The organism is [Flexibacter] sp. ATCC 35208 (assembly GCF_001975825.1).
GTDB lineage: Bacteria > Bacteroidota > Bacteroidia > Chitinophagales > Chitinophagaceae > Chitinophaga.
The window spans coordinates 157,573-215,243 of sequence record NZ_MTKN01000001.1 but is presented as its reverse complement, the minus strand read 5'-3'; the positions used below and the strand labels follow the sequence as shown (position 1 = coordinate 215,243).

The window sequence follows — 57,671 nt, the reverse complement described above, 5'->3', positions numbered from 1 at the left end:
CAGAGCAGCCATATTTTGTGGGGTCGTCAGTATCAGCAACGCATCAGAAACATCGCTGATGGTGCCTTTGAATTCAAATTTCCCATCCTGCAAATGTACACTGTCACTGATTTCCTTTCCATTGGAAAGATAGGTCAGCAATAATTGACAGTCAGGTCCGAGATGGCCAATCTGTCCTTTCAGTACAAAGGGAGTTTGCTGGGCGGCTACTGTGAGGGGAAACAGTAGGGCAAAGAGTAGTGGCTTCATGCGTGGCAAGGGTTATGATTCCTAATTTAAACAAAATTCAGTTACGTTTCCGTCCACCGCAGGCACTGTAAGCAAAAAACCACTTCCGCGTTAGACAGAAGTGGTTTTTTTGCGTATTCGAAAATTACTTAATTCCCAACTCTTTTTGAATCGCCTCCAATGACCTACCCTTCGTCTCAGGCATCATTTTCAGTATAAACAACAACTGCAACAACATCATCACACTATAGAATACAAATGAGTAGAAACCTCCATGCTCACTGCCTTCCACAATGATCGGGAACGTCCAGGAAATAATCGCTGCCATAATCCAGTGTGTAAAACTGCCCAGTGATCCCCCCTGTGAACGCACTGAATTCGGGAAGATCTCTGAAATAAACACCCAGATCACCGCACCCTGAGAGAATGCAAAGAATGCAATAAACCCAATCAGGTAAATCAACACATTACTATTCGCAGCATGTGCATCCCTGAAAGCATAAGCCGTCAACCCCAGGAAAACAATCATACCTACTGACCCGATTAACATCAACGTCTTACGACCAAATTTGTCAATCACCGTCATCGCCAGCAATGTAAACAGGAGATTCGCCGCACCAATGTACACAGGTTGCAAATAGGCTTTACTTTCATCAAAGCCTGCCATTTCAAAAATGCGTGGTGCATAATACAGGATCGCATTGATACCTGACAACTGATTGAACATCGCCAGCAATACCGCATACATCACAGGTTTCATATACCTGGGCTGGAACAGCTTTTCCTGGTGTGCCTGCACAGATTCTTTGATGGATTGTATCGCACCATTTACATCCGTTTCCAGTAAGCGGTTCATAATAGGAATCGCCTCTGCCTCACGGTTGTTAAGGATCAGCCAGCGGGGACTTTCAGGAATAGAACGAAGCAACACCCAGAAGAGGGCAGAAGGAAACACCATTATTCCCAACATCCAGCGCCATGCATGATCTCCTAAACCTATAAAGAGGAAATTGGTGAGATAAGCGATGAAAATACCAGCTACAATGTTTAACTGAAACATACCTGCCAGCCTGCCCCTGAGAGGTGCAGGCGCTATTTCAGAAATGTACATAGGCCCTACTACTGAGGAGGCTCCTACTGCAAACCCACTGGTAAAGCGGAAGAATACAAACAGGAACCATGCAGAGACAGAAGCACAGCCAATAGACGAAATCACGAAAATAACGGCAATAGTGAGCAAAACCTTTTTACGGCCATGAATGCGGGCCGGACCACCTACAACCAATGAACCGATGACTGTGCCGATCAGACTGGCGGCCACCGTGAAGCCATGCCAGAAAGAATCGAGTGACCATAATTGTTGGATGGTTTTTTCCGCACCTGAAATAACGGCTGTTTCAAAACCGAAAAGAAAACCGCCAAGGGCGGCAATCAGGGCGATACGTACAGGATAAGAAAGCATATTAGACTGAGTAACGTGGTTAAAAAAATAAATATAATATGCTTTTTTCGTAAAGAGAAATCCCAAACGATTTCACCTTCTGTAAAAACGTTTGGGATTTCGTTATATGACCCGCAGCTCGTCTTTATTTGGCGGCCAGCCGGCTTTTATTTGGACAAAGTGTCAAATTCCTCATCCGTCAATTCTACCTCAGCAGCTTTCAGATTCTCCTCCAAATGCGCTACTGACTTAGTTCCCGGAATCAGCAATATATTATCTGCCCGCTTCAGCAACCACGCCAATGCGATCTGGGCCGTTGTTGCCTGATGCTTATCAGCAATTGCCTTGATCTTGTCCGCCATTTTTTGCGGACCAGATGCCAGCGGGTACCAGGGAATAAATGCCAGGTTCTGCTCTGTAGTATAATCCAGCACTTCTTCCCACTTCCTTTCACCCAGGTTATACAGGTTCTGCACAGACACGATCGGCAGCATCTGCTGCACCTGTTTGATCTGGTCTACTGTCACTTCTGATAAACCTACATAACGGATCTTTCCTGCCTTTACCGCTGCTATCACCGGTTGCAACGTCTCTTCCACTGGCGTATTCGGATCAATCCGGTGTAACTGCCACAAATCAATCGTATCTACTTGCAGCCTTTCCAGACTGCCTTCAATATTTTCACGAATAAAATCAGGTTTACCATTCGGCACCCATTTATCAGGACCTGGACGTACAAAACCACCTTTGGTAGCAATGACCAGATCTGATTTATACGGATGCAGGGCATCTGCAATCAGTGTTTCATTCATCTTTGGACCATATGCTTCTGCTGTATCAATGAAATTTACACCACCTGCCACAGCAGCCTGCAATACTTTCTTTGCATTCTCCCGGTCATCTACCTCTCCAAATACGCCCTTGCCTGTAAGTTGCATACCTCCATAACCAAGACGGTTTATTTCCAGTGTTCCTCCAAGTTTAAATGTTGTTGCCATTTTACGTGCTTTTAATTTGGGTTAATTATTCGCCATTTTCTCCTGTATTTCCGTATACCTGGCGCCGGTATCCGGATACTTTTTCAGTAATGCCTCCAGTGCAGACAGATCCTCCGCTGTGAGGTCCAGATCTACCGCTGCTGCATTTTCCTCCAGGTACTTACGCTTCTTTGTGCCTGGTATCGGAATGATGTTCACTCCCTGTGCCAGTACCCATGCCAGTGCCAGCTGTGCAGGCGTCGCATTTTTACCAGCGGCCAGTGCTGCAAACCCGCTTGCCAACTTCGCATTGTTATCCGCATATTCCTGTTGATAACGTGGAATACCTTTACGGAAATCACCTTCCGGCAGTGTACTTACATCCAGTGTATTCGTTACCAGCCCTCTGGCCAGTGGACTGAATGGCACAAAAGTGATGCCCAGCTCCTGGCAGAGCGGCAGGATCTCCTTTTCCACATTCCTCGTGAGTAAAGAGTATTCACTCTGCAAAGCGGTGACAGGATGTACTGCATGGGCTTTGCGGATGGAAGCAGGGGAAGCTTCGGAAAGACCAATGTACTTTACCTTTCCTTCCTTCACCAGTTCAGCCATTGCACCTACCGTTTCCTCAATGGGAACATTGGGATCTACTCTATGTGCATAATAAAGGTCAATATGATCTACCTGCAGTCGTTGCAGGCTCTTCTCTACAGCAGTTTTCATATAAGCCGGTGAGCCATCGAAAACCTGTTTACCATGACCCAGCGATTTAAAGCCAAACTTGGTGGCGATAAATATCTTGTCGCGGTTGGGTACCAATACCTGGGAAATGAGTTTCTCATTCTCTCCATCACCATATACATCCGCAGTATCCCAGAAGTTGATGCCCAGTTCAAGTGCGCGGTGTAAAGTTGCGATTGATTCTTTGTCATCGGGAACACCATATGATTGGCTCATTCCCATGCAGCCCAGTCCGATAGCAGATAATGATTCTCCTGTAGTGCCTAGTTTCCTGTATTTCATTGTCATTAATTTTGGAGTTATACAAAATAAAAGCAAAATAGGATGCACTCTTTTTGAATGCATCCTATTTTTAAAGATAGTACGAAAATCATCTAAGCCTTTGACAAATGATGGTTTTCATAAATGGCCATGCGGCCGGCTTATTGAGTTAGTGAACTGGAACCAACTTATTGTGTTAGTAAATTGCCGAACTCCTTCTCCGTCACCGTAAAGATCGTCCCATGCCTGACCCCTTTCGGTAAACTGATCTGGTCTGAAACATCTTTCCACACCTTCCCATCTGTAGAGCTGATCGCCCCATATTTATGTTCTGTATACTTATCAAAATAGATCAGCCAGGTGTTCCCGATCTTCATCGTAGTAGGCCCCTCTGCCCAGTATTTACCAGTAATAGATGGCCCTGCCTTTGTATACGGTCCTGTTAGTTTACTACTGTATGCCACACGCAGATATTTTGCAGGTGGTTCAATGGTCTCATCTTTCATCACCATCATATACTTTGAACCGTCCTTTACAATCGTTGCATCAATCACATTAAAACCCGGATCATATAACAATTTAGTAGCCGAATACTTTTTAAAATCTTTAGTGGTCACATAATACATCCGGTGATTATACCCACTCTCTTTCGCAGCCGCAGTCTCTTTAAACTGACCCGAAATAGTCGTGGCCCAGTAAATCATATACGTCTTTGATGCCGCATCGTACGTGATCTCCGGCGCCCAGCAATTCCTCGCACTATCTTCCTTCGCCATTACAGGTATAAATTCCTGCTCAGACCAGTGAATCAGATCTTTTGACGAAGCATAGCCAATGCCTTTATCATTCCAGCTCACAGTCCATACCATGTGAAACAAACCATCTCCTCCCCTGATGATACAGGGATCACGCATCAGTTTATCATTGCTCACCACCGGTGTTAAAAAAGAAGAATCACCCTTTAAAGCCGACCAGTTATAACCATCTTTGCTGTATGCAAGATGCAACCCATCTTCTCCATTTCCCTTGAAATATGCGAACAGGTATACGTTTTGAGACATGCCGGCGAGTGCCTGCAGCATGCAAAGGCATGATAGTAATGTACGTTTGACCATAACAGAAAAATAAGCAATTAATTTGTGAGTACATACGTTTTGCCCTTTTGTGTCGGCAAATCATATAGTTGTGTAGTTGAAATCTGCATAGACGAAACCTTCCTGGCATCTTTTACAATCGGCTGTGCAATCTCCACTACCTCGTAAAAAGGATTCAGGTTTTCCCCATTCGCTGTCACCAAACCCTTTCCCTTCAAAGCATTCGGCACACGGATCCGGCAATTACCACCTAATGTTGACAATATCTTCAGCTTCACCACTTTCCCATCTTTCCACTCCAACGCTGTAATGGTAAATCCACCTCTCGCCCTCAATCCATTCACATGGCCCTGCTTCCACTCCGCCGGCAATGCTGGCAATAACTGTATCGCCCCATCATGGCTCTGCATCAGCATTTCCGTTATACCTGAGGTGCAACCAAAATTGCCGTCAATCTGGAAAGGTGCATGCGCATCAAACAGGTTGGTATAGGTACCACCACCATGCTCTCCTACGGGTGACAACTGGTTTCTGATCAGTTGCAATGCATGCTCACTATTCTGTAATCTCGCCCACCAGTTTACCTTCCAGCCCATACTCCAACCGGTGGATACGTCTCCCCTTTCCAGCAAAGTAGTATTTGCGGCACTATATAATTCAGGATGTCTGTAAGGAGAGATCTGGGCAGCAGGAAACAACCCATATAAATGAGAAATATGCCTGTGATGATCCTCCGGATTATCCAGGTCTTCCATCCATTCCTGCAACTGGCCATACTGCCCCACCTGCATAGGGGGCAGCTTACTTCTCACCAGCTGTAAAGTATCAGTAAAAGCAGTATCCAGTTTCAAAATATGCGCAGCACGGATCGCTGCACTCAATGCATCAAATACAATCTGGTTATCCATCGTACACCCTGCATCAAAAGATACACCCGGTCTGATCTTCGGCGCATTCTCAGGCGAAGTACCAGGATTGATCACCAGCCAGTGATGCACTGGATCCTCTACCAGGTCATCTACAAAAAACAAAGCGGCGCCCTTTATCGCAGGATATACATCCCGCAAATAAGCAGTATCACCATTGTATAAATAACGATCCCAGAGGTGCTGACTCAACCACGCTCCTCCCATACTCCACACCCCCCAGAATATTCTGTCTACAGGCCCTGTAATCCTCCACAGATCAGTGTTATGATGCGCTACCCATCCCCGCGCACCATACATAGTCCGCGCAGTATGCTGCCCTGTGACAGACAGTTCCTTCACCATTTGAATCAATGGCGTATGCATCTCCGGCAGATTATCTTTTTCTGCCGGCCAGTAATTCATTTCAGTATTGATATTGATCGTGTACTTGCTGTCCCATGGCGGCCGCATTTCCGCATTCCAGATGCCCTGCAGATTAGCAGGTTGTCCACCGGGTTGTGAACAGGAAATGAGCAGATAACGTCCAAACTGGAAATACAATGCTACAAATTGCGGATCGTAAGTATGCGCAAAGTTTTTCAACCTTACATCCGTCGGCTCTTTCGCCGCTGCCGATGTACCCAGGTCAATTGAGACCCTGCTAAAATAATGTTGATAAGCTGCTACATGCTCCTGCAATAATGCCGGAAATCCTTTTGTACTGGCTTGTTTCAGATAAGCACCGGCTTTCGCTACCGCATCCCCGCCTATATCATTGTAGTTGATATAGGCGGTCGCAATAGAGATATAGATCAACGCCGTCGTTGCGCCGCTGACTGTTATCGCCGTATCATTCGCTGTGAGTGTTCCATTGGTCACAATCTTTGAGATCCCATGGAACACGACCTTTCCTTCTACGCCTTCATGACTGTTGGTAATACCATGAATAGTCAGGGTATCGCCCCCTGCTTTGACAGGTGCATTTGGCTGTAATGTGGATAAGTATGCACTGAATGACAGACTACCTGCCTTACTGCTGCTCAGTTGTACGACAATCGCCTGCGCTGGTACGCTGGCAAAGACTTCGCGGGTATAGGTCACACCATTTACGGTATAACGTGTAGTAGCTACAGCACGGTTCAGATCCAGCTCCCTGTAATAACCGGTAAACTGGTCATGACCGGGAAAGGTTAAATTCAGATTGCCCACTGGCTGAAACATTTGCCCACTGCTGGTTTTGCATTGCATTTTTTCAGCGGCAAGGTCCTGTGCTTCTTTTTGCTTACCTTCAAAAATCAATCGCCTGATGACTGGCAATGCAGCCAAAGCATCGGGGTTGTCGTTGTTGTTCGGACTGCCTGTCCATACAGTAGATTCGTTGAGCTGAATGATTTCATGAGCAGAATTGCCATAGACCATTCCACCCAGACGACCATTGCCGACAGGTAAGGCAGCTGTCCATACATTTCCGGCTGGTTGACGATACCAGAGTTTGAGACCAGATTGCTGGGCAAAGGTTTGTAAGGCGAACAGACTGCTGAGTAGCAGAAATAGTTTTTTCATAACGCATGGATATGCGTATAAAAATAACCCATATTGTCAAAATGACAATATAAAAAGGATGAACGTCAACAATATCAAAAAGCCGCCTTCATTTTTCGCACGAAATAAAGACTGACCTTTATCTATTTAGACAATTCATCAATCAACACCACATCCCAGGGCGCCAGGTTCTTCTCTATATACAACACACCGGTTGCACTGGATAAAACCTGTTCTTCATTCAACCCATTGGCTACCTGTTTCATTACTTCTACCTGGTCTCTGTTCAATGGCTCCGGACTACCGGCCTTCGCCCATTGAAAGATGGCATTGCCATCTTCTTTTGACAAGATATCCACATTGAAACGGGCATCAGGATGCATATTTTGAATCTTGAATGAATACAATTTTGTCTCTCCCTTTGACATCAGTGCAGTCACTGCTGCCCTATCTCCTCCAGATACGCCGGTTGTCACTGTCACAGGAATATTATAAAGAATGGCGCTGATCTTCTTTGAATCTTTATGACGGGTCACGACAATGCCATCTTTATTATATAACAACTCTTCGCCCAACGCATTTAACATACGATAAGCATGGAATGCTGGTTTTGCAATACCACTGGCATTCATCAAACCCTGACCACCATGGAAAATATCTTTGAGCTCTTCAGGTCCGTCTATGAATGAACTATAGAACACCCCATTCACTAATCCCACCGCATCCACATTCTCTTTCACGATAAAAGCTGCTGCAGGCAAATCGTCACGCACAGCATCAGAAGGTATAGGGCTGGTGCTCCACCTGGTCACAAAGATTTCTGCCTGTGGAAAATTTCTGCTCACCGTATTACGCAACGCTGTCAGATCCTTTGCCGTAGCACCTAATTCCCGGGGCTTACCTGCACTGTCTGAAGGATATGGATGCGCTGTCACGAAATCAACGGCCAGTTGCTCCTGTCTGCAATAGCCCAGGAATTCATCCAGCCATGCACCCTGGGTATCGCCAGAGAGCCCGCTGGTAGCAGGCCCACCCACTTTAACTTTGGGCGCTACCGCCTTCATAGCGGTTACAGTTGTTTTGTATAAAGTAAAATATTGTGTTTTGGTTCCATCCCAGAATGTACGCAGATCCGGTTCATTCCATGTTTCGAAATACCATTTATTCACTTCCTCTTCACCATACTTGCCCACAATGTGTTTGGTAAATTCTGTCACCAGGTCATTCCATTTTGTAAAATCTGTAGGTGGCACCACCCTTGCATTCCAGCTGAACTGGGTCGCATCGCTGCCAGCGATATCTTTTGGAAAGAAGCTGAATGCAATAAATGGCTTTACCCCCGCTTTGAGTGTTTTATCAAGCAGGTCGTCTACCAGGGTCCAGTTATACAGCCCCCCGTTATACACCCCCATGTCATCGTGAAAAATGCCTGTGAAACGAGCATACTTAAAGCCACAGGCTTTGGCCGCCACCGAAAGTTGGTCCCCCCAAACGGGTCTGGAAGCATCATTGGCCCTGCCGGCACCAACCCCTTTGTTCCAGTGTGGTTCAAAGAATTTTCCAGGATTCTTAGCATCGATAATAAACGGAGGTTGTTCTTCCCATAATGCCATGCTTTTCACAGTGCCGGGCAAGACTGCACTGCCTGCTACAGTGATCAATGCCTGCTTTAAAAAATTTCTTCTTTCCATACGAATAGGGTTCTTTAGTGCTTTGGTCCCCCTGGTTGTGGCCATAGTTTTTCATGGGAATGCTGTTGGCGGCCGGGGTTCCAGTTCTATATTGCTTAATATATAATGATACTAAAGCCAATATGATATTAAATATACAGCTTTTTATTTACCACACAAGGGGCTTCACAAAATATTGGTTACTACTGTAATATGATAAATTATATTATTAAGTTATGACAGGTTAGGGCATAGAATGGTTAAAATAATATTATTAGAAATAAGGGCAGGCATTTACTAATTCAAGTACTTTCCCTTTTAAAGCAGGGTTGCCTGTCAGCAGGTGATCCGGTTCTATATCTTTGTATTCATTCAGGCCTGCCACCCCCTCTGCATTTCTACTGCCGCTTTCCGCAAAGTGCATGGCATATTGCCAGCCAGCCTGAAAAATTAACATCGTGGTGTAATTTTTGCCGCTTGTATTCGCATGAAAATTTTCTGGCAATACATGCGCCCTCATCGCTGGATGATCTTGCTTTCGCTGGTGCTGGCAGGCATCGCCCAGGTGGCCACCATGTATGACCCCATTATCTTTGGTAAAATTATCGACAATTATGCTTTGCACCCCGGAGACAGAACGGAAACCGTTTTAATCAAAGGTGTGCTGTTCTGGCTGATCATCGCTATTTCAATAGCCATGGTTGCCAGGTTAGCCCGTTCTCTGCAGGACTTTGTCATGCGCCTCATCGTACAGCGCTTTGGTATGCAGATCTTCAACGATGGCCTGAAACAAACACTACGCCTCTCTTTCCAGGAATTTGAAGAACAACGGAGCGGTGAGACGGTTGTACTATTACAAAAAGTAAGAAACGATACTGAACGGTTTTTCAACGCGTTTATCAACATCCTGTTTTCAACAGTAGTAGGTGTAGGTGTGCTCACATGGTATGCCCTGCACAAAAACTGGATGCTGGTACCTGTGTTTTTCGTAGGGGTGGGTGTGTTAGGTACACTGACAAGTGCACTGAGCAGAAAGATGAAAAAAATTCAGCGCAGCATCAACAAAGAAACCTTAAAACTTTCTGGTTCCATCACAGAATCATTGCGCAACATTGAGCTCGTTAAGAGCCTTGGGCTTACCTTTCCTGAGATCAGAAGATTGAGAACGTTTACAAAGAACATTTTCGATCTGGAAATGAAAAAAGTAAAACAGGTCAGAACACTTTCATTCCTGCAAGGTACTACACTAAACATCCTCCGGCAATCTATTCTCTTCATTTTACTCTGGCTCATCTTTCATAAAGTATTGAGTACGGGTGAACTGATTGCCATGCAATTTATATCCGCTACAATCTTCGGACCGTTACAGGAGTTGGGAAATATTATTCTCTTTTACCGGGAAGCAGAAGGCTCCTTACTGTTATTTGATCAGCTCATGCAGAAACCTGTGGAAGATAAACCTGACACACCAGTCTCTTTAGGACCACTGGAAAATATCCGCTTTGATCACATTGTATTCCGCCACCAGACAGCAGAACAGAATGCCCTGGATGATATCAGTTTTGACGCCCAACTGGGGGAAACCATTGCCTTTGTAGGCCCTTCAGGATCTGGTAAATCAACGCTGGTGAAACTATTACTCGGACTTTATCAGCCCGTATCCGGTCATATCTATTTCAACGAGGTGGCATCAGATGAAATTCATTACAACCAGCTGCGTAGACAGATTGGATTTGTATCGCAGGAGACACAGTTATTTGCAGGGACATTCAGAGACAATTTATTGTTTGTAAAACCCGATGCAACGGAAGAAGAAATGATCGAAGCCCTGCACAAGGCAGCTGCAACGCCCTTGCTCACACGCTCTTCACAAGGCCTCAATACCTTGCTGGGTGAAGGAGGACTAAAACTATCAGGTGGGGAAAAACAACGTATTTCCATCGCCCGGTCATTGATCCGGCACCCCCGGTTATTGATTTTTGACGAAGCTACATCGGCACTGGACTCGCTGACAGAAGAAGCAATTACTGAAACAGTCAGGTCTATATCGGCCAGCAGAGAGCAGTTGAACATACTCATCGCACACAGGTTATCCACAATTATGCATGCAGATACCATCTATGTACTTGAAAAAGGGAAGATCGTAGAGACAGGCACACATGACCACCTATTGACACTCAAAGGATTATACTACGCCATGTGGAGACAACAGATTGGGGAAAGGAGAGTGGTCAGTTGAGTAAAAATACTCGCGAATACTCATTATTTTTGCTAAATGACCCAAAAAAGAATATACCATATCCTATTGATTGTATCACTGTGTCTGCAAATGCCAGCTTATGCACAGTCAATCCTCATTGATTCACTACAAAACTTATTGTCCCGCAAGGACTTACCGCTGGAAGACCGGGTAACCAGCACCATGTTGATGGCGCGGATTACCGGGAATAAAGACATGAAAGCGGCCATCGTACTCAATCAGCAGGCGCTGGCCATGAGCACAGGCCTCAAAGACCTGAAATACAGGGCTAATATATTCAGCAATCTCACACAGCAATATGCGCTCGATGACAGCTTTTCATTAGCTACAAAAGCCATGGATAGCGCCTTATATCTCGCACGTAAATCGGGCGATAAACAGGCACTGGGATTAGCATATTACCGCAAAGGATGGCTCCATATCATAGAACAGCAGGAAGACAGCGCGACCCACTATTTCTTCGAAGCATTGCGGATATTGGATGGACAAAAGAAATTAACCTGTGAGCCGGCAATCTATTACTTCACTGCAGCCACCTACGGTGACTGGAATGACCTGGATGCACAGGAAAAATATGCAAGGCTATCTCTCTCCACCGCCATGCAAACCCAAAAGCCGGATGACCTGGTGAATGGATACCAGGCATTGGGCACCTACCTGGAATACAAATACAGGTCGAAGATGAATGATACCACCAAATACCTGCTTGACTCAGCATTGTATTGCAACAGAATGGCATTGCTCATCATTAAAGCGGAGAATGGAAGATTGGTAACCCGGAGTGCACCCGCTCTATTATCGCTGAACACCGCCAATATGTTTGCAGAAAACTGGCCGGAGCAAAAGGATAGTATCATGCATTACCTGTACATGGCCACTGAATATGCAAAGGCCACGGAGCAGCAGGAAATACTGGCCAATTGCTATGGTATGCTAAGTGATATTGCAGTACACGATGGCAATCTGAAAGAGGCGGAAAATTTATTACTAACCGCATTTTACACAGTAGAAAGTTATCCCGCAGGTGGTGCACAGGTAAAGTCACATATCATGCAGGCACTCGCAAATGTGGCGGAGAAACAAGGCAACACGGCAAAGGCTTTAAAGTATTACAAACAATACATTGATTACTACCAACAGGCTTTTGACAATGAAAGATTGTCTACCGCAAAACGCTTAGGCGCACAATACGAAGCGGAGAAAAAAGATAAGGAATTACAGCTATTACAACAGAAAGCATCCTTCAATAAGGAATTGAATTTTTTCTACATTTCTTTAGCTATCGCTGCTGTACTGATCCTGATCTTCTTCTTCAGATCATATCATTTCCGTCTAAGAGCCAGCTTACAAAATCAGCAATTGTTAGAACTGGAAAAACATGATGCACAATTGCAATTGAAATTGGAAGCAGAAGAAAGAGCGAGATTAGAAACAGAACAACTGCTCATGCAGGAAAGACAGGAACGATTACAAAAAGAGTTGCTGGCAGGCGCCCTGCAGGTAGAAGAAAAGAATGAATTGCTGCAATCCTTACAGAAAAAGATCACCACCATATCCGGCACAGATCCGCTCTTACGACAAATGGATCGCATCATCACTGATAGCCGGAAAATGGATGAAGAATTCGAAGCAGCAAAAGCTGATTTCAAAGAAATAGATCCCGAGTTCTTCAATCGCTTACAGCAAAAAGCAAAAGAGAACCTCACAAGATTAGATCTAAAATATTGCTCCTACATAAGAATGGGGCTCACCAACAAAGAGATTGCCTCCCGCCTGGCAGTAGAAGCGAAGAGTATCAGAATGGCACGCTACCGCTTAAAACAAAAACTAAACTTACCTAAAGAAGAAAGCCTCGACTTATTTCTTACAACACTAATTTAAGCAGCCAGCATTGAAGCTCAAGCAGCCAGCATTCAACCCTAAGCATTCCGGTTGCGCTTAATACGCTTCATTCTTTCAGCCGGCCGCTGGCCAACAAACGCCGCCAAAAAAATCGCTTTTGCCGAAGGTAAAAGCGATTTTTTTTACCCCTCCCATACAACAAACTCCCCAAACAAAAAATAGCCGCTCGCCTATACCTACCACCACAGCCGCGCCCGCCGCTCGTAAATAATATGTTAATGCTGAATACTTTAACTAGCCATTAACTGATTTAAGTAACCATCTTCCTAATATTGTCCTAACAATAAAAAGCCGCCTGAAGCTTTTTATGGATTTGTTTTCATAACGTGGAATTATTATAAACGACTGCCTTTCCAGGCAGTCGTTTTTGTTTACTACCTTTGTCCTCACTTTGAGTACGCAACAATACATAACGTTATCACAACTGGCCGCCCACATCCAGGGCACCATCAAAAACGCCTTCTCCCGTCAAAGTAGCTGGATCGTGGCCGACATCACCAGCCACTCCTTCTACCCTGCCAAAGGCTACCATTACTTTGACCTGGTCGAAAAAGATCCCCGTACCCACCAGCTCACCGCCAAAATCTCCGCTACTGCATGGGGAAACGGCAGCCTGCGGATCAGGGATTTCGAAGCCACCACCGGTCAGCGTTTTGGCAATGATATGCATGTACTGCTACAGGTACAGGTCGAATACCACGCCGTATACGGCCTCAAACTGTCCATGCTGGATATAGACCCCAGCTTCACCATCGGACAACTGGAACAACAAAAACAAGCTACCCTACAGCGCCTCGTCACCGAGTGTGGAGATATTGTGCAACTAGTACCCGAAGGCTACCTGACCCGCAATAAAAAACTCCCCCTCAGCGCTGTCATGCAAAAGATCGCCGTCATCTCCTCCCCTTCTTCTGCCGGCTACCAGGATTTCATGCACACCCTCCAGGCCAACGCCCACGGGTATATTTTCCATACGGATAATTATTTCACGACCGTTCAGGGCGAAGCCAATGCCGCACAGGTATGTGCACAACTCCAGGCAGTCGAAGATGCAGGAAAACACTACGATGCAGTAGTCATTATCAGAGGCGGCGGTGCACAAACAGATTTATTACTCTTCGATCAGTACCAGCTGGGTAAGGCAGTGGCAGGATTTCCTATCCCCGTCATCACCGGTATCGGCCACCATAAAAATGAAACCATCACGGATATGATGGCCCATACTGCCACCAAAACCCCTACCCGCGCGGCAGAACTGATCATCGCTCATAACAGGCAGTTTGAAGATGCCCTGATCAGTATCCAAAAACAACTGATCATCCGGCTCCAGCAATCCGTCGCTGGCAAACAACAACAATTGTCTGCCCTCAACAATGCAATTATCAACAGAAGCAGGGACGTAGTGATCCGGCAAAAAGAAAGCCTGATCAGGTATAACCAGTTAATACCACAGCAAGCCCGCCACCTGTTATTAAAACAACGAAACGGGATGATACAACTGTCAGCACAGGTATTATCCAAACCTAAACAATTAACGGCTTCGAGACTACAGGACCTGTCCTTCCTCCGGCAAAACATACATAGCTTCAGCCGTAAATTGCTGCAACAGCAGCAGCAAAAGCTGCAACACCACGAAACGGTCGTACGCCTCATGAGCCCAACGACCTTATTACAAAAAGGGTTTGCACTGGTATACTACCAGGGCAAACTGATTACAAATGCCACCGCCTTGCAATCAGGAGAAGACATCACCGTACAAATGGTAGATGCCTCCGTACAGGCCACTATTCATACAATTAACTCAGATGGAAACGAATCTAACATATGAAGCGGCTTATAAAGAGCTGCAACAGATAGCCAGGGAAATAGAAACGGAATCCGTTTCTGTGGATGTGCTCGCAGCAAGAGTAAAGCGGGCTTCAGAACTGATCACTTTTTGCCAGACCAGGTTACGCGCCACCGAGGCAGAAGTTGAAAACATCATCCAGCAAATGACGATCTCCCAATAAATAAATTGTTTTCGGCCGCCAGTGAGTTCGTGCAGCCCATTTTTTTCGGCGGCCTTCAGCCGCCGAAAAAAATCCCCCCGGATCTAAGAGATTTGCCGAAGGCAAATCTCTTAGATCCGGCAAATCTCATAGATCAGCCAATTTCCCCTCAAAAAAGGTAACCCTCCCCTATTCCATTTTTAAGCTCCTCCCCCTCCCCCCAACATTACCAATCCCACTCCCACCAAACATTTACCCTAAAAATTCTGTTATTCCCTTTTTAATAATTTCATTAAAAACGGGTTAAAATCAACCGCCCGTCTTTAAACCATTCCCCCCATTATTGAAATTTGCAATTATTGACTAATAAAATGCGGACAAACAGCATCACATGAAGAAGCTCTTCCTATTGGCTGTAGTAACCAGTGTACTCACATGTATACACTTAGTTGCTGTCGCCCAAACCAACTTCACCCTGGCAGCGGCTATCGATACCGCCAGAACTAACAGCCCGGTGCTTAAGGCCCAGTACATGAACATCGCCGCCGCACAAGCCGATGTCACTACAGCCAAACTCCGGCCTAATCCCAACCTGAATAACCAGACCTTACAACTGGCCAATTCTGCTCACTTCGCCCCCAATACCCGTTGGTCTTCCAACTCAAACCGACAGGTATGGTATCAGCTCACGAAACCTATTCAGTGGCCCAACCAGCGTAAGTACAAAATTGAAACAGCCTCAAAGGATGTTACAGTGGCGGACAATGAATACCAGGAAAACGTACGCAACCTCTCTCTCAACGTCGGTAACAGCTGGATCACCTGCTGGGTGCTCAAAAAGCGGCTCGCCCTCCTGCAGGACAGCAAAGGCAACCTCGATACCCTCGTTAAGATCAATGAACTGCGCTACAAAAACCAGGTGATCACTCAAACTGACCTCGCCCGTACAAAGGTGTTACAGGATCAGTACAACCTACAACTCAGCGTATTCCAGCAGGATTACATGAATGAGTTACAAAACCTGCGCCTCCTCACCGGTATCCCTTCCAGTGTGGATATCGATACCCTGAGCGATGTACAGACACTTGCCCCCGGCGCTACACTGGACAGCCTCATTGCCCAGACTATGGACAACCGCTCAGACGTCACCCTTGTCAAAAGCGCCATCGACGAGCGCAACAGCAATGTGAAATACCAGAAAACACTCGCTGTACCGCAACCTCAGTTAGGTATCATCTACAACCCGCAGAACTCTGTGCCTTACATCGGCTTCTATGCGGCCATCGATCTTCCTTTCTTTAACAGGAACCAGGGTGAGATCAAAAAAGCATACATTCAGGCACAACAGGCAAACCAGGAACTGAATACCACCCAGCGCACGATTCAGACAGAAGTAACCACCGCTTACAATACTTACCAGCTGCAAAAACAAAACCTGGCTAAGTTCAGCGGCATCCTCTCCCAGTCTCAACAGATCCTCGACAATGTAAAGTATGCTTACCTCCGCGGTGGCACCACCATCATTGACTTCCTGGATGCACAGCGTAACTGGTACGATACCCGGCTGCTGTACTACGATGGACTGCAATCTTACTATCAAAGCTATATTCAACTCTTATTCGCTACGGGCCTTATAAACCAATTATAATTATGCAACGCATTACCGGATATTTTTTAGTGGCCTCCCTCCTGCTGGCAGGATGTGGTCAGAAAGAACACAAAAAAGAAGTGACGGACGATCCCGGTCCTGCCATTACCAACAATGGACAGCAGATCACCTTCCCGGATACTGCTTCGGCCAACTTCTTCACCACCGAACCTGTAGGTGACTCTGCCCTGAGTGGTACCCTGCACGCTCCCGGCAAGGTAGCAGCAACTGTAGTCCGCTCCCAGGAAGGTACGCAAAACGTTGTGTTGTTCGATAATCCAGACCTGGAAAGTGATTATACTCAACTGGTACAACACAAGATCAATGTCAATCATATCGAAGAGATCAATATCAAGCAACGTAAAATAGAACTGGACCGTACACAGGACCTCTACGATCACGGTGCCGCCTCCGGCAAAGATCTGCTGGAAGCTAAATCCAGCCTGGCAATGGAACAAACCAACCTGGCAAACGAAAAAGCACAGCTGGTAGAACACGAATCAGGTCTGAAAGCAGGAGGCTTCGATCCTGAAATCCTCCGCACTACCGCTCCTGGCAATGCCTTCGTGATCTGCGACATCCCTGAAACACAATTGATCAACGTAACTAAAGGAACTGCCTGCACTGTTATACTATCCTCATTTCCCGATAAACCACTTGCCGGGAAAGTAGAGGCCATCGCCGATGTTGTCGACAACGTTACCCGCATGGTGAAACTGCGTATCCGGCTCTCAGCCCCGGATTCAGAGATCCGGGCGGGTATGTTTGCGATGGTAAACTTCACCGTTACTGGTGCTAACAAAACAGGTACAGGCACCATCAATGTAACAAGAGATGCCCTCATCACTGCCGAAGGTCAGAACTATGTGTTCGTAAAAACAACACCTACCACTTTCGTAAGAAAACAGGTGAGCACCGGTCTGCAGATAGGTGACCGCGTTTCAGTATATAATGGCCTTCAGAATGGCGAAAATGTGGTGATCAAAGGTGTGATGCAGCTGAAAGGTTTAAGTTTCGGATACTAATAAAACCCTTAACCACAATGTTACAAGCACAGATCTATATAGATAAAGATGAAGTTCATGGCTCCCAGCCCCTGTACGAATACATCGTACAGTTTCTGCTCAAGCAAAAGGTAGCCGGCGCTACTGCTTTTCGTGGAGTGATCGGATTTGGGGAACATCATCAGATGAAACGCCCTGACAGCATCTTCAGCTTCGATGAACCGCCTATCATGATCACCTTCATCGATGAAGAAGAAAAAGTGCTGCACACCCTGAAAGAACTGCGCAAGCGGATCACCAGTGGGTTCATCATCACTACCAAAGTAGAACGATTCCAGATTTGACCGAAATAATCCGACAATGATTCGTAACCTTTTAATATTTTCTCTAAAAAACAGGTGGGTGGTCATCCTCATGGGACTTGGCCTGATGGGTATCGGCTACTGGTGTTTTACCCAGCTCAAGATTGAAGCCTACCCGGATATTGCTGATACCAACGTTATCATCGTGGCACAGTATCCTGGCCGCGCTGCTGAAGAGGTGGAGCAACAAGTGACCATCCCCATCGAAAGAGCGCTGCAAAATACGCCAAATGTACTTGACCGCCGTAGCCGTACTATCTTCGGCCTCAGCGTTGTACAACTTACCTTCACCGATGGTACGGACGATTACTTCGCCCGCCAGCAGGTGAATGAAAGACTGGCTGCCGCCGAACTCCCGGATGGCGTAACCCCGGAACTGGCACCGCTTACTACTGCCGTTGGTGAAATCCTCCGTTATGTAGTCGAAGCACCACCCGGTTATACACCCACCGACATCCGTGACCTGCAGGATTGGGTCATCAAACCTTACCTGTTACAGGTACCCGGTATCGCGGATATCACCACTTTCGGTGGCCCGCTGAAACAGTTTCATATCTTAACCGCTCCTGATAAACTGCGTAAATACGATCTCACCTTACAGGATGTGATCGATGCCGTGCAAAAGAATAACCAGAATACAGGCGGTAACGTGATCAGCCGTGGTGAACAGGGATTTGCCGTACGTGGTCTGGGTGCTGTAAAAACAGAAGCCGACATTCGTAATATCGTACTCAAAGCAGCTAATGGTAACCCCGTATACCTGCGTGATGTAGCGACGGTTGAAGTAGCCCCACCACCACCAAGCGGTGTAATGGGCTATACTTTCAACGCTACGAAAACCAATGTGAGCAATGGTGTGGAAGGTATCATTCTGCTGCGCAGATATGAGAACCCCAGCGAAGTGTTGAAAATTCTGAAAGAAAGGATCAAGGACCTCGAAAGAGATGAACTGCCCAAAGGCGTACACCTCCGTACCCTGTATGACCGTAGCTTCCTCATCGATCACTCGCTGGAAACCGTAGGTCATACCCTGTTAGAAGGGGTCTCTATCGTAGTGATCATCCTCATCTTCTTCCTGGGTAGTCTGAGAAGTGCACTGGTAGTAGCACTCACCATTCCGTTCTCCCTCCTCTTCGCATTTATATTGATGCGGTTAACCGGTATTCCGGCGAACCTCTTATCACTCGGTGCGATCGACTTTGGTATCATCGTGGATGGGGCCTGCGTAATGGCAGAACACCTGATACGAACGTATCGAACGGCGCCACCGGAAGAAAAGAAACGGGGTATCATTGCATTGACCCTCCGCTCTTCTCAGGAAGTAGGCCGCGAGATCTTCTTCTCCGTAACCATCATCATCCTGGCTTATATGCCTATCCTGCTGATGACACGTGTAGAAGGTAAACTGTTCTCACCAATGGCGCTGACCCTGGCATTTGCAGTGATCGGCTCTATGCTGGCTGCACTCACGCTCATACCAGTACTGATCTCCTTCGCCTTTAAGAAAGCATTTAATAATACAGATAAGCCCATGAAGGAGCACAAAAATATTGTGCTGGACTTCCTGAGCAAACAGTATGGCAAACTATTAGGCAAGACCCTGAAACGTCCGAAAACAACGGTGTTGGCAGGTTTTGCTGTCGTAGTGATACTGGTATTATTCGGTGCGAACTTAGGTTCTGAATTCTTGCCGGAACTGGATGAAGGTTCTATCTTCCTCCGTGGTAACTTCCCCGCAGGTATTACCATCCAGGAAAATGCGAAGTACTCTCCAAAGATCAGGGAAGTGATCGCTAAATACCCACAGATCGCCTTCGTAATCACCCAGGCAGGCCGTAATGACGATGGTACGGATCCATTCCCAACCAACCGTAACGAAATCCTGGTAGGTCTGAAAGAATATAAACTGTGGAGCGATACCATTTCTAAAAAACAACTGGTTACTGATATCAGGCATGACCTGGAAAAAGCCATGCCTTCTGTGAAGTTCTCTTCCGGTCAGCCGATCATTGACCAGGTAATGGAAATTGTAACCGGTAGTGCGGCGGATCTCGCTATCTCTATCGTTGGTGACGACCTCACCATGATGCGTGCAAAGGCTGATACGATTGCTGATATCGTCAAACACATGCAGGGCTCTGAATCTGTGAACATTGAACAGGAAGGTCCGCAGGAGCAGATTGCGATCAATATAAACCGTGAAAACGCCGCCCGTTTCGGTATCAATGTAGCAGATATCCAGGGTATGATCGAAGCTGCGATTGGGGGTAGAACCATCTCTACATTGTACGATGGAACCAAACGTTATGACCTCGTCATCCGCTATACACCTGGTGAACGTAGTACGATCGAATCCCTGAAAAACTTACAGGTACCATCCGCTACCGGTGCATTGATTCCAATGAACCAACTGGCAGATATCAGCTATGTACAGGGTCAGACGAACATCTATCGTTACAATAGTAAACGTATGGTGACGGTGAGAACAAATATCCGTGGTCGTGACCAGGGAGGTTTTGTAAGTGAAGTCGGTCAGAAGATCGGTGCACAATTGCATATACCAAAAGGCTACTCCATTATCTATGGTGGTCAGTATGAAAACCTGGAACGTGCGGGTAAACAATTGTCCTTCACTATTCCACTCACCATCGTAATGGTGTTCTTAGTACTGTTTATCCTCTTCAGAAATATGCCGCAAACTGTTGTAACAGTAAGTTGTATCCTCTTCGCTCTGGCTGGCGGTATCGTTGCCTTGCTGATCCGTGGGTATCACTTTAACGTATCTGCAGGTGTGGGCTTCGTAAGTATCTTCGGTATCTCTGTTATGGCAGGCGTACTCCTTGTTTCGGCTATCAACCGACTCAGGGAGAAACCGGATCATACCCTGCAGGACAGCGTATTCCTGGGTGCGAAGGAGCAGTTGAGTGCACTGTTATCTATCCTGATCGTAGCGATTGCCGGTCTGATTCCGGCAGCTACCTCTTCAGGTATCGGTTCTGATGTGCAGCGTCCTTTGGCGACTGTGATCATCGGTGGTCTGACAAGTACTTTGATCTTTGCACCACTGTTAATACCACCACTGTATGCATGGGTGGAAAGAAACAGGAAAGCAAAGACAGTGAATAAGGATGATGAAGAAATAGAGTAAGTGTTAAAATGAGCAATACGGGGAACGGCCGCTTCGAAAGGAGCGGCTTTCCTTTTTAGCCCAACAAAACTTTCATGAAAGAAGGAATTCTCCAACGGGGAATGAAAACTATTTTCAGAAAAAAGCCCCTCGTATTAATACGAAGGGCTTTTCTAATTATATCCTTTAAAACTTCTTAGAACTCATTTTATAATTACCATTTAAGTATTGATTATCAATCACAAATTCCTATTTGTGAAATGAGTTCTAGTTCTTCTTCCAGAATAACCCTGAAGGCTCACTCTCCAGCTCACATTTCAAATTCGCTTTATCTCCTACCTTCTTCGTAATATCAACGCCTCCTTCTATTACATTCGCCACTGAAAAATTCTCATCTTCTACTTTAGTCACCACAATCTTACCCAGGGTCTTCTTCCGCTGCATCACCTTATCATTCACCGTAATCTCCGTCACCTCATACACCCTGAATTCATCATTCACCTTCAGACCCAGCAACGTACCTCCTGCTATCAATACCGAAGTCGCCGCACCCAGACTATTCTTATCCTCGATCTCCGCTATACTCACCGTCAGCTTAAAGTTCTCTTTCATAAACTTTTCTACCTGTGACTTCGCATCACTGATCGCTCCATCATATGCATTTTTCCCCTTACCACTCGCATTCACTGTCGTGGTAGCAATCACCTCACCACGCCCTGCATCTGTCACATTCAGTGTAAAGGAGATCTCCGCCACATTCGTATTGGTCGTACCTACAATCGGTACATTGGTCTGTCTCATCTCCATGGTCGCTTTCGCAATATTTCCGGAGATAATAAATTGAGCACCAACCACCTTGGATTGTTCAAAAGAAGTATCAGTTTGACCAACCACTGCTAAACGCTTGTTTTTCAGGAACACATCTGCCACCGCATCCTGGATAGCAGTTACATTGTTCGTATTCTGAGAAGCGTTGGACTGAAAACGGAGGATACCCACCGTAGTTTTACTCTGAGCAAAAGCCGAAGCTCCAAAAATAAAGCTGGCAAATGTGAAAATTACACTCTTCTTTGTCATGGTTCAAAAATAAGAACTTCTATTAATATGTTGACATTAAAATAAGATCACCCTATCTCCTGATCCTGCTTTACAGGCAGGATAATAGTAAATGTCGCCCCCTCTTTTTCACGGCTGTGTGCCGTAATAATTCCGTGGTGTTTTTCAATGATCTTACGCGTAACCGCAAGTCCTATGCCAGTTCCCTCATATTTGTCCTTAGTATGTAAACGTTGGAAGAGTACAAAAATTTTATCCAGGTATTTCTCATCGAACCCGATCCCATTGTCTGAAATGGTCACACAGACATATTGGCCCTCCGGATCGGCAATACTGTCAAACCGTTTTTCAGCAATCCGGCTCGCCATAATACTGATCATTGGCTGTACATCCTTGCGGGAGAACTTAAAGGCATTGCTCAGCAGGTTCTGGAATACCTGCCGGATCTGGCTGGGTACCGCCTCGATCGTGGGTAACTGCCCCACTGTCACGATAGCATTCTTTTCTTGTATCAATACCTCCAGGTCAGAGAGAATATCCCTGATTATTGTTTCCAAAGGCACCTTTTCGAAGAAATTCATCTGTGACAACCGGGAAAATCTTAACAAATCATTGATCAGATTTGTCATCCTGCTCGATGAATTGATGATCCTGTTCAGGTAATCTACCGCCTTTTCCTCCATCTGATCCTGGTACCGCTCCCTGAGCATATTTCCAAACATGTGGATCTTGCGCAAAGGTTCTTTTAGGTCATGCGATGCCACAAAGGCATATTGCTGCAACTCCGCATTGCTCGATTCCAGCTCATAATTCGCCTTTTGCAGGGCATTGGTACGTTCCTGTACCCGCTGTTCCATCAGCTCTGCCAGCATCTTCTGCTCGTGGATATCGGTATTCGTACCCACCCACAGAATCGATGCTCCATTCAGATCACGCTGTACCCGGGTACGTAACAGGAACCAGTGACATTGCCCGTCATTTCTACGGATCCGTAATTCCAGTGAAAAGTCCTGCTTATTTCGGAGGGCATTACTCCAGGTACGGGTCCATACCGGCACATCATCAGGGTGTAATATGCTTTCCCAACCGGCTTCACTGATTTTCTCAAGGGTCAGACCGGTATAGGAAGTAAACTGTTGATTCACAAAATTGATCTCGCCATTCGGCCATGCCGTCCAGAGGATCAATGGCATAGACTCTGCCAGGAAGCGTTTTTCCTCCATACTCATGACTGCCTGTTCCTCTGCTGCCCGCAAATTCGTTACGTCCAACATTGACCCCAGCATACGATAAGGAGTGGCATATTCATCCTGCAGCAGATAACCTCTGTCCAGGATATGTGCATAACTACCATCTGCCCTTAGCAAACGATACCCTTCTGACCACTGACTCTGTTTGGTATTCACCGCACGGCTAATGCTTTCCTGCACCCGCACCCTGTCATCAGGATGCACCTTCTCCATCCAGAAAGTTCGGCTGGAAGACTCTTTATCAGGACTATAACCGTAAATATTATAGAAGTTGTCACTCCACCACACAGTATTGTTGGTGAGGTTCCAGTCCCAGATAGAATCGTTGGTGGCTTTGGAAACCAGGCGGAAGCGCTCTTCACTCTGTGTGAGCTCACGGGTACGTTCCAGCACTTTATCTTCCAGTGCAGCATTCAGATTACGGAGACTTTCACGCGCCTGTATCAGTTCATTGTAGTTACGGCGTAAACGTTCTTCCCCATCTTTCTTCTCTGTCACATCAGAGCAGGTGATCACAATGCCATCCGCTGTTTTTACGGCAGACATTTCATACCAGGCTTCCTCATTGTTATGGTTCACCAATACCTCTGTATGCAATACCGAACCATCCTGTACTACCTGCACATATTTCTCAAATAATCCCTGCTGCATCAGTTGCGGCATAGATTGTTTCATAGAAGGCGCATTAAGCGCAAGTACATCATGGCCCAGCAAATTCGCAGCTGCACTATTAGATGTCAGCAACCGGAAATCGGATACATTTCCATTATTACCCAGCACAACCTTAAAGGCCATGATCAGACTGGTACTGGCATTGAATACACCTTTCAACAGCATATCCAGCTCCTTGATGGCCGTGATATCCACAAAGGTGATCACTACGCCATCGGTCTGTTTATCCTGCCTGATATAAGGCATTATTTTCATCAGGTGCATATTGCCATTACTCAGCACCATTTCCTTCTCTAAAATATTTTTATTGCGTATGACCGCATTGATATCATCAAGTAAACTATCCTGCTGGATATTCGTAGAGATATGACTGATAGGCCGCCCAATATCAGCAGGGATCAGGTTGATCATCTTCACTGCCGCTGGATTGAACTTGCGGATCTGCATCCGGCCATCCACAAATACCTGACCAATGTCGGTACTGCGGAAGTAGTTGTCCATATCATCATTCAGCTCCATCAGCTCTTTGATTTTGAGCTGGTGTTCTGTATTCAAAGTATGCAACTCCTCATTGAGTGATTGCAACTCTTCATTGCTGGATTGTAATTCTTCATTGGCAGAGAGCAACTCTTCATTACTGCTTTGCAGTTCTTCGTTGGAAGTCTCCAAACCTTCAATGGCCATCTGCAAATTCGTACGCGTCTCACCCAGCTCCGCTTCCAGCGACATGATATGTTCATTCACACCTGCAGGGTAAGTCTGTTCCTCTTTCTGCTCTGATAACAATGCCGCTCTTTCCGGTTCTTCACCAAATACAATGAGGGTATATTGTCCATTACCAGTATCAGGTTTAATCAACAGATTCACTAACCGGAGCCCCTCTTTTGTATTCAGTTTAATGCCTCTCAGCGTTGCTTTCTGCGTAGTTTTCCATGCCTGTCGCAATGCCATGTTCAATACCATGGACAAGTCATTGGGCACCATTTTTAGCAGATTCAGGTTCAGCTTTTTATCAGGCAGAGAAAGGAATTTTTTATAGTTACCAGTCGCTTCTCTGATCTCATAATTCTTGTCAATGTACACCGCTGCATAACCATATTCTTCCGATAGCACATTTCTGAAGTCATCTGCAAGATCCATCGCCAGTCGCTTCTCCTGTCCTAACAAACTTCCTGCATTCGGACGCATTTCTCTTGACTGACGAATGTATTCAAGTGGACTATACAGATTATCCGGTGGTGCAGAACGGGCTGCATCCGTCTTACGATAGAGTTTCCATTTTGCATTGATTTCTTCCAGTCCACTTCTGATCAATGCCGCAGATTCGCTGGTACCTAAAAATAAATAACCTCCTGTATTCAATGCAAAATGCAGTGACGCCAATACCTGTCTTTGCAGCACATTGTCCATATAAATGAGCATGTTCCTGCAACTCACCACATCATTCTTTATGAATGGTGGATCTTTCAGAATATTATGTCTGGCAAACACAATTTGTTTACGCAGTCGTGATACAATCTGGTAATGCTTTTCTTCCTTCAGAAAATATTTCTTCACCACCACCGGCTCCACGTCTTTCAGTACAGCAGCAGGATACACACCTTTGGCAGCATACTCTATGGCATTGCTGTCGATATCTGTTGCAAAGATCTTCACATCCAGCCACTTGCCTTTCTTTTGTAGCATCTGGTCTACCAGGATAGCCATTGAGTAAGCTTCCTCTCCGGTGCTACAGGCAGTGACCCATATTTTCAGAATAGCGCCTTCCTCTTTACTATCGATCAACTTGTCTAATACCTGATCTCTCAGTACTTCAAAAGCGGTCGTATCCCTGAAGAAACGGGTAACCCCGATCAGGAAATCTTTGGCTAATAACTTACTTTCTTCAGGATTCTGCCTGAGCAATGCCAGGTATTCTTCTAACGTCTTGTAGTTGAACTGCGCCATGCGTTTTGCAATACGGCGCGTAATAGTAGGAGACTTGTAATGATGGAAATCCTGACCGCTGTTTTCCTGTACCAGTTTGAATACTTCCGGCAACAGGTGTTCTTCAATTTTACCATTGAAAACATGCAGCGGCAGGTCCTGTATATAATTGAAAATCTCGCCCGGCATAAATTCCGGTGCGAGTATATAATCTATATTGTCTGAGGCGATGGCGCTGCGTGGCATACCATCGAACTTGGCGGATTCAGGATCCTGTACCATCACCATTCCTCCTGCTTTCTTGATAGCTCCTGCACCACGTGTACCATCAGTACCCGTACCAGAGAGGATGATGCAAATGGCCTCACGGCCCTTATCTTTTGCCAGTGAAAATAAGAAGGTATCGATGGCTGTATTCGGCGCTTTCTCAACAGGTTTCTGCATCAGCCGCAGCCTGCCTTTTTCAATGATGATGTCTCTGTTGTTTGGAATCACATATACGCAATCGTTATCCACCGGCATATCTTCCTCTACCTCACGTACCTGCATGTGGGTATGCTTGGAGACCAGCTCCACCAACAGGCTCTTATAGTCCGATGACAGATGCTGTATAATCACGAATGATAGATTGCCGTACTCCGGCATGTTATCGAAAAATTCATGAATTGCTTCCAGTCCACCGGCAGATGCCCCTATGGCCACTATGTAATTCGCTTTCTTCATCTAAAGGTTTTATACCATAAACAAATGATGGGCCGGAAAGCCTCAGTCCATTGCCTTTACTATGTACTCCAATATAAAATTGCGCAGGTGTTCCGCCATGGTCAATTCCGTCTCCCGCCATGGCAGAGCGGTATTCCGTACCTGTTGCTGCCAGGTACTAAAAGAGTTTCGGGGGTGGTATTGTATATTATCTTTTTCGAAATGGATCGCTTCATCCGGGTTACCTCCCCACTTTACCTCCCTGATTACCTCCGGACGGAACAGTACCAAAAAGTCCCCTTTTTGTGGTTGTATGCTGATGACCAGTATTCCACTGGCGTATTTAGCATAGCTCACGAAAGGTTCATAGACTGCCGGCAGACTCAGTTCCTGGTACACACTTTTCTCCGCTGTACTCTGGATCCAGAGCAACAGATCTTTGAGCGCATGCTTATCAGGCACAGTACCTATGCTTTCCATCCTTTTATTAAATACCATGGCGGCGCCGGTGGCATCAAAGAGCTGAAGTACATTGGCCGCAGTCCCCAACAAACCAGTTAGCAGGTCGTTGGTAATGTATACCTGTTCTACCAGCCTGGTCTGAATGTCATGCAGATCGGCATATTCATCGCTCTCTTCCTTATATTGAAGAGATAGGATACGCGCCGAAATGATGTCCGAAAGCAGTTCAAAAAGCGCCCTCCCTTCATATGGCAGGTAGAACGGGGTACGGTGATGACAGGAAAACAGTCCCCATAGCTGCCCGTCTTTTAATATACGACAAGACATGGAAGTCATGATTTCCATGTTCTTCATATATTCCAGGTGCACGGCAGGTACAGAGCGCAGGTTGCAACCAGACAGATCTGTAAATGCATTCGTGAGGGGGTTGATGATAGGATACAGGCTCACCGGCTCATAATCTCTGTTGGGAATAAGGCGGTAAGGGTTTTTGATGTACATGGCCCTTGCCTGCTTTGGAATATCAGAAGCAGGGAAAGTCAACCCCAGGTACTTTTCCATTTCCGGTACAGCATCCTCTGCCAGCACAGTACCATTCCAGTTGTTGTCGAACTGGTATACCATCACTTTATCGTAACCGGATAACGCTTTCAGCTGCGAAGCGGCTATCTGGCAGGCTTCCGCAATAGAGGAAGCCTGCCAGATAGCCGCCATGGCATATTTGAGTTGCTGATAAATAGTAATAAACGAGTTTTGGGTAGTAGGCGTGCTCTGTGCCTCCATTTCCAGTATCACGGATTCACCGTTTACCTGCATCAGTACCAGGTAGTCTTTATTTGAAAAAGACAAAGTAAACGGCACCGTTTCAACGATACCTTCATGCACTCTCTTTTGCAATTGTTCCAGCTGGCTGGCAGGTATATACCTGGACAGTAACGTATTCACAACTTCTGCAGGTGGCAGCTCCAGCGCTTCTACGATATTCTCACTCACCTGCACGATTTTGTAATCACTCCTTTGCAGTATGATCAATATTCCATAGGGTTGTATCAGGTTAATCTGATGTAAAGGAACACTACCACAAAAGGTGGAGTCGTAGTTCTTCGTTTGCATAAAGACAGGTTATCCGTATTTGATTAAGTTGAAATGGATCAGGCGTTGGCTTGCGCCCAAACTTTGAATAGCCTGAAGGTATTGGCAGCGGTTTCCACTAGCCGTATTTTTTGTTCATCTGTTCCGTGGTATCCTTCGAGGTAGAGTACGAAGCTGTCCCATTTAGCGCGGGATTCTTCACCATAACCGTTAAAAAAAGATAACGCCTTTGTAATTTCCGGCAATGGGAGGTTTCGTTGTATAATCTGACAAATGACCTGTCCGCCCAGGGTGGAGCCTTCCAGTACATACATAGCACCAAGCGCCTGTCCGTTATCATTAATTTCTGGAATATCGGTACAGGTAGGTGGAGGATCCAGTGGAGAACCGTTGATCACGTTGATATCCTGCAATAACAACGCAGCCTTGCGACGGTTATCAAATCCACCGGGGAAGGATGTATCAATATGCGCCGCAATGTATTGTTCCAGCGGATAATAATATCCGTAAAACAATTGCAGTATCCTGATGTATGCCTCAGGGGAATTTACTTGCTTAATCAGCGGGATCAGGGTCCTTTCCAGGTCCTGATGGAGTGCTGCTGTTCTTTCTCTTAACTGTTCAATCATTATCTGGTATATATGACAATGATTAAAAGTACTATGAATATTGATTTGCCGCGTGTGGAATTAATTCTACGGCAATTGCACCACTGTAAACCAATAGGTATGCAGCATGCGGGTAAATGAGACCAGGTCTGAGAAATTGGATGGCTTGATGGTATAACTATTCACCCCCAATTCATAGCATTTCGAAATATCCTTTGCTTCAGTAGAAGTAGTCAGAATAATGATGGGCAGCCACTTAAGATTTGCATGTTCTTTAATTTCACGTAATGCTTCCCTACCGTCTTTACGCGGCATGTTCAGGTCAAGTAAAATAATACTTGGGAAAGGATATTTTTCTTCGTCCGCATATTTTCCCTGCCTGTTCAGGTAATACATTAATTCTTCTCCATTCTCAACAAAACGCAATTCAGTTTCAGTCCCACTCTCCTCAAAAGCCACTTTTATAAGCTCCCGGTCGTCTGCGTCGTCATCAGCAACCAGTATACATTTTCTGGTACGTTGCGCCTTCTTGATCATCCAGATTTAAATTTGACGGATAAAATTACTTAAATATTGTTGGATATTAACAAGAATGCACAGAATAAGGCTTTTTATTGACAAAATTCTCAGAATAGTGCCTACCACCCCGTTAAAACAGGGTGGTAGGACTTGATACTTTTTAAAGAGATCTATGCTTGTGTAGTTTTTTGGGAGTTAACAAACAGCAATTTGATAAGGAAGCTTCACAAATGTACGCCTGTTCTCATTTGTAGACAGATCGGATCGGGAAAAGAAAATACGCGATCGGGAAAAAATGAGCGTTATTTTGTGTGCAATCTATCCTCAATCATACCGGAAAATGAGGTCGGCCCCATGTGTATCAACGGCGTTACCGTTGTTGCAACACCCGTTCTTCCGGACCCAGCCAGATAACCCAAAGCTGCTGCTATACAGGTCTCATTTGCATCTCCGAAATCATGCGTCACATCGTCACTGGCAGCAATATCAGGAGTCATACCCTGAAAATAATCACCATCACCATTTGCATTCTGCATATAGAAGTTTGACATGTAAACTGTATAGGCGTCGATTTTAACACCAAAGAAACCCACTGGCTTTCCATAGGTTTGACTACCTACCAGCTTCACCGTCAGGTAAGGTTTTAAACTGTTGATCACGAGTTCACTCGCAGAAGCAGTATTGCCACTTACGATGAAAACGACCTGCTTCACACTGTTCAAACTCCCTGCCTTACTGAATTTGTAAGTGTTACCACTTACTGAATAATCCAGGTCAGCATAGGTAGCTGTATGACCATTATATTGAACAGTATTACCATTGGCATCCAGGTAAGTCTGTTGTTTTAAGATTGTTGCTTTACCATCCTGTAGCAGTTGATTGAAGTATTCAGTATACATCACCTTATCTTTCAGAGAAGAAGGTGCAATGAGGTTTACCAGCTCTTCAGCAGTAGTCGTATACCCACCACCATTATATCGTAAGTCGATGATGAGTGAGGTCACACCAGCGGCTGCAAACTTGCTGAATGCATTTTCCAGCGGCGTCTGCGAACTGGACAATACTGAGAAACGGCTATAGGCCAGGTATCCCACTTTGGAAGCGCCGGCGGTCAGGACAGTATCCTTCATCACCGGATTTGTTGAATAATTTGATTTGGTCAGATTCACAGTACCCGTCGTTCCATTATTGTCCTCAATAGTCATGGATATTGAATTGCTGTTGAGAGCAGATTCAATAAAGGAAGTATTGGAAGTAGATACAGCAGTACCATTGATCTGTGTAACCTTGAAACCTCTCTGTAACCCGGCCAGTGCTGCAGGAGAATTGGGATTCACATAGCGAATGCGGATGTCGGTGCTTGCGCTGAGGCTCAGACCGAAATCGTCCCCTTTGTCCGTCAGAGAAACAGTAGCCAGCCGGTTAGTGCCGGTTAGCGAAACACTTCCACGGCGGCCACCAGTGAGTGAACCGTCGTCAATAAAGGAATATTTTGGCGTACCGGCATAGCCAGAGTACTCATATGAGTAGCCGGTACTGGGGTTGGTTTTTAATTGGGTAATGACATACAGCTCCTTCTCATAATTAGTCAATACACTACTGCCGGTAGCATACTGACGCGGATTGAAGGTAGTATAGTCAGGCAAAGCATCGTACCACAGGTATATCTGTTTTGCATAGAGATAGATGGAGTCGAGCGTAAATTGCTCACGGGTGCCTTCTGTTGGAGATACGGGTGTTTCAGTATCAGTATCGTGGTCCTTGCGACAGGCTACGAATACAGTGGCACAGGATAGGAGTGCAATAAGGATGGGTTGTTTCACCAGAGTGGATTTTAAGGGAATTTACAAAAAAAACAACATTTTTGACGTTTTTAACAGCGCTACCCCAAAGACAACAGCTTCCTCCGTTGGCGGAAGCTATTGTCTTTGGGCCTTTTAAAACATAATTATTTCGTCGTTAAATCCGTACTTCCCTTAGCAGAAATAAAGTATTTAAACGTCCAATATCCAAAGTCATTCTGATGAATTGCCACAGTCGGCGTCTCAGGTGCTCCTTTGTAAATACTTACATACTGGAACTTCACATACCTGCCATCATTCAGCCTAAAGATAAACACTGTCGTCTTAGGAAAATTGAAATACATCAAATCCCCTGTTTCAGTATTAAACACCGGCTGAGACACATCCATACCCACCGTATGAATAAACTCACTCTCCGCAGGTGCAGCCGTGATATTATCAAATGTCGTATCCTCATACCCCACTACCTTCACATCCGAAGCATTCATGGCAAACTTATCCACGCCATCCCAGTAATTAGGTGCAGTACCTCCCCAATTGGGCGCCATACTCAAACCAGATCCCTGGAAAGCCAGATCCCATGACGCCGTATTAATACTATCCTCCCCTGCACCAACCAATCCCATTTTCGCAAAACTAAACAGATTATAATCCAGTGTAGATGCTGTAGGTACAGGCAGACTATTGACCTCTACTACTCCACTCACTTTGATAGTTACATATTCATTCACAATCGAATCTTTCTTTTCATCCACAGGTGTCACATCCGTGTCTTTATCATCTTTACAGGCGAAGATAGCCCCGGTCAGACACAGTGATAAAAAAGCATACTTGAATTGCAGTTTCATTTCATAATTTGTTTTAAAAAAATACAGGAAAACGGCCTCCCGGCTATACCTCACACCTTACAGTGCCTGGTACTGGAAGTTATAATATGGATAGTTGGTAGCAGAGCTACTTGCATTAGGAGTACTGTTGGAATAAATGCTGGTGATGCTCACCTTCCATACAGCTTTACCAGTAGTACGATCTTTCAGGATCAGTGTACGTGGTTGATGTGCAGTTACAATATGGCTGGAAATATCATAATCATACCAGCCGGTACCAGCGCTCACAAGTACAGCGCCCATGTAAATATTGTTAGTACCCAGTTTACCACCTGGAGCAGCAATAGTAGTTACACCTTTGGCAGTAGCGAAAGCGGTATCCTGGTAGTTCAGCGTATAAGTGCTGGAATAAGCATAGATATCACCATTTGCACTACCAGTGAAACGCAGGGTATAACTCACAGTAGTCGCATTTACAGAATCACCACCTACGTTAGTAGCCAGGTTGAAATAATAAGTGCTCGCGACATTTGACCATTGCGTGCTGTCAGCTGGCGCAGTTACAGTACCCTGCGCAAAGTTGGTAACAGTGTATACTGATCCTGATCTGGATACAGTACCTTTTGTTTTGCTGGCATACGGACCAGCTACGGACAGATCAATAGAACCACCATCTGGTACAGTTACAGCCAGACCACCACCTACAGTGAGGCCGCTGTTAGGTGTAGTTACGTCATCTTTTTGGCAGGAAGAAAATAAAGCAATAGTTCCCGCTACCAGCAGGGCAGCGCTAAAACGAAGTGTTTTCATTAGATTTGTATTTTAAGAATTTTCAATAGTATGGCATCTTGTGTGGGACAGCATTTTCCCGGGCGCTATTAGGACCGTCACATCCAGCGTCTGTGGTGAATGCAGCCTGCATAAGGCCATACTTCTTTTTCCAATTAGTGGTTATTCCCGGTCACCGGCCGTTTCCTGTATAGTATTTATTTTGTGTTTGTCTTCAAATTCAAATCCCCCTTCGTCTCCTGCACATAATATCTAAAATTAAACCACGGGGCCAGGTTCTTCGTATTCTCATCTTTATAATCAGGCGCTGTCGCCGGGTTATCCTTATACAAATTCACCAACTCCACCTTCACATACCTGTTATCTTTCAACAAAAAGATCAAAGACCTATCCTTATAAGGCACCAACGAATGATCACTAAACTGATAATACCCCCAGCTATCAATCACATCATTTATATCAAAAGAAATCGGCACACTATTCCTGATCATAGAATCCGCCGGCGCTGCCGTCAACTCATCAAACGCAGTTCTCACTACCCTGATCTTCCCCAGCCCATTCTTCCCTTCAACAGTAGCCGCATCCGCATTTACCTGTGAATTATAAATGCTGTTGAACATGATATGCCATGTAGCTTCACCATCCACCGCAGCAGCACTATCTACTGCCTTGTGCGTATCAAAATTAAAATACCATGCACGATGCCCTTCTGATGCAGCATGCCCTACATCCGGAGCTGGATAATTTACCACATACACCACATTGTATTTCTCATCCAGGTAAATATGCTCATCCAGTTGCTTCACACGGCTGGGTACCCAGTTGGTCCCTTCTAAATAAGTTGCTGCAGGTGTAGTCGTATCATTATCTTTCCCACAGGAGCAAACAAAGAACAGTGTCAGTGCCAGCAAACTATTGGTTAAATGTCTTATCGCCATCTTTATTGATCGTGTATTTAAAAGTGATATAAGGTGCAGCAGTATGAATATCCGGGTTAGCCGGGTTATCTTTATAAAAACTATAGATCATCAGTTTTGCATAATTCCCCTTCGCAGTTTTAATAATAATAGTACGAGGCAACCCATACACCACATGGGCTTTCTCACTATCACCCGGATACATCTGTCCATAAAAATCATAGAAGGCATATCCATTTGTACTTCCATTAAAATGATCCAGAGTGAGATAACCATTTATCAACAGATCAGCATCTGCCACAGGTACAGTCGTCACTTTATTAAAAGCCTCCTCCATTAAACTTTGTGCAATAGGCACAGCAGCAGGACGCTGGTTTTCATAATCGAAATATTGCTTATCCACTGCACTATCTACCACCAGGTATATGCCCCCTTTGCCAGGTCCACCCTTACCAGGATTGTAAGTAGCCGTGCCATTATTCGCCCATACACTGCTGTTGTAAATGCTGGCAAATGCAATGTCCCATTTGTCAGTCGTTGCATAAGCATCGGGTATCACACGGCCATCTTCCAGGCTATAATACACAGTTTTGAAAGTAGCGCTACCACCAGCTCTCGCTATAGTATCACCGATTAGGTTATTCACAGTATACGTACCACTGGCGGTCACTGTCACTGCAGGTAAATCAGGTAAAGCAGGATCGTCCTTTTTATCCTTATCCGAACAGGATGCGAATAAAAAGACGGCTAACAACAAGAAAGATATACGCATTATTATCAAGGTGTTTTCAGGTTATGACTACCATCCTGCTGTACAAAATAGCGGAAGGTGAAATAAGGTGCCGGCCAGAAAAGATCAGTCACAGTAGGAGGATTGCCCTGGTATACATTGATCAGTTCCAGCTTTCCATATTTACCATCTGCTGTGCGGATGATAAACGTGCGGTTCTGAATAGGCACTGCCAGATGTGTGTTCAGTGAATAGAAATACCAGCCGGTATTATAAGGTTGTGGATAACCATCCCATCCTGCAAAACGAAGATTCCCTGTTTCGAATGCATCCTCTTCGGGAGCTGTTGTCACTTTGCTGTAAGCACTATCCACAGCGATGATCAGTCCCTTTCCCGCGCCACCTTTTCCGGGACCTTCTCCACTACCGTTATTCACATATACGAGGGCATTATAGATATCTGTAAATGCAAGGTCCCAGTTATTACTTTGCTTAAAGGTGTTGCTGCTATCCCATGATTGCAGTTTGGCAGACAGCTTGAAATAAAAACTTTTGAACGGGCGTTTCTCTTTTCCTTCCACACCATCCGCCACAGAGGCTTCAGTATCGCCAGCAAGGTCGTAGATGACAGTGCTCACGCCATCTTCATAATTTAGTTTGGTAACATTGTTGTTCTCTTTCTTACAGGCCATAGTCAGCAGTACGATGGCTGCTAACCATTGCCATTGGGCTCGCTTGTACATATTGGTTATTGTTTAAACAGTCGCCATTTCAACCCGGCCATCAGGATGCGTCCGGGTTGTCCTGGCATCAACATATCCGTATAATTCATGAGGTTGTCTGCTGTGATCTGAACAGCCAGATGACCTTTGCAAAGTTTCTTTTCGATAGAAGCATATACCAGGCAGTAGGCATCAATGAATGTATCGTAGGTATCCAGAAACCGGTTATTGTTTGCATCATCATAGCCGGACCTGCTCTTATAATTCGCGCGGAAAGTAGCGCTGATGCCCCAGGGAGCATATTCATAAAACACACGTAGGTTTAGCATATGCCTGGATCTGTTTTCAAGACCGATATAATCACTGACTTTAGATGCCTTCGTCTCTCCTGTATTATTGTTACGTATCTTATTGTATGGATAGGCGCCGGTCCTGATAGAATCCATGATCCCCCTATCCTTCGCATACAGTAACTGATAACCGAAAGATATATCCAGGCCTTTCAGTACATGTGTACTGACACCGGCTTCTACGCCTCCGGTAAAAGATCTGTCAAGATTGATATAGGAATAAACGGGTTGAAAATTTGTGCGGGTCGCAATCTGAACAGTGTTGATAAAGTTGTGCAGCTGGTTGTAAAAGCCATTCACATCGATGCGAATTTTTTGAACAAGTGTATAACTCATTCCAACATTGTAAGAGACAGCCATTTCGGGTTTCAGTGCAGCACTGATATCTTTTGCCACAGGTCTTACCTCACTGATCAACCCCGCTGCCTGCATGGCGGCCAATTGAGTAGCCACTTCTTCCACACCCAATACGGTATATCCTGCCTGTGGATTGGTAAATACCTGGTATCTCTTCTGAAAATCAGGTGTTTTATAACCAGTTCCAAAAGCAGCGGTCAACGATATTTTTTCTGACAAACTATATTTCAATCCAGCGCTGGGATTGAGTCTGCCGCCATAAAAATCAGAATGGTCATAGCGGAAGCCCAAACGGGAACTCAGGCGGTTATTCACTTTCCAGTCACCTTGAGCATAGGCATACTCACTTTTTAAATCATTCCCATCCATCACTTCGAGATTACCTCCTATGCCCCCGGTAAATGATAACTGATTCGACACAACATATTGCACCTGCTCCTCAAAGCGATGATAGTATTGGGTAAAATCATTTGAGCTCAGTTGTGCAGACTTACCTGTACTTACATCCTGAGTAGTGCTATATCTTGTCAGGTAGTACTGTGTTTTTAGTTGCCAGGTATTAGTAAGGTTAGCGTTCCAGCCATTATTAAGGTTAGTTTTCCTGTCTTTATTAAGGTTAGCCTGCCAGTCTTTATCAGGATTAGCCTTCCTGCCTTTATTAAGGTTAACCTGCCAGACAATCGCTCCATTCACATCACTTTCATGCAGTACATCCCTGGTAGTATTCGTCACCTGACTACTGCTATAGACAGATTCATTGATAGAATTACGGAGTGCCCATCGACCGGCAATGTTTAGTGAATTGTTAGCATTCAATTTATACCGAAGCCGGCCCTGCAGACTATAACTATCATAAGGTGGTGCGGTCGCGCCTTTGCTCAGGAAGGAATTCACATTGAAGCCATCGGTATGATAAAAATTACCTGATAGGTTGAGGGAGCCGTTACCACTCTTATCAGTTCCTCCACCAAATGGTGTTTCCCCTTCCAAAGTAAAATCCTGCGTATGCTGCGAACCATATCTTACAATAGCCTGCCCTTGTGCCGCATCAATATGTTGGCGGGTAATAATATTCACTACCCCTCCCAATGCTTCACTCCCAAACAAACTCGAGCTGGCCCCCTTCACAATTTCGATTCTTTCAATATCAGAAACAGTAATTCTTGACAAGTCGAAATTTCCCGCATTTCTACCTATCATAGGTTGACCATCAATTAAAATCAAAATATAATCAGCGCTAAACCCTTGTAGTTGCATACCAATTGCCCTCGACCCTGCAGAGACATCATTGACAATCGCAATACCCGTCTGTTCCCGCATCACCTCATCCAGTCGGCGGCTACCCATCATTTCCAGTGTCTTGCGACTAATCACAGTCACAGGCATGGCAGCTCTGCTGGTAAGTGTTTCCAGGTGCACGGCTTTGACTTCCACACTTTTCAAAGTACGGGAGGTATCGGATTGACTAAAGGCACATAAACTGCTACAACACAATATGAAGAGCGTGTATAAATCTTTGCTGGTACGCATGAAAATTGAAGGATACTGCTATCTACAGCATATCGGGTACAATAATATATTTGGTTCGGGGCGGAGTGGTGTAAAAGTAGGAAGGGAATGTGACAGGGAAGTGACGAAACGGGAAAACCATTTACGCAATCAGGAAAATAAGGAATGCTTACTAAAAAGTGAGGGATTATGATTTCCGCTTTCGCGAAAAAAGGGAATTCTTCAACGTTTTGCGCATGCAAAACGTTGAAGAATTCCCCCTCGAATTTTTTGAGGTTTGCGAAGCAAGCCTCAAAAAATTCGCCTATTCTTTAATTAATGCATACTCCACAACCGGATACCCTCTCTCACCACCATCATTAATCCCCATACTCACAAACTTCAGCTTATAATAGTTACCCGCCGGATCTCTCACGATATAATAATATTGCTTGTAAATACCACTGCTGGTAGATCTCCAGCTACTACCAATCGCATCTCTTTTAGAAGAGAAAGTCAGTGAAGCCGTATCCGCCTTCGTGAAACTTGAATACCCAACCACAGTAGAATCCACCTTGGCAGCAGACACACCAGCATACTGGTTGATCACCACAAAATCAGAGAAGAAATAAGGAATAGTAGCAGTATAATACGCTGCATAAGACCATGCAAAATCCCACTCAGCTTTCTTAGGCTCTACACTCACTGTAGCATTGGTAGCAAATGAGAAGAACACAAAGTTATAACTGGAATTCTTAGTAATAGTAACAGAGTTAATAGTAGTAGCACCCAGTAAAGCATATTGTAAAGTATAACCAGTCGTACCATTGCGGGTAATTTTCACTTTATACCAGGTAGCAGGATCGGTAGTACCATCTTCTGCTTTTACCAGGTATACATAGTTCGCATCAGCAGTAGCAGATACTTCAGCAATCACAGTAGCACTCAGATCACCATATACATCATCGATCATGCTAAGCGTACCCTGACCCTGACCAATCGCCATACTTACACCGCTGGCATCATCAGTAGTCACCGCAGTAATATCAGTTTTAGTAGTCACTTTTGCACTCATAGCGCTAAAGCTATTCAGAATAACTCTATAATCACTACCGCTATAAAAACCCAGTGACCAGCTAAGGCGTTTTACAGCAGTTGCTGAATCAGTACTCATATCAACATATACAGTGTTTGGTGCGCCAGTACCGCCGCCACCATCTAAAGTTAATTCGGATCCATCAGAAGGAGCAATCACCACAGTGGCATCATCATCTTTACTACATGCACTAAATAAACCAGTAGTAGCAATCGCCAGCACGAGTAAAAGTCTGCTTAATTTCATAGAGTTTTTAATTTTTGAATTGTATTTTATGAGCAATTGAATTATTTCCTGTTCTATTGAGATATCGAATCGGATCATATTTTTTATTTTATGGATAACAACCCATCTGGAATTGGTTTATAGCAACCATGCATGAGATTAGTTTATAACAACCCATCCGGAATTAGTTTATAGCAACCATGCATGAGATTAGTTTATAACAACCCATCCGGAATTAGTTTATAGCAACCATGCTTGAGATTAGTTTATAGCAACCCATCCGGAATTAGTTTATAACAATGCTGCTTGTTCTTTAAAGCAATGCCGTTGGGATTATTTCCTATCCCACGTAAAACTCACCCCCAAAAAGTAACTCCTCCCATACCACATCGGCAACTGCGTCCCCGCACTATGCGCCACTCCACTATTCGCGGTACTATTATTAATATTCGTCACATTGAATATATTCCTCACCCCTGCATTGATATTGAACATCTTTGTCAATGACTTCATCACTGTAAAATCCGCCATATTATAAGCTGCCGACTTCACCTGATGCAAATAAGTCGTACCATCTGTAGCCGTCGCCGACTCATACGTAGGTCTCACACCATTATATTTATAAGACAGATTTAGCGTAGTCCCAATTTTCCTCATATTATAAGTAACATTCCCATTCACCTCTGGCGTCCACATAAAAGTAGGCGTAGGATCTGTCGCCTTATAAGTATCATCATCAGAGAATTCATTGTATCTACCAATGTAAGAAGCCCCAACACTCACATCCAGGTTCTTCCAATTGAGCTTACCCATCAGCGTCCCACCCGTAGTTTTGAATTTGGCAATATTCACATAAGTCATCGTATCACTATTCGCCACATACGCATAGTCAATCATATTATCAAAGTCATTATAGAACCCGGTCGCCGTTACATTCAATTTCACTTTCCCAGACTGAATCGCCTGCCAGCTCAATGATCCCGTAAAACTGTTAGAATATTCCGCCTTCAGGTTGGTATTCCCTTTAATAGCATGACTCGCATCATAGAAGTTAAAATACAACTCACGCAAAGCCGGCGCCCTGAAACCACGGGCATATGACAAACGCAAATCCAATGTCTTAGACAATGCAAATTTTACATTCAAAGAAGGTATCACCGGAGGCGCATCGTAAATAGAATTCTTACTAAATCGGACACCCGGGCGGATATTGATACCTGCAATTGGTTTTAATTCAGCAGAAGCAAAAAGAGAATAGTTAGAAATACTGGGCGTACCCTCTATACGCTGTCCGGACGAGGCATCACGACTATATTCAACACCCGGCTGAAAAGACAGATGAGAATTCAGGGCATACTGCGCTGTACTTCTAAAGAACACCGCATTGTATTTAGTCACATCCTGCGCACCTGAAGCGGTAGACAAAGTTTCCGACCCATCAGTAAAGTTTTTAATAGTAGTACGTGTATGTCTATTGTAATCCTGGTAAGACAAAGCACCATTAAGACTCAGGTCATCATTCACCTGCCACATCGCCTGTGCCTGATGTGTATATCTTTTAGTCAGATAATGTGCGTCTGTCGCTTTTCCATTATCATAATTAATATCTCCTTTAGCAGCCAGATCTTCATCCAGATAATCAAGACGATACCAGGCCTTCACATTTTTCCTGTCAATGCCCACTGTACCATAAGTCATCAACTGATCCTTCGGATGCCATGCCTTAGCTCTTCCAGTCAACGTATCACTCCATCCCCCAAAATTATTTCCCGTAATACCTGCTCCAGCAAAATAACCATGATCACTCCAGCGCAACCCCAACGATGCATTGTGTTGACCTTTACCATCCAGTGCTGCATATTCTTTGCCCACAGTTTCTTCCTGCACACTCGCATTTACAGACAATTGCTTATCGCCATTATACTTCTTCGTAATAATATTAATCACACCTGCGAGTGCATCTGTACCATAGACAACAGACATCGGTCCTTCTACAATCTCAATACGTTCAATACTATGTACATCAATCTGGGCAAGGCTCTGGCGGGTACTTCCACGATCTACCAACGGCACACCATCCAGTAAGATCTTCACTTCAGCACCAGACATTCCCATGAGTTCCACATCAGTTTCACCCAATGTGTTATCATTAGAAAAGCGAATACCCAACTGATTATCCAGCACACCTAAAATGTTGGTAGCACCCCGCATTTTAATATAATCAGCAGTAATGGTCCTCACCTGGTATACAGAATGCTTTAATGATTGTGGGGTGTATTGTCCTGTGACCACAACATCATTTAACTGTACCGAATCCATTCCTTTTTTAATCTGAGCCCAGCATTCGTAAGAACATGCGAATAGCAAGGCTAATAGAATTACCCTAAACTTCATAAGTATTTTTTGATTGCAGTCGAGATACCTTTCCCAGGCTGCATGCGGTGCGAACACAGGCAGTTAAGGGACATAGATGTTAGTCCATGATACCGGAAAAAATAAGATATTGTGTAAGCTGTCGCGGAGTAAACAGTCACACAATACAGAACACTGGCGGAGTAAAATTGTGAAGCAAAGATCATAAAGAATCTTTGCTTCAAATAATCTGATCAGGAAAATGATTTACGCAATAAGGAAACTTTAATGAATCGATTTTGAAATCTTAGTATGTCAATTTTGAAACTTAGCCATACCAATTCTAAAACCTTAGTATATCAATTTTAAAACTTAGCCATACCAATTCTGAAACCAAGCACCCCTATCCCAAAAATTCAACCTACCAATTCAGCCACCTAGCGTATCAATTCATACACCTGCTGTAGCAGTAACGCCTCATCGATCGCATCTCTGAGGTCATTGAATTCATCCTGGGTAAAAGTAAAGCTGATATCCTTACAAGGGGCGTGAATGATGACTCTTTCTTCCCCATCAGGGAAGACCATACAACAATCTACAAAGTCTTGTCTATTCATCGTTTCACGAAAGAACTGAAAGTCTTGAGGGGAGAAATTGAGTAACAAATTATTATGCCAGATGAAAATCGTCTGACAGTGCATACAATGGCTAATTTGTGCCGTATTCTTTATACATAAAGTCCTGATGTCACACATATAATATCTTGTTTTAAAAATAGGGTTTCGTAGGATATTAATATGGGACAAAAGTAAGGGGGAATCAGGATGGTGATAGATCGATTCGGGAAAAGGATTTACCTAAACAGGAAAAACTGCATACCACCTCAAAGTTTTCCTCCTATAAAATATACCGTATTTTTTTAGCCACCCGCAGGCCCTGCCCTCCAACATAGAAAAGCTCCAGCCGAGGGCCGGAGCTTTTCTATGTTGCTTTTATAGTTTACTCTTATAACTTCGCCACCAACTCTCTCCACTCTGCCAACTCCGGATTCCCCGGCTTCCTCTTCCCAAAGAACTGTGCAATCATCTCCCCCTCCGCATCAAACACTTCCACCGAAGTCACCACACCATCCACACTTGGCTTCTGCACGGCCCAGCTCTGCGCAATATCATCCGTCTTCAAATGCAAATTAAAATCAGCATCCATCACATTGATCCATCCTGGAATCTCCACAATTTTCTCCACCTTTCCTGTATGAATCTCAATATTCCCAGGATTACCCACAAACACCATGATCTCCAAACCACTCGCCGCCGCACTCTCCAATATCGTCTTCACACTTTCCTTACCTATCTTCCGCGTAAACTTCCCATCTCCAATTTCCAGCGCATACGTACGGGAAACTTTATGCTTCATCAACAAAGGGAAGAAATCATGCGTATCCTGCAAACCAGCCCATCCTTCCAGGAAAGCCGCTTTATCCGCCGTCTCATTCGCATGAACAGGCGGCGCCGGAGCAGGCAATACTGTAATTCCCAGTGGTTGTTCATCAGCGGTAAACTCAGTCACTAGTTTATCCCATGCTGTAATATTTGTCTGTTCTACTGCATAAATCTTCACAATCGCATTTCCCTGTGCATCAAAGATCTGGATTGAACGCTTGAACCCTGTTGCCGCATCATCATTCACTGCAAACCCAAACTTCCAGCGACCAAAGAACATACGCAGGTCAATATCTTTTCCCAACACAGTACCTACATGTCTGCCAGCAGCATCCACCTGCTCGAACAAACCTTTCCTTTCAATCACACAATGTTCATTGCGTGTCAGCACCATTACCTTACCCAGTTCAGGCATACGCTCCATCAAAGCAGGGAACGCTGCTTTCAGATGTTGTACAGCCGTACCAGTACAGGCTGCTACCACCTCGCCCTCACTTACCTGCAATTGTTTTGCCGCATCGCGAATCCTTACTTTAGGATTTTCTGCCCGAAATGCGATCCATTGGTCTTTCAGAGTTGGTGTTACAATTTCATTCATTTTTTAAAAAACATTTAATGCCTTCCTGGCAGGTGATTGAAATAAACCAGCGGTAGCGGCGGTAACCACCAGCGGATAATTACATTGGGGATGCGACAATATCGACACATCCACTCCAAAACTATTTTTAATATGCGCTGAAGTAAACACGTCATCCACAGTACCCTGTGTATACAATGCTCCTTCTTTTAATAATATTATACGATGTGCAAATGCAGCGGCCAACTGAAAATCATGCAATACAGCCACCACCAATACCCCGGCAGCAGTCAGCTTCGTCGCTAGTTGCAAAGCCAGCTGTTCATGCAGAATATCCATACCCGTAACTGGCTCATCCAATAATAACATCTTTTTACCAGTATAATCCAGCTCCTGCAAACCCGGTGCTTCCAGCAACTGCGCTAATACTCTCGCCATCTGCACACGTTGCTTTTGCCCACCGGACAAGGTTGGATAAGCCCTGTCTTTCAGGTCATAGACTTGCATGATCTGCAATGCACTCTTCACAATTTCCTTATCCAGTGATCCTAAATTCCTGCTATATACATACCTTCCCATTGCTGCTACATCCTGCACAGAAAACGCCTGGTTCAATGTTACGTGCTGTGATAGCACAGCCCTGGTGGTAGCTTGCTGCGCTACTGGTATATTACGCAGCTCCTTTCCGGCAATCATCACGTCTCCATTGTAAGTTGGGTACTCACCGGCAATCACTTTCAGCAACGTCGATTTTCCTGCACCATTGGCTCCCATGATTACACAAAGTTCTCCTGCCGATGCGTCAAAGCTGATACCCTTGAGTATTGGCATTTTCCCCAGTGTGAGCGATATATTTTTAATGTGCAACATTATTCCAGTATTGTCTTCTATTATTTTACTATAAGTGATAAAAGCGTAAGGAAAGTATTGCCTTCTTTCCTTTATGATAAGCAATAACAAAATCGCGCAAGTATTATCCTCTTCTCCTTCACAATCACCAATAACAACATCACACCAGTATCAACTTCTTCTCCTTCACAATCACAAATAACAACATTACGTCAATATCATCTTCTTCTCCTTTACAATCAGCAATAACTACATCACGCCAATATCATCTTCTCCTCCTTTACAATCAGCAACAATAACATCACGCCAGTATCATCTTCTCCTCCTTTACAATCAGCAACAATAACATCATGCCAGTATCATCCTCTTCTCCTTTACAATCAACAACAGCATCACGCCAATATCATCTTCTTCTCCTTCACAATCAGCCAAATAAAAAACGGTGCACCAATCACAGCCGTAATAATCCCCACCGGCAATTCTGCAGGTGCAATCATCGTCCTACACAACAAATCTGCAATCGTAAGCAACACGGCACCTGACAACGCAGCACCAGGTATCAAAATTCTATAATCCGGCCCTGTAAACTGCCTCACAATATGCGGTACTATCAACCCAATAAATCCAATAATCCCAGCCACTGCCACACCCGCCGCCACCGCCATGGTAGCCAATATCACCAACTGCACCTTTAGCCGCGCTACCTTCACACCACTATGCATCGCTTCTCTTTCACCCAAAGCCAGAAGATTGATGGCAGGTGCCAAACCCGGCAATAAGATAACGGGTATTAATATAAAAGGTGTCACCCCCATCACCGTCGTCCAACTCGCACCTCCCAAACTTCCCAATGACCAAAACGTAATACTTCTCAACTGTTCATTATTCGCCACATACGTCATCAACCCAGTCACTGATTCACACAAAGCCCTCACTGCAATACCTGCCAACAACATAGTAGATATCACTGCCTGTCCGCCACTACGCGCTACTTTAAAAATAAACAACGTCGTAAGAATCGCACCTGCAAAAGCAGCGAAGTTGAGCGAATAAAAATTCAGTAAGGGAACAGATTGAAATATAGGCAACGAACTTTGTACAATTATCATCACCACAGCAGCCATCGAAGCACCGGAACTAATCCCGATCAAACCCGGATCAGCCAATGGGTTACGAAATAGTCCCTGCAAAGAAGCCCCTGCCACACCTAATCCCGCACCAATCAACACACCTAATATCACACGCGGCAAGCGGATCATCCACAACACCCCTTCCATATTTTCTTCATAAACTATAGGGATATGGATACCTGCTTTGTGCAGAAGAATAGCCAGCACCTGCAGCGGTGACATATGCATGGCACCGGTACCTGTAGCAATGAGAATAACCAGTACCAATAGTATGCTAAGCCCACCAATGGCACTGATATTCTTAAATATCTTATTCATTAACTATTCTGTTTAACGGTACTGTTACTCCTGAAAATCTTAGTCACTAAACATTCATCTACCAACTCCGACATTTCTGAAAATTTTAGCCATTAACTTTCCAGCTTCAAAAGCCGAGATCCATGAACGTCTTAGTCACTAAACATTCAGCTACCAACGCCGACATTCCTGAAAATCTTAGCCATTAACTTTCCAGCTTCAAAAGCCGAGATCCATGAACGTCTTAGTCACTAAACATTCAGCTACCAACTCCGACATTCCTGAAAATCTTAGTCATTAACTTTCCAGCGTCCAAAGCCGAAATCCCAAACACCTTAATCACTAATTTTCCGATTACCACCACAAATCCTCCTAACATCCTCCCCTTCCTAACTATTCAACTTCCCCGCCAATTCCTTCACTGCACTTATCACCCTGGGCCCAAAACCCGTCAACAAAGCCCCATCCATCACCACCACCTTCTTCTCCTTCCCGGCAGTCGTTTGCTGCACTCCCTGCACCTTCAACAACCCATCAACTCCACCCATACTCTTCAACCCATCATCAAACATCAAAATAATATCCGGATTAGCTGTCACCAACGCCTCTGGTGTCAAAGGTTTAAAATCATTAAAACTATTAGCAGCATTCTGTGCTCCTGCCAGTGTAATCATTTTTTCCGTAGGGGTTCCTGTACCCGCTACCAACATAGTACCCGCACCACGTGCATATATAAATAACACCTTCTTACCAGTTGACTTTATTTTCAGTGCCGCCTGCTCCCTCTCTAATTGTTTAACAAGTGCAACACCTTTTGCCGGTACCTGCAACGCAGCAGCCACTTCAGTAATCAACTTCTTAGTCCCTTCAATAGAAAATTCCTGTTTAAAAATCTGTGTCTTCACTCCCACAGTCTTAAACTGTTCAATCACAGCCGGCTGTAAAAAATTATCCGTCCCCAAAATCAGATCAGGATTAAGTGCCAACACCGGCTCTGCAGAGATATTTCTATTATGCCCTACTTTGGCAACCTGTTGCATGCTGGCAGGATAAGTACTGGTTACATCCACACCCACAATATTTTTCTCAAAACCCAATGCAACAACAATTTCAGTAACGGCGCCATTCAGGGAAACAATTCTCTTCTGGGCAAAAGTATTCATCGCCACAAGTAATGCAGCGGTCAGGACGATCAAGCGGTTCATAAAATCTTTAAAATAAGTTTGATAGAAAAAATAATGGTTGACCCTACCCGGGGTTGCGGGCCAACCATCGCTCACCGGAAGCACTTTACTCCGCCATGCTCCGGCAAGGTTTCTTTAATATGTTTATTACAGTCAGGACATAGAAATCCCATGAGGATATTAGCATCCCCTGACAGTAAGTCAAGTCAATAAATATTGATTATCAACCAGCCTGAATGGTATGCGGAGATATACCAGAAAGGTCGATGATGTGCGGCGGAGTAATTGAGTAATGCAAAGCTATGTCATAGAAATGTAAAGAACTAATCGAATCGGGAAAATTTTATGACAATCTTTACGCAAAAAGAAAAATAAGGATGAACGGTGATTTCGGTTTTCCTGAAATATTTTAAGCTGGCCGCAGGCTATTTCCACACAAATGAAATGCTTTTATTTTCTGTATCCGTTAGCAAGCCGCTCACTCCCTAAAAAACAAAAGCCCGCAGCTATCTGCGTCCGTTAACAAGCCGCAAGCCCCACTCCTAAAAACAAAACGCCGCAGCTATCTGTATCCGTTAACAAGCCGCACCCCCTCTCCTAAAAACAAAACCTCGCGCTATTTGTATCCGTTAGCAAACCGCACCCCCCTCCCTAAAAAAAGCTAAACACTCCACTAAAAGTGGATGCTTTTTTTCATGACAATACCTGAATCAAAAAAAAACAACTACTCAATTTGCATAATCGTTAAACCAAACCCTCCAATCCATTGTTTTAATATTTTTACCTGTAACCAGAAAATTTTAAGCCCATGGATTGGGAAGAATTGTTAAATCCATTATCGCCGTACTATCAAAATACTATGCGCGAACAAACACAAATCGTCAATCTCCAGGATGGATTGATCACTGCGGCAAAACGTCTCATGGCTTCACTCTATCCTCAATTGTACGAATTAGAATCAGCAGGGTACACCGAACTGGATAGTACTATTATTTCAGAATGTGTAAAGCTATCGTGTCGATTAAACGAAATCGTCTCGAAGTATCAGATCGAAAAGTAAGGGAGTTATTCTACAGTAAAGAGGAGCCTTGCCGCATTAATGCCAGCCATAATACCATATCCGTTTTCTACATTTGAATAAACGTTTTCCGGATCAAGGGAAATGTTTTGCGAATCGCTCAACCTTTGAGATGATGTAGACTGTAAGTACTGCCAGGCTGCAGGAGTGAGCGAACTTACTTCTATGATCATGTGCGTGCTACTGACTTCCTTCTGGGTCTGTAGTACAAACTGTATAGTTTTACCATTGAAATTTGCATCCGTTATGATGTACTCACTATTGTAATCATTGGTGATGATGTCAGGCAGATCATTATTTAATGCAGGGTCAAGTCTGAAGTGAATGGTATCACTCTTGTCAATTACCCATTTGCCATCGACAGAATCTGCGTTGAAGATGCGTACACGATAGTAGTCGGAGGTAGCGCCATTTTCCTTCAGGGTAAAGCGAACCCGGTTGAATGTGCGTTGTGCATACCCGTCGCTGATCAGCGGACGTATTGGTGTGCTGTCACCTGCACTTACAGAAGTTAATCCATCATTGTCCACATGAATGGAATAATGACTACCCGTCTTTGCAACAGCGTGCGATACGTAATATCCTAACCCATTTATCAATGTGTAAGTGGGAGTGGGCAGGGTAATGCCGTCTTCTGTCAATACAACGGTTGCGGAGTCTAATGGGTCAAATTGATATTCAGTCACTTGTTTACTGCGGGTGACACGGATATAGATCAGGCTGTCAGGTTGAATCAGACTGTTTACAACGATCTTGTCACCAGCATAAGGGATTTCAATTCTTGATTCCTTTACGCAGGAGATCAATGTTATGATGATAAGGGAAATTAAAAGTTTCCGCATGGTGTTAAAATTTGATTGAAAATGTCACACACTGAACAAAGCTACTCCCACACTATACCCTCCAACCTTCTTCACGATGTTAAAATTTGATTGAAAATGTCACACACTGAACAAAGCTACTCCCACACTATACCCTCCAACCTTCTTCACGATATTAAAATTTGATTGAAAATGTCACACTTGGCAGTATTGGCAAAATACTAATCTCCTGCAGGTACCGCTTCTCATTCTTCTTATCCGTCACGATAGAATACATAAACGGATTTGCATGATTATATGCATTAAACAAACTAATCGTCCAACTCCTGCTCCCCCACGGCTTCTCCTTCGTATTCGTCGCACTCAGGTCCAATCTATGTATCACACTCGTCCTATACTGATTCCTATTACTCAACTGATCCAACACCGGCAAAGTACTTCCCCCATCATAAGGCGAAGAATCATTCACCCCTTCAAAACTCGCCACCGGCAATGTCAACGGCAACCCTGAATTAAAATGCCAGTTCGCCGCCAACTCCCATCGCTTCCCTATCTGCTGCATCAACATTACCTTAATATCATGCCTCCCATCATAATTATAAGGATATGACTCCCCATTATTCACATTCGGAAACCGCCTGTACGCCCACGAAAGCGTATACGCTATCCACCCTTTCAACTTCCCTTTCCGCTTCTCCAACATTACCTCCCCACCATAACTCGTTCCCGTACCCACCTCTACATAATCATCCCAATTCTTACTCGCCGAGTTGAAAATCTTACCATTATCCTTATACTCAATCACATTCTTCATACTCTTATAATAAGCTTCCAGTGAAAGCGCATACCGCTGATCTTTCAATAACTTATTCACCCCAAAACTAAACTGCCTTGAAAACATCGGCCTTACCTTCCTGGTAGAAGGCACCCACAAATCCATCGGCAAACTCGAATTCGATACACTCAATACATGCAGGTACTGGTTCATATGTGTATGCGCCAGCATCAGCGTCCAATGATGCGGTAACTGATACCTCGCCTGCAACCTCGGTTGCAAAGAAGAATAGAACTTTCCCGGCACCAGAAATTCTGAAGCATGTAAACCAATATTCACCCGCAATGCATCCGTAACCGTCCAGTCATCCTCCACATATAGCAACGCCTCTCCTCCCGTAGAAGTCGCCTGATTATAAGACGTATCCAACAAAGCTTTAGACTGAGAATAATCCTGAAATGCCGATACCCCGGGATTAAATTTGTGGATAATTCCACCCACGCCAAATTTGAATATATGATTCGGAGAAGGAATAAATTCTACATCCGTTCTCAGTATCAGATCCTGCACCATTGAATAGTATTTCCCATACAAATGAATAGAATCAGCACTCTTCGAAGGCTCGTAATAATAGTTGTAATCGATATTGAAATAATACTGTGAATAATTCAATGTCGTATTCATAAACAACTTCGGATTAAAAACATGGTTCCATCTCAATGCACTCGTTTGATTCCCCCAACTCAATTTTGTAACAGTATTCTCTTTAAAAGGATTCGAAGCAGTCGTACTATCCGCATTATTTTGCAAGGTCAATCCAAGGTTATCATTACCTATATAACTACTGAAGTAAAGCCGGTCCTTAGGAGAAAAAATATGATTTATTTTCAGATTCACATCATGAAAAACAAGGTTCACCTTTGTCCCTTTCTCCTTTTGAATTTCCTCATAAATATTATCCAGAAAAGGTTCTAAAATAGACCTGCGGGCAGAAACGACGAAGGAGGTCTTATCTTTTTTAATAGGTCCTTCCACCATTCCTCTTACAGCAATCACACCCACAGAAGCCTCCCCATGATACTCTTTCATATCCCCATCTTTTGTGGAAATATCAATCACAGAAGAAAGCCTGCCTGCATAGCGTGCAGGAAATCCACCTTTATAAAAGTCTGCACTTTTCACAATATCCGGGTTAAACACAGAGAACAATCCAAACAGATGCGAAGAATTAAACACAGGCGAACCATCCAGCAAAATGAGGTTCTGGTCAGAACCACCCCCTCTTACACTGGTCACCGTACCTCCATCTACCCCACCGGATACACCCGGCAAAGTCGCAATCGCACGCATCACATCAGACTCCCCCAATAACCTGGGCATCGCCTTTACATCTGCCGGTGAAACATGTAAGGCGCTCATCTGCCGGTTAGATTGCGCGGAGTCAGATACCGTGAACTCCTGCAGACTATTAGAAGGCTGCAATCCTATGATGACAAATGATTTTTTTGTAGAGGAAAGTCTTTCCGGGTTATAACCAATATAACTGACCCACAGATTACAGGAATCTTTTGGAATGGTCAGACTGAAAAACCCAAACTGGTTAGTAGTAGCTCCTGCCCGTTGACTGGGAGCATATACCGTAGCACCAATGAGTCTTTCACCATTGCGCACGTCCTGCACATAACCACAGATAGTGACGTTGGGAGATTTTTTTACGGTCAGCACAATTTGTTCACCAATGCGGGCGAAGCGAATATCAAAAGGAGAAAAGAGTTCTTCAAGGGCTCTTTTCAGGGGTTTATCTTGAAAATTGACTGTTACCCGGCGGGAAAGGTCTACTATCTCCCTGCTATAGGAGAAGTGGATGCCGTACTGGGATTCCAGTTGTCCGCAGATAACGGAAAGTGGCTGATTATTTACGGTGACAGTGATCCGGGTATGCCAGTCCCAGCCTAACACCTGCAGGGGAATGAGTAACGTTCCCAGCAGCATTCTTCCGAGCAATGACATAGTGTGATTTAAAAAAATGGGCTTTCCAGCCTTCTTGATTGAAATACTTTCTGGACTTCTTTAATGTGGTGCAGCTCAATTTAATTAATCCTGCGGCCGCAACTCATAATCAGCACCCTTATTAATTACATTTGCATTCGTCGAATAAGCGATGGCATCCAATACATTCTTCACTGGTTCTCCTGTATAAGTGCCGGTAACCGGCAGCTCCAGCAACGCAGCATCTGCAGTTACGTTTATATGATACAGCACATGAATGGTCTGCAACACCTCCCGCAAAGGAGTATCTTTAAAGACTACAGCACGGGTCTCAACATCACTAATATGCGCGCCAACCTGGAAATGCTGCTTGCTGGTATCTTCCTGCAACAACATGCCAGCAGTTAAAATTACACTATCCTGCTGGCGGGTTACTTTAACTTTCCCTGAATGAATGAAGACACGCAGCTGACTGCTGTTATCCACACTAAAACGGGTACCCAAAACAGTTATTGCCTGATTGCCCAGGTCAATAATAAACGGATGAGAGGCATCAGTAGTTACATCAAAGGTGGCTTTTCCTTTCAGATTAACTTTACGATCTTTTTTACCAAACCCAGGGGCTACCTGTAATTGTGCGGCGGGATCCAGCTGGATGCTGGTGCCATCATCCAGTTTCACCAGCTGGGCGCCGTTATAGTTGATTTGCCGTTCGTTTTGATGCATAATGTACCAAAGGCCTGCGCTGATCAGGAGGAAAACAGCAGCTGCAGCTGCCATCCACCTGGTAAGGGTTTTTGCGGGGGCTTTGGGTTGGGATGACTCATTATGGGTCATTCCATTATTTAACTCCAGCGAATCCGACCCATCTACCCGACTACTGACACTTTCCTTACCATTTACGCCTTCTCCACCACTGACACTTTCCTCTCCGGTTACACCATTTTCGCCAATCATTCCCCGGTGGTCCATTCCTCCTCCCTTCCTTTGCAGCTCCATCCGCTCACTCAGCATCCTCCAGGCCGTCTCCGTATCCATTCCTCCTGCTACCGCCTGCTCTGGAGCTGTACTTAACAACTTATCCAGAGAAGCCAGCAATACCGGATGCTCAGAATTCGCCTGCAACCAGGTATTCACCCATCGCTGCTCAATGCTATCCGCTTCCTTCAGCAGATACTTGCATAGAAGTGCATATAATGCCTCATCTGGTGTAAGCATAGTCATGTACAGTTAGTAGATTTACAGATTTGCCGGGCAAAAATAACATTTGCCGGTATGATAAATGACGCGTGCGGAAGGAGGACTCCCCTATTGTGGAAAATAAATTTTATCATAAAACCTGCCTATAAAAACAGGAACATCCCCAAATAATCCCTCAATTCTTTATGCATATGCTTCAGCGCCTTCCCCATTTGATTCTCGACAGTCTTCACCGAAATATTCATCAGGGTCGCAATCTCCGCATATTTCAACTGCTGCTGCCTGCTCAGTACAAACACTTCCCTACATCTCTCCGGTAACTTCTCCAACGCCTGCTGGTACAATTTTTCCAGCTCCCATGCCTGAGACGACGTCACTGTTGGGGATAACTCATACCCTGAAGCCAGCTCCTTTTCAGACCTGACGGTATCTTTCCGCCAGTTACTAATCGCTGTATTCCGGATAGCAGCAAAAAGATAAGACTTCACCATTCCGGTAATATCCACACTCTCCCGTTTCTCCCAAAGCTTGAGAAAAACCTGCTGTACTACCTCTTCACCATCATGTATATCTCCGGTATAATGCACGGCAAAAGCCACGCACTGTGCATGGTACTCCTTAAAAATGGCTTCTAATTTCTGGCGGTCTAGCATGATATCGGTTACAAAAATAGTATTCCCGAATGAAGATCAATGCAATTATAAATAATAAAAGTTTCATTGTGACAACAGTGAAATGACGAGGATCTCTCTTTTGCTTTTCTGGTTTAACATTATCTTTGTGCCGCATGTATAATTTAATCAAAAAGGTGTTTTTCCGTTTTCCGCCGGAAAAAATCCACTATCAGGTAATGAAAGGCCTGCAGATATTGCATGGCGTTCCAATGGGCAAGCAGATCCTCCATTCATTTTGTATGTCTAAAAAGACCGGGCTGGAACGGACTTTATGGGGACTGACCTTTAAAAATCCCGTTGGCTTGGCGGCAGGGTTTGACAAGGATGCGAAGTATACGGATGAATTGGCTAGTCTGGGCTTTGGATTTGTAGAGATTGGGACTGTAACACCGGTGGCTCAGCCGGGTAATGACCAACCTCGTTTGTTCCGTTTGCCTACAGATAAGGCGCTGATCAACAGGATGGGATTTAATAATGTCGGCGCCGCTCCGGCAGCAAAACGACTGCTGAAGCGGAAGTCAGATATTATTATTGGGGGGAATATTGGGAAGAACAAAATCACGCCAAATGAAGAAGCGATTAATGATTATGAAAAGTGCTTTCATGCGCTTTTTGATGTGGTAGACTACTTTGTAGTCAACGTCAGCTCTCCCAATACGCCTAACTTAAGGGCTTTGCAGGAAAAAGAACCGCTGAAACAGTTACTGCATCATTTGCAGATGCTGAATGAGCAGAAGGCGAAGCCAAAGCCGATTTTATTAAAAATAGCACCGGATCTGACGAATAGTCAGCTGGATGATATTATAGAGATTGTTACTGAAACAAAACTGGCCGGGCTGGTAGCTACGAATACGACGATTTCAAGAGAAGGGTTACAGACTCCTCAGCATGAGGTGGAGGCGATTGGTGCAGGTGGTTTGAGTGGTTTGCCTGTGAGAGAGAAGGCAACGGAGGTGATCCGGTATATTTCTCAGAAGACGAAGGGGAGTATTCCGATTATTGCGGTTGGTGGGATCTTTACGGCGGCAGATGCGCAGGAGAAGTTGGATGCGGGGGCGAGTTTGGTGCAGGTGTATACAGGGTTTATTTATGAGGGACCGACGATAGCGAAGAAGATATGTGATGGGTTGAAGTAAAAAGATTGAAAAAGGCTGCTTTAGAGCAGCCTTTTTTATTGCCATAAATCTTCTTCATCCCAATTCTCTGGAAATCCCATGCGTTCCAGATCAATTCCTCTATATTTTACTAACAACTCCATTAGTTTGTAACTAAAATCATTTCCGGGGCTGGCAGTGTGTAATAAATAGCGAACGATACATAATTGGTAGTATAATTGTTTGCTCTCCAAACTTCCTACAAGGGGGATATACTTTATCCAAGGCAATTTGACTTGTTGAATTTCTCTGGGAAGAAACATAAATCTCCTGTAGCATACTAATGAGTGATGCGCACAATAATTTCTAATCATAGATATTACCTGCACCCAGTTTTGAAGCCATATCGCTTTAGGTAGCCCATAAACTTGCGCAATTATTTTTTTCTCTCTGATATCATTCCTGATATTTCCATAAATTCTGGATAAAGTTCCAAAAGAAAGAGACTGTAAGGTTATCCAGGCTGGTGGATGTTTACATCTATTACTCTTACTATCAAGCTGATTTATGCATTCTTCATCTGATCGATCCAGCTCACGGTTGATTGTTTCAATTACATCATTCATTCTTTCTTCACTAAAAAAGATAGCCTTATTCGTGAACCAGTTTGAACCATAAGCGGCACATAACATGTTGATCATATTGGCGCGAAACGAAACTTCAATTCGCTCAATTGCGCCTAATAACAGTAACCTAAGTTCACGATCAAAGTCATAAATTTCAATAACCTGATCGAATGTAGTGCCAGTAATAAAAGTATGGCTAGTGTTGTTTAACTGTAAATATTGCCAATAACCTGATAATCGATAAAACCCTACATGGTTTAGATAATGATTCGTTTCTTCAGGGCTATTTATGATCAAACCACGTTGTTGAAGAATTTTTATCTGGTCAGGTAATAACGTGAACGGTTTTTCAATGGAGTTCATATAAATAAAATAAAATGCCCCGCCTCTGGTACGCTGATCTTACGAGAAGCGCGGCGGGGACTGTTATTACAAATATACTTTCATTTATTCAAAAAAAACAAATTTTAACCTACCTAAAAAAGCATTTTCCATTAATTGATTCCTACATTATTTGATCACTATTATTATTCTCATCTATACAAAAAACGAACCTTATTAACTCCTCAATTTTCTTCAATCACAACAAACTAAATAACGATTCGTTTCTTTCGAATCATTTATTATTTAACCAAGCTATCTAAGGATTTTAATTTGATGAAGTGATAACGTGAATGGGGTTTCAATGGGGTTATAGAAAAAAATGCCCCGCCTCGGGTGCGCTGATCTGACGGGAAGCGTGGCGGGTTCTGTTAACACAAATATACTTTCATTTATTCAAAAAAAACAAATTTTTAGCTGTCTAAAAAAAGCATTTTCCATTAATTGATTGCTACATTATTTGATTGCTATTATTATCCTCATCTATACAAAAAACTAACCTTATTAACTCCTCAATTTTCTTCAATCACACCAAACTAAATAACGATTCGCTTATTCCGAATCATTTATTATTTAACCGCGCTATCTAAGGATTCTAATTTGATGAAGTTATAACGGGAACGGGGTTCAATGGGGTTATAGAAAAAAATGTCCCGCCTGTGGTACGCTGATCTGACGGGAAGCGCGGCGGGTTCTGTTACCACAAATATACTTTTATTTATTCAAAAAAAACAAATTTTCACCTATCTAAAAAAGCATTTTTCATCAATTGATTCCTACATTATTTGATCGTTATTATTATTCTCATCTATACAAAAAACGAACCTTATTAACTCCTCAATTTTCATCAATTACACCAAACTAAATAACGATTCGTTTCTTACGAATCATTTATTAGTTAACCGCGCTATCTAAGGATTCTAATTTGATGAAGTTATAACGGGAATGATCGTTCAATGGAATTCATATAAAAAAAATGCCCCGCCTGTGGTACGCTGATCTGACGAGAAGCGCGGCGGGTTCTGTTATCACAAATATACTATAATCAATAAGACAAAAACAAATTTTGACCTATCTAAAAAAGCATTTTCCATTAATTGATTCCTACATTATTTGATCGTTATTATTATTCTCATCTATCAAAAAACGAACCTTATTAACTCCTCAATTTTCCTCAATCACAACAAACTAAATAACGATTCGTTTCTTACGAATCATTTATTATTTAACCGCGCTATCTAAGGATTCTAATTTGATGAAGTTATAACGGGAATGATCGTTCAATGGAATTCATAAAAAAAATGTCCCGCCTCTGGTACGCTGATCTGACGAGAAGCGCGGCGGGTTCTGTTATCACAAATATACTATAATCAATAAGACAAAAACAAATTTTTAGCTACCTAAAAAATCAATTTTAAATAACTGATTCCAGTATTATTCAATCGATATTCTCCTTCACATTTTACAAAAACACGGCTCTAATCGAACCTTCCACAATCAACTATTATAAACTTCATCATTGCCACAAATCTTCCTCATCCCAGTTCTCCAAAAATCCCATCTTCTCTAAATCAATCCCTCTATATTTCACTAACAATTCCATCAGTTTATAACTAAAATCATTCCCCGGACTCGCTGTATGTAATAAATACCTTACAATGCATATCTGATAATACAATTGTTCACTCACTACACTACCTGCAGGAGGAATATTTTTAATCCAGGGTAATTTGACTTGTTTAATTTCTCTTGGAAGTATTGAAAAGGTTCTGTAACAAATTAATGAATGATGTGCACAATAATTTCTAATCATAGATGCCACCTGCATCCACGATCGGAGCCATATCTCTTTTGGAAGTCCATAAACATTTGCAATAGTCCTTTTCTCCCTAATATCATTCCGAATATTCCCATATATCTTGGACAACGTTCCAAAAGAAAGTATAGGCAGGGTTTTCCAGGCTGGGGGATGTTCAAACCCGCTTTTCACTTTATCATGCTGCTTTATAAATTCCTCATCAGATCGCTCAAGCTCTCGGTTAATTTTCTCAATCACATCATTCATTCTGTCTTTACTGAAAAATATATTCTTATCTGTAAACCAGTTCGAGCCATACACAGGACACATCATGTTAATCATGATAGCTCGAAACGAGACTTCTATTCGCTCAATAGCGTCTAATAACAATAACCGCAGTTCACGATCAAAGTTATATAGTTCAATAATATGCCTGAAAGATGTCCCAGAGAAGAATGTATTACGAACACTATCCTTCTGGAGGAAGTGCCAATAATCTGCCAATCTATAATATCCTACATGCGCTAAGTAATGATTAGCTTCATCACTATCATTAATTACTAGGCCACGCTGTTGAAGGATTTTAATCTGGTCAGGTATTAACGGGAATTGTCGTTCAATGGAATTCATAAAAAAAAATGCCCCGCCTCTGGTACGCTGA

The 57,671-nt window shown here is 44.1% G+C and carries 43 protein-coding genes (1 of these 43 running past the window's edge); 10 read left to right on the top strand and 33 right to left on the bottom strand.

All coding sequences use genetic code 11. The features are described 5' to 3' along the window. The 8 genes from BW716_RS00845 to BW716_RS00810 form a co-directional block, all read right to left on the bottom strand. Window positions 1–249: the 5' portion of a DUF4369 domain-containing protein gene (locus BW716_RS00845; protein ID WP_083720204.1), read on the bottom strand. 432 nt of this gene lie to the left of the window's left edge; 249 of the gene's 681 nt are visible here — the first part of the coding sequence; the start codon lies at window positions 247–249; its stop codon lies off the left edge, out of view. Window positions 250–373: 124 nt separating this feature from the next. Then, window positions 374–1,690: a sugar porter family MFS transporter gene (locus BW716_RS00840; protein WP_083720203.1), complete on the bottom strand. Its 1,317-nt coding sequence runs from the start codon at window positions 1,688–1,690 to the stop codon at window positions 374–376. 146 nt (window positions 1,691–1,836) lie between these two features. Continuing rightward, window positions 1,837–2,667 carry an aldo/keto reductase gene (locus tag BW716_RS00835; RefSeq protein WP_083720202.1) on the bottom strand — a complete coding sequence of 277 codons (831 nt, stop codon included), beginning with the start codon at window positions 2,665–2,667 and terminating at the stop codon, window positions 1,837–1,839. A 21-nt stretch (window positions 2,668–2,688) separates the two neighbouring features. Beyond that, window positions 2,689–3,669, bottom strand: a complete 981-nt coding sequence (locus tag BW716_RS00830) for an aldo/keto reductase (RefSeq protein WP_083720201.1) — start codon at window positions 3,667–3,669, stop codon at window positions 2,689–2,691. A gap of 167 nt (window positions 3,670–3,836) precedes the next feature. Then, on the bottom strand, window positions 3,837–4,763 hold the full coding sequence (locus BW716_RS00825) for a glycoside hydrolase family 43 protein (protein ID WP_083720200.1): 927 nt from the start codon (window positions 4,761–4,763) through the stop codon (window positions 3,837–3,839). Between the two features lie 17 nt (window positions 4,764–4,780). After that, window positions 4,781–7,213 (bottom strand): glycoside hydrolase N-terminal domain-containing protein, encoded by a 2,433-nt coding sequence (locus BW716_RS00820; RefSeq protein WP_083720199.1) that lies wholly within the window; start codon window positions 7,211–7,213, stop codon window positions 4,781–4,783. Between the two features lie 122 nt (window positions 7,214–7,335). Beyond that, window positions 7,336–8,883, bottom strand: coding sequence for a glycosyl hydrolase (locus BW716_RS00815; protein WP_179090949.1), 1,548 nt, complete (start codon window positions 8,881–8,883; stop codon window positions 7,336–7,338). A gap of 253 nt (window positions 8,884–9,136) precedes the next feature. Next, entirely contained in the window at window positions 9,137–9,319 is a 183-nt protein-coding gene (locus BW716_RS00810; protein ID WP_083720197.1) for a hypothetical protein, read from the bottom strand. Window positions 9,320–9,349: 30 nt separating this feature from the next. Between BW716_RS00810 and BW716_RS00805 the strand changes: the two genes are divergently transcribed. From BW716_RS00805 to BW716_RS00770, 8 genes are all read left to right on the top strand, one after another. Next, window positions 9,350–11,101, top strand: a complete 1,752-nt coding sequence (locus BW716_RS00805) for an ABC transporter ATP-binding protein (RefSeq protein ID WP_083720196.1) — start codon at window positions 9,350–9,352, stop codon at window positions 11,099–11,101. Between the two features lie 36 nt (window positions 11,102–11,137). After that, window positions 11,138–13,003, top strand: coding sequence for a LuxR C-terminal-related transcriptional regulator (locus BW716_RS00800; RefSeq protein ID WP_083720195.1), 1,866 nt, complete (start codon window positions 11,138–11,140; stop codon window positions 13,001–13,003). Window positions 13,004–13,415: 412 nt separating this feature from the next. Then, window positions 13,416–14,852: an exodeoxyribonuclease VII large subunit gene (gene xseA / locus BW716_RS00795; protein WP_083720194.1), complete on the top strand. Its 1,437-nt coding sequence runs from the start codon at window positions 13,416–13,418 to the stop codon at window positions 14,850–14,852. Beyond that, complete coding sequence (gene xseB, locus BW716_RS00790) at window positions 14,830–15,033, top strand: exodeoxyribonuclease VII small subunit (RefSeq protein ID WP_083720193.1); 204 nt, start codon at window positions 14,830–14,832, stop codon at window positions 15,031–15,033. The genes xseA and xseB overlap by 23 nt, the downstream gene beginning before the upstream one ends. A 370-nt stretch (window positions 15,034–15,403) precedes the next feature. Beyond that, window positions 15,404–16,660 (top strand): TolC family protein, encoded by a 1,257-nt coding sequence (locus BW716_RS00785; protein ID WP_083720192.1) that lies wholly within the window; start codon window positions 15,404–15,406, stop codon window positions 16,658–16,660. A 2-nt stretch (window positions 16,661–16,662) separates the two neighbouring features. Then, window positions 16,663–17,685 (top strand): efflux RND transporter periplasmic adaptor subunit, encoded by a 1,023-nt coding sequence (locus BW716_RS00780; RefSeq protein WP_083720191.1) that lies wholly within the window; start codon window positions 16,663–16,665, stop codon window positions 17,683–17,685. A 17-nt stretch (window positions 17,686–17,702) separates the two neighbouring features. Beyond that, window positions 17,703–18,008: a DUF190 domain-containing protein gene (locus tag BW716_RS00775; RefSeq protein WP_083720190.1), complete on the top strand. Its 306-nt coding sequence runs from the start codon at window positions 17,703–17,705 to the stop codon at window positions 18,006–18,008. A 16-nt stretch (window positions 18,009–18,024) separates the two neighbouring features. Then, window positions 18,025–21,174, top strand: a complete 3,150-nt coding sequence (locus BW716_RS00770; RefSeq protein WP_083720189.1) for an efflux RND transporter permease subunit — start codon at window positions 18,025–18,027, stop codon at window positions 21,172–21,174. Window positions 21,175–21,420: 246 nt separating this feature from the next. On the opposite strand, the gene BW716_RS00765 is transcribed toward BW716_RS00770, so the two are convergent. From BW716_RS00765 to BW716_RS00675, 19 genes are all read right to left on the bottom strand, one after another. Further along, complete coding sequence (locus BW716_RS00765; protein WP_083720188.1) at window positions 21,421–22,230, bottom strand: hypothetical protein; 810 nt, start codon at window positions 22,228–22,230, stop codon at window positions 21,421–21,423. Between the two features lie 47 nt (window positions 22,231–22,277). Then, a complete protein-coding gene (locus tag BW716_RS00760; protein ID WP_083720187.1) occupies window positions 22,278–26,780 on the bottom strand; it encodes a CheR family methyltransferase in 4,503 nt (1,500 codons plus the stop codon). A gap of 42 nt (window positions 26,781–26,822) precedes the next feature. After that, window positions 26,823–28,334, bottom strand: coding sequence for a GAF domain-containing protein (locus tag BW716_RS00755; protein ID WP_083720186.1), 1,512 nt, complete (start codon window positions 28,332–28,334; stop codon window positions 26,823–26,825). A 38-nt stretch (window positions 28,335–28,372) separates the two neighbouring features. Next, window positions 28,373–28,942, bottom strand: a complete 570-nt coding sequence (locus tag BW716_RS00750; RefSeq protein WP_083720185.1) for a biliverdin-producing heme oxygenase — start codon at window positions 28,940–28,942, stop codon at window positions 28,373–28,375. Between the two features lie 66 nt (window positions 28,943–29,008). After that, window positions 29,009–29,458 (bottom strand): response regulator, encoded by a 450-nt coding sequence (locus BW716_RS00745; RefSeq protein ID WP_083720184.1) that lies wholly within the window; start codon window positions 29,456–29,458, stop codon window positions 29,009–29,011. A gap of 284 nt (window positions 29,459–29,742) precedes the next feature. Then, window positions 29,743–31,263 carry a S41 family peptidase gene (locus tag BW716_RS37580; protein ID WP_220388692.1) on the bottom strand — a complete coding sequence of 507 codons (1,521 nt, stop codon included), beginning with the start codon at window positions 31,261–31,263 and terminating at the stop codon, window positions 29,743–29,745. 125 nt (window positions 31,264–31,388) lie between these two features. Continuing rightward, the gene (locus BW716_RS00735) at window positions 31,389–32,090 is read right to left on the bottom strand and encodes an HmuY family protein (RefSeq protein ID WP_083720183.1); all 702 of its coding nucleotides are present in this window, start codon (window positions 32,088–32,090) and stop codon (window positions 31,389–31,391) included. 57 nt (window positions 32,091–32,147) lie between these two features. After that, window positions 32,148–32,879: a hypothetical protein gene (locus BW716_RS00730; protein ID WP_083720182.1), complete on the bottom strand. Its 732-nt coding sequence runs from the start codon at window positions 32,877–32,879 to the stop codon at window positions 32,148–32,150. 176 nt (window positions 32,880–33,055) lie between these two features. Beyond that, window positions 33,056–33,796, bottom strand: coding sequence for a hypothetical protein (locus BW716_RS00725; protein ID WP_083720181.1), 741 nt, complete (start codon window positions 33,794–33,796; stop codon window positions 33,056–33,058). Further along, window positions 33,771–34,547, bottom strand: a complete 777-nt coding sequence (locus tag BW716_RS00720; RefSeq protein WP_143708673.1) for an HmuY family protein — start codon at window positions 34,545–34,547, stop codon at window positions 33,771–33,773. Before BW716_RS00720 ends, BW716_RS00725 begins: the two co-directional genes overlap by 26 nt. A gap of 5 nt (window positions 34,548–34,552) precedes the next feature. Next, window positions 34,553–35,248 (bottom strand): HmuY family protein, encoded by a 696-nt coding sequence (locus BW716_RS00715; RefSeq protein ID WP_083720179.1) that lies wholly within the window; start codon window positions 35,246–35,248, stop codon window positions 34,553–34,555. Window positions 35,249–35,253: 5 nt separating this feature from the next. Then, window positions 35,254–37,464 carry a TonB-dependent siderophore receptor gene (locus BW716_RS00710; protein WP_083720178.1) on the bottom strand — a complete coding sequence of 737 codons (2,211 nt, stop codon included), beginning with the start codon at window positions 37,462–37,464 and terminating at the stop codon, window positions 35,254–35,256. A gap of 283 nt (window positions 37,465–37,747) precedes the next feature. After that, window positions 37,748–38,764, bottom strand: coding sequence for an HmuY family protein (locus BW716_RS00705; RefSeq protein WP_179090948.1), 1,017 nt, complete (start codon window positions 38,762–38,764; stop codon window positions 37,748–37,750). 312 nt (window positions 38,765–39,076) lie between these two features. Beyond that, complete coding sequence (locus BW716_RS00700) at window positions 39,077–41,062, bottom strand: TonB-dependent siderophore receptor (RefSeq protein ID WP_235643382.1); 1,986 nt, start codon at window positions 41,060–41,062, stop codon at window positions 39,077–39,079. A gap of 470 nt (window positions 41,063–41,532) precedes the next feature. After that, entirely contained in the window at window positions 41,533–41,850 is a 318-nt protein-coding gene (locus BW716_RS38795; protein WP_306460907.1) for a DUF6686 family protein, read from the bottom strand. A gap of 250 nt (window positions 41,851–42,100) precedes the next feature. Continuing rightward, window positions 42,101–43,135, bottom strand: a complete 1,035-nt coding sequence (locus BW716_RS00690; RefSeq protein ID WP_083720174.1) for a hemin-degrading factor — start codon at window positions 43,133–43,135, stop codon at window positions 42,101–42,103. Between the two features lie 3 nt (window positions 43,136–43,138). Beyond that, entirely contained in the window at window positions 43,139–43,984 is an 846-nt protein-coding gene (locus tag BW716_RS00685; protein ID WP_143708672.1) for a heme ABC transporter ATP-binding protein, read from the bottom strand. Between the two features lie 371 nt (window positions 43,985–44,355). After that, the gene (locus tag BW716_RS00680) at window positions 44,356–45,411 is read right to left on the bottom strand and encodes an iron ABC transporter permease (RefSeq protein ID WP_083720172.1); all 1,056 of its coding nucleotides are present in this window, start codon (window positions 45,409–45,411) and stop codon (window positions 44,356–44,358) included. A gap of 368 nt (window positions 45,412–45,779) precedes the next feature. Next, window positions 45,780–46,595: a hemin ABC transporter substrate-binding protein gene (locus BW716_RS00675; RefSeq protein ID WP_083720171.1), complete on the bottom strand. Its 816-nt coding sequence runs from the start codon at window positions 46,593–46,595 to the stop codon at window positions 45,780–45,782. A gap of 787 nt (window positions 46,596–47,382) precedes the next feature. Between BW716_RS00675 and BW716_RS00670 the strand changes: the two genes are divergently transcribed. Beyond that, the gene (locus tag BW716_RS00670; protein WP_083720170.1) at window positions 47,383–47,634 is read left to right on the top strand and encodes a hypothetical protein; all 252 of its coding nucleotides are present in this window, start codon (window positions 47,383–47,385) and stop codon (window positions 47,632–47,634) included. A gap of 5 nt (window positions 47,635–47,639) precedes the next feature. Here the strand turns inward: BW716_RS00670 and BW716_RS00665 are convergent, their stop codons facing one another. The 4 genes from BW716_RS00665 to BW716_RS00650 form a co-directional block, all read right to left on the bottom strand. Beyond that, on the bottom strand, window positions 47,640–48,494 hold the full coding sequence (locus BW716_RS00665) for a DUF4249 domain-containing protein (RefSeq protein WP_083720169.1): 855 nt from the start codon (window positions 48,492–48,494) through the stop codon (window positions 47,640–47,642). Between the two features lie 154 nt (window positions 48,495–48,648). After that, window positions 48,649–51,258 carry a carboxypeptidase-like regulatory domain-containing protein gene (locus BW716_RS00660; protein WP_083720168.1) on the bottom strand — a complete coding sequence of 870 codons (2,610 nt, stop codon included), beginning with the start codon at window positions 51,256–51,258 and terminating at the stop codon, window positions 48,649–48,651. Between the two features lie 84 nt (window positions 51,259–51,342). Then, on the bottom strand, window positions 51,343–52,455 hold the full coding sequence (locus tag BW716_RS00655) for a FecR family protein (RefSeq protein WP_179090947.1): 1,113 nt from the start codon (window positions 52,453–52,455) through the stop codon (window positions 51,343–51,345). Window positions 52,456–52,580: 125 nt separating this feature from the next. Next, window positions 52,581–53,090, bottom strand: a complete 510-nt coding sequence (locus BW716_RS00650; protein WP_083720166.1) for an RNA polymerase sigma-70 factor — start codon at window positions 53,088–53,090, stop codon at window positions 52,581–52,583. A gap of 134 nt (window positions 53,091–53,224) precedes the next feature. Here BW716_RS00650 and BW716_RS00645 point away from each other — a divergent pair, with 134 nt between their 5' ends. Further along, a complete protein-coding gene (locus BW716_RS00645) occupies window positions 53,225–54,247 on the top strand; it encodes a quinone-dependent dihydroorotate dehydrogenase (protein ID WP_083720165.1) in 1,023 nt (340 codons plus the stop codon). 35 nt (window positions 54,248–54,282) lie between these two features. Here BW716_RS00645 and BW716_RS00640 read toward each other — a convergent pair whose 3' ends face one another. Then, on the bottom strand, window positions 54,283–55,194 hold the full coding sequence (locus BW716_RS00640) for an Abi family protein (protein WP_083720164.1): 912 nt from the start codon (window positions 55,192–55,194) through the stop codon (window positions 54,283–54,285). Window positions 55,195–56,728: 1,534 nt separating this feature from the next. Continuing rightward, window positions 56,729–57,671: Abi family protein (locus BW716_RS00635; protein WP_179090946.1), on the bottom strand; the 943-nt coding region annotated here is incomplete at its 5' end.

What these genes read in the sequence shown, in the direction of transcription:
- BW716_RS00735 (WP_083720183.1), bottom strand. Translation starts at nt 32,090, where the DNA reads ATGAAACTGCAATTCAAGTATGCTTTTTTATCACTGTGTCTGACCGGG.
- BW716_RS00775 (WP_083720190.1), top strand. Translation starts at nt 17,703, where the DNA reads ATGTTACAAGCACAGATCTATATAGATAAAGATGAAGTTCATGGCTCC.
- BW716_RS00800 (WP_083720195.1), top strand. Translation starts at nt 11,138, where the DNA reads ATGACCCAAAAAAGAATATACCATATCCTATTGATTGTATCACTGTGT.
- BW716_RS00655 (WP_179090947.1), bottom strand. Translation starts at nt 52,455, where the DNA reads ATGCTTACACCAGATGAGGCATTATATGCACTTCTATGCAAGTATCTG.
- BW716_RS00755 (WP_083720186.1), bottom strand. Translation starts at nt 28,334, where the DNA reads ATGCAAACGAAGAACTACGACTCCACCTTTTGTGGTAGTGTTCCTTTA.
- BW716_RS00765 (WP_083720188.1), bottom strand. Translation starts at nt 22,230, where the DNA reads ATGACAAAGAAGAGTGTAATTTTCACATTTGCCAGCTTTATTTTTGGA.
- BW716_RS00705 (WP_179090948.1), bottom strand. Translation starts at nt 38,764, where the DNA reads ATGAAATTAAGCAGACTTTTACTCGTGCTGGCGATTGCTACTACTGGT.
- BW716_RS00825 (WP_083720200.1), bottom strand. Translation starts at nt 4,763, where the DNA reads ATGGTCAAACGTACATTACTATCATGCCTTTGCATGCTGCAGGCACTC.
- BW716_RS00760 (WP_083720187.1), bottom strand. Translation starts at nt 26,780, where the DNA reads ATGAAGAAAGCGAATTACATAGTGGCCATAGGGGCATCTGCCGGTGGA.
- BW716_RS00785 (WP_083720192.1), top strand. Translation starts at nt 15,404, where the DNA reads ATGAAGAAGCTCTTCCTATTGGCTGTAGTAACCAGTGTACTCACATGT.
- BW716_RS00665 (WP_083720169.1), bottom strand. Translation starts at nt 48,494, where the DNA reads ATGCGGAAACTTTTAATTTCCCTTATCATCATAACATTGATCTCCTGC.
- BW716_RS00720 (WP_143708673.1), bottom strand. Translation starts at nt 34,547, where the DNA reads ATGCGTATATCTTTCTTGTTGTTAGCCGTCTTTTTATTCGCATCCTGT.
- BW716_RS00640 (WP_083720164.1), bottom strand. Translation starts at nt 55,194, where the DNA reads ATGAACTCCATTGAAAAACCGTTCACGTTATTACCTGACCAGATAAAA.
- BW716_RS00745 (WP_083720184.1), bottom strand. Translation starts at nt 29,458, where the DNA reads ATGATCAAGAAGGCGCAACGTACCAGAAAATGTATACTGGTTGCTGAT.
- BW716_RS00645 (WP_083720165.1), top strand. Translation starts at nt 53,225, where the DNA reads ATGTATAATTTAATCAAAAAGGTGTTTTTCCGTTTTCCGCCGGAAAAA.
- BW716_RS00685 (WP_143708672.1), bottom strand. Translation starts at nt 43,984, where the DNA reads ATGTTGCACATTAAAAATATATCGCTCACACTGGGGAAAATGCCAATA.
- BW716_RS00780 (WP_083720191.1), top strand. Translation starts at nt 16,663, where the DNA reads ATGCAACGCATTACCGGATATTTTTTAGTGGCCTCCCTCCTGCTGGCA.
- BW716_RS00725 (WP_083720181.1), bottom strand. Translation starts at nt 33,796, where the DNA reads ATGGCGATAAGACATTTAACCAATAGTTTGCTGGCACTGACACTGTTC.
- BW716_RS00805 (WP_083720196.1), top strand. Translation starts at nt 9,350, where the DNA reads ATGAAAATTTTCTGGCAATACATGCGCCCTCATCGCTGGATGATCTTG.
- BW716_RS00750 (WP_083720185.1), bottom strand. Translation starts at nt 28,942, where the DNA reads ATGATTGAACAGTTAAGAGAAAGAACAGCAGCACTCCATCAGGACCTG.
- BW716_RS00835 (WP_083720202.1), bottom strand. Translation starts at nt 2,667, where the DNA reads ATGGCAACAACATTTAAACTTGGAGGAACACTGGAAATAAACCGTCTT.
- BW716_RS00830 (WP_083720201.1), bottom strand. Translation starts at nt 3,669, where the DNA reads ATGAAATACAGGAAACTAGGCACTACAGGAGAATCATTATCTGCTATC.
- BW716_RS00840 (WP_083720203.1), bottom strand. Translation starts at nt 1,690, where the DNA reads ATGCTTTCTTATCCTGTACGTATCGCCCTGATTGCCGCCCTTGGCGGT.
- BW716_RS00820 (WP_083720199.1), bottom strand. Translation starts at nt 7,213, where the DNA reads ATGAAAAAACTATTTCTGCTACTCAGCAGTCTGTTCGCCTTACAAACC.
- BW716_RS00650 (WP_083720166.1), bottom strand. Translation starts at nt 53,090, where the DNA reads ATGCTAGACCGCCAGAAATTAGAAGCCATTTTTAAGGAGTACCATGCA.
- BW716_RS00680 (WP_083720172.1), bottom strand. Translation starts at nt 45,411, where the DNA reads ATGAATAAGATATTTAAGAATATCAGTGCCATTGGTGGGCTTAGCATA.
- BW716_RS00815 (WP_179090949.1), bottom strand. Translation starts at nt 8,883, where the DNA reads ATGGAAAGAAGAAATTTTTTAAAGCAGGCATTGATCACTGTAGCAGGC.
- BW716_RS00675 (WP_083720171.1), bottom strand. Translation starts at nt 46,595, where the DNA reads ATGAACCGCTTGATCGTCCTGACCGCTGCATTACTTGTGGCGATGAAT.
- BW716_RS00770 (WP_083720189.1), top strand. Translation starts at nt 18,025, where the DNA reads ATGATTCGTAACCTTTTAATATTTTCTCTAAAAAACAGGTGGGTGGTC.
- BW716_RS00660 (WP_083720168.1), bottom strand. Translation starts at nt 51,258, where the DNA reads ATGTCATTGCTCGGAAGAATGCTGCTGGGAACGTTACTCATTCCCCTG.
- BW716_RS00670 (WP_083720170.1), top strand. Translation starts at nt 47,383, where the DNA reads ATGGATTGGGAAGAATTGTTAAATCCATTATCGCCGTACTATCAAAAT.
- BW716_RS00730 (WP_083720182.1), bottom strand. Translation starts at nt 32,879, where the DNA reads ATGAAAACACTTCGTTTTAGCGCTGCCCTGCTGGTAGCGGGAACTATT.
- BW716_RS38795 (WP_306460907.1), bottom strand. Translation starts at nt 41,850, where the DNA reads ATGTGTGACATCAGGACTTTATGTATAAAGAATACGGCACAAATTAGC.
- BW716_RS00700 (WP_235643382.1), bottom strand. Translation starts at nt 41,062, where the DNA reads ATGGATTCGGTACAGTTAAATGATGTTGTGGTCACAGGACAATACACC.
- BW716_RS00810 (WP_083720197.1), bottom strand. Translation starts at nt 9,319, where the DNA reads ATGTTAATTTTTCAGGCTGGCTGGCAATATGCCATGCACTTTGCGGAA.
- BW716_RS00715 (WP_083720179.1), bottom strand. Translation starts at nt 35,248, where the DNA reads ATGTACAAGCGAGCCCAATGGCAATGGTTAGCAGCCATCGTACTGCTG.
- BW716_RS00690 (WP_083720174.1), bottom strand. Translation starts at nt 43,135, where the DNA reads ATGAATGAAATTGTAACACCAACTCTGAAAGACCAATGGATCGCATTT.
- xseB (WP_083720193.1), top strand. Translation starts at nt 14,830, where the DNA reads ATGGAAACGAATCTAACATATGAAGCGGCTTATAAAGAGCTGCAACAG.
- BW716_RS00710 (WP_083720178.1), bottom strand. Translation starts at nt 37,464, where the DNA reads ATGCGTACCAGCAAAGATTTATACACGCTCTTCATATTGTGTTGTAGC.